Origin of the sequence: Pseudomonas sp. Irchel 3H7 (assembly GCF_900187605.1) — a bacterium.
Taxonomy (GTDB): Bacteria; Pseudomonadota; Gammaproteobacteria; order Pseudomonadales; family Pseudomonadaceae; genus Aquipseudomonas.
The window spans coordinates 565,840-623,510 of record NZ_FYEA01000001.1; the positions used below are offsets into that span (position 1 = coordinate 565,840).

Consider the following 57,671-nt stretch of genomic DNA (forward strand, 5'->3'; position numbering starts at 1 on the left):
CGCCTCGATCTGGCGCTGGACTCGGCACAGCTCGGCACTTGGGACTGGCACATTCCCAGCGGCATGCTCTACGGCTCGGCGCGGGCCGCGCAACTGCACGGTCTGGAGCCGAAACCGTTTCATGAGTCGTTCGAAGAGTTTTTCGAAGGCGTGCCCGGTGAGGAACGCGACAGCATGCGCGACGCCTACCGCAGCCTGCGCGAAGGCCCGGCGGGCAATTATCAGCTGACCTATCGCGTGCAACTGCCGGACGGCAGCTCGCGCTATCTGGAAAGCCGCGCCCGCCTCTACCGCGACGACAACGGCGCGCCGCTGCGCATGGCCGGCACGCTGCTCGACATCACCGATCAGGTCGAACGCGAACAGCGGCTGGTGGCCTCGGAAGAGAAATTCGCCACGCTGTTCCAAGTCAGCCCGGACCCGATCTGCGTCACCCGCCAGGACAGTGGCGAGTTCATCGAGATCAATAACAGCTTTACCCAGACCTTCGGCTGGAGCGCCGCCGACGTGATTGGCCACACCGCTGAAGAAATCGGCTTGTGGGATGCCTCAGCGAAAAGCCTGCAACGCATTGAAAGGGTGATTCGCGAACAAGGCCTGAGCAACGTCGCGATCATCGTCCAGCACAAGGACGGCCAGTCGCTGACCTGCGTGATTTCCAGCCGGCAGATCAGCGTCGGCGATCAGCCCTGCATCGTCACCACCCTGCGCGACATCACCCAACAACAGCGTTCGGAAGCGGCGCTGAAAGCCAGTGAAGAGAAATTCGCCAAGGCCTTTCACTCCAGCCCCGACGCGATCACCATCACCGAGCGCGACACCGGGCGTTATCTGGAGGTCAACGACGGTTTTTGCCGTCTCACTGGCTATCGCGCTGAAGAAGTCGTGGGCAAAACGGTTTATCAGGTCGGGATTTGGGCTGAGGAAAAACAGCGCTCGGCATTACTCGCAGAGTTGCAGATCAAGGGTCGCGTGCACCATCAGGAAATGCTCGGGCGCAACAAGCGCGGGGAGATGCTGACGGTGGAAGTCTCGGTCGAGCCGATCACCCTCAATGAAACGGCGTGCCTGCTGCTGACCGCGCGCGACGTCAGCCTGTTGAAAAACGCCGAAGCGCAAATTCGCCATCTGGCCTATCACGACCCGCTGACCAACCTGCCCAACCGCGCCTTGCTGATGGATCGCCTGAGCCAGCAGATCGCCCTGCTCAAGCGCCACAACCTGCGCGGCGCGTTGCTGTTTCTCGATCTCGATCACTTCAAGCACATCAACGACTCCCTCGGCCATCCGGTCGGGGATACGGTGCTGAAGATCATCACCGCGCGGCTCGAAGCCAGTGTGCGCATGGAAGACACGGTCGCACGCCTCGGCGGCGACGAATTTGTCGTGCTGCTCAGCGGTCTCGAAGGCTCGCGCAACGAAGTCAGCACGCAAGTGCGCAATCTGGCCGACACCCTGCGCGAATTGCTCTCGGAACCGATGTTCCTCGACGGCCAGCGCCTGCAAGTGACGCCGAGCATCGGCGTGGCGCTGATTCCCGATCATGGCTCGACGCCGACCGATCTGCTCAAACGCGCCGACATTGCTCTGTACCGGGCCAAGGATTCCGGGCGTAACACCACGCAGATGTATCACAACACCATGCAGAAAGCCGCCAGCGAGCGGCTGCGCATGGAGACCGACCTGCGCCTGGCGCTGTCGCGCGGTGAATTCAACGTGCACTTTCAGCCGCAGGTCGATGCCCGCGACAACCGCATCATCGGCGCCGAAGCCCTGGTGCGCTGGAATCACCCGGAACTGGGCGCGCAGTCACCCACCGAGTTCATCAAAGTACTGGAAGACAGCGGCCTGATTCTCGAAGTCGGCACTTGGATTCTGGATGAGGCCTGCAATGCCTTCAAACAACTGATCGCGCAGAAACGGGTCGACCCGCTGAATTTCAGCCTGTGCGTGAACATCAGCCCACGACAGTTCCGTCAGAATGACTTCGTCGAGCGCATCGAACACAGCATGAGCAGCCACGGGCTGCCCTGCTCGCTGCTGAAACTGGAAATCACCGAAGGCATCGTCATCCAGAATCTGGAAGACACCATCAGCAAAATGCGCCGGCTGAAAAAGCTTGGCGTGAGCTTCGCCATGGATGACTTTGGCACCGGTTATTCGTCACTGACTTACCTCAAGCGGCTACCAGTGGACACACTGAAAATCGATCAGTCGTTTATCCGCGATGCGACGACCGATCCGAACGATGCCGAGATTATCCGCGCGATCGTCGCCATGGCGCGCAGTCTGGAGCTGGAGGTGATTGCCGAGGGCGTGGAAACCCCGGAACAACTGGCGTTCCTGCAAGGCTTGGGCTGCCATTTGTATCAGGGTTATCTGCACAGTCGACCGGTTGCACTCGAGGATCTGAAAAAGCTCCTGCCATAACCGGTGCACGTTGCAACAGACGCGCAATTGCCACGGTTTGCGGCAACCTGTAGGGTCGCGTTTTTTGCGCCGTTTCGAGATCTTTCATGCAGGATGCAACCCTCCTCCGCCCGGCTCTGCTGGGCATCGACCTTGGCACCACCAACAGTCTGATCGCCGTCTGGCAGGACGGTCAGGCCCGCCTGATTCCCAACGCTCTGGGCGATGTACTGACGCCCTCGGTGGTCAGCCTCGATGAAGACGACACCATTCTGGTCGGCAAAGCCGCCCGCGCCCGCCTGACCACGCACCCGGAGCGCAGCGCTGCAGCGTTCAAGCGTTTCATGGGCAGCGATAAACAAGTCCAGCTCGGTGCACGTCAGTTCAGTCCGGAAGAGTTGTCGGCGCTGGTGCTCGGCTCACTCAAGCAGGACGCCGAAGCCTTTCTCGGCCACCCGGTGTCGGAAGCGGTGATTTCCGTGCCGGCGTATTTCAGCGACGAACAACGCAAACGCACGCTGTTTGCTGCCGAACTGGCCGGGCTCTCGGTGACACGCCTGATCAACGAGCCGACCGCTGCGGCGATGGCTTACGGGCTGCATGAACAGAAATTCGAACGCACGCTGATCTTCGATCTGGGCGGCGGCACCTTCGACGTCACGGTACTGGAATACGCGTTGCCACTGATCGAAGTGCACGCCTCCACCGGCGACAACTTTCTCGGCGGCGAAGACTTCACTGCCGCGCTGTTGCAGGCCTGCCTGAAACATTGGCAACTGACTCCGGCAATGGTCGATGCGCAAAGCATGGCCAGCCTCGGCGACGCGCTGGAGCAACTGAAATGCAAACTCGCTGAAGGTGTTCAACATCTGAGCTGGCGCCATGGCGACAAGACGCTCGAATGGTCGCTGGACGAAGCGGCGGCAGTGAAAATCTGGGAGCCGCTGCTGGCCCGTTTGCGCGCGCCGATCGAACAAGCCCTGCGCGACGCTCGCCTCAAACCTCGCGACCTCGACAGCCTGGTGCTGGTCGGCGGCGCCACGCGCATGCCGGCGGTGCAGCAAATGGTCGCCACGCTGTTCGGACGCCTGCCGTACCGGCATCTTGATCCGGACACGATTGTTGCGCTGGGGGCGGCGACGCAAGCGGCGTGCAAGGCGCGTGACGGGGCGGTTGAAGAGTTGATTCTGACGGATGTCTGCCCGTATACGCTGGGGATTGCGACCATGCGTGGAGAAGACATCAAAGGTGCCTTCTCGCCCATCATCGAACGTAACACCATCATTCCGACGTCAAGGGTGGAGCGTTATTACACCACCCAGCCCAAGCAATCGCTGCTGCGCATCGCCGTCTATCAGGGTGAGCGGCCGTGGGTTTGCGACAACATTCTGATTGATGCTTTCGATGTCACGTTGACGCCCACTGAACACATCCAGGAACTGGACGTGCGCTTCAGTTATGACATCAACGGTCTGCTCGAAGTCGACGTCACCCTGCTCGAAACCGGCGAGCGTCACAGTCACAGCATCGACCGCAGCCCCACGGGTCTGGATGAGCAAGCACGCCGAGACAGCCATAACCGGCTGTCCACTCTGAAAGTCCATCCACGCGACGCGCTGCCCAACCGCACGTTGCTCGCCCGTCTGGAGCGGGCATGGATGCAAAGCCTCGGCACGCAACGCGAGCACATTGCCGAATGGCTGCACAACTTCACTACCGTGCTCGCCGGCCAGCAACCCTCGGAGATTGCCAGCCATCGCTCAGAGCTGAACAAGGCGCTGGATCAACTGCGTCTCTAACCGTTGAGCCGCCGCAAGGCAGCCTGCAAGCCGCCGGACAGCATTTCGGAATCGCCGCTGTCCGGCGGCACACCATAGCGGTTGGGCAACTTGTCACCGGGAAAGCCGAACAGCACCAAAGGCAGGAATGGCAGAACCGGCGTCAGCACCATGAAGATCAGCAACGTCGGAATGCCCCGGCCCATGTCGTGCAAACGGCGCAGAATGGCGCCGAACAACAGCAGCACAGCCAATAGCAGGATAAGAATGCCTGCGCCCGTAGTGCCACTGATCAGCCCTGCCACCGGCGCAATCACCACGCAGGCCAAGACCTGAGCGATAAAAGCCTTACGCCCCAACCGCGATCCCAGACGCCAGATCGCTGTCGCCGGTACCGGCTGAACATCGCTTTTAGCCAGCAGTAATCGTTCCGACCAGGACAATAATGCGCACAAGGCCAGGCGCAGCCCGATGCTGTTCTGCACATCGTCCTTGCCCTGTTGCAGTTGGCGCAGGACGCGCGTTTTCGGCACCCCGGCAGCGCCATAGCGAATCAAGCCCTTGAGTGCATCCAGTGCTTCATACGCCAGCAGTTTGTCGACAGCAAAATCGGTCAGCACTTTGCGCGGCGGCCACACCGGTTCGCCTTTGATCAAACCGTCGCGGAAGCCTTCGAACCAATCGTCCTCACAACTGATCGCCGCGATCGATTGCAACAATGCGCGATGCTGCTCGGCACTCAGGCTCGGATCGTGATAGAGCACGCCCCAGAACATCATCAAACCCAGCAAATCGTCGCCGCAGGCAGCACGATCACTTTCGAGACAGGTGTAAAGCAGGCTATTGGCCGGCAACCGGACACTGTCTATCGCCTGCTGTACGCTGAACAATTGCTGCACCAATAAGCCGTGCACCGGGTCATTGCCTTGCAGCCATCCGAGCAAACCGGCGCAATGGCCTTGCTCACGCTGCAAGCGCCGCAACAACGGTTGCAGGCGACTCAACGGATGGGCCGGATTGAAAGGCAGGCGCTCCACGCACTGCGCGTCAATCATCTGCAGCCAGCGTTCGGGTTGTTCCAGCAATGCCAGCAAAAACAGGGTCTGCGCGTGCCACTCCCAAGTGGCTTCACCCAGCCCGACTGGCGGCAACGGGATCCCGCGCCGGCTTAACTGCAGAATCAAGTCGAGTTCGGACAAGTCGCAGTCATCTTTGACCGCACCAAGCTTGAAGGCTTCTGCGATTCGCTCCAGCGCAGCATCGTTGTAGGGCCGCAAGCGGCGCAACCATAACCGACAGACCTTGTGCGGCTCACCTTGCGTCAGCACCTGCGGCAATGGCCGCGAGCTTGAATTCGCGTCACTGAAAGCACGCATGGCCAGTGCAATCGGAGCCCTGCTCAACCAGCGCAAGTGTTGCTCGGCCTGGTATTTGAATCCGCTCATCACCAGGTTTTCGAGAGCATCAACCGGCAACGGTGCATCCAGAATCTGCTGCAGCAAAGCCGAATCCCCCCGGTGCAGTGCCCAGGCGTGCCGGTACAGATGCAACAGTCGGCTGTCGGCGTTCTCGCCCAGCAGCTGCGCGAGCAGTGGCAGTTCATCACCCGTCATACGCCAATCGACAAAGCTTTGCGCGAGGCTATCAAGCGCTAATCTTCCGACACCCAGCCAACGGTTCAGCGTCTCGGGATGTTGTGACGGGCTGCCATACACCTGGCCGTCATCGCCGAGATCCTCCGACCAGTCAGAGCAGTCCTCGAGGCGATCGAATGCCTGAATCAGCAGCGGCAGAAAAGTCGGCTGGCGCTTGGCACACAGCTCCAGCAGACGACTTTCCGCCATCGGATGGCGATGCTCATTCCACAGCCGGATCCAGCACGGCAATGCCTGATCGTCTCGCCCCAGCAGACTGTTCTGGCACGCCAACAGGTAAAGCCAGTCGACATCATCCGGTGCTGCAAGCTGCCGCTCGACGCAGTCCTGCAAAAATGTCGGCATGCCGATGCCTGCCTGAGTGAACTGCACCAACAGGCGCTTGAGGAACGCGGCATCATTCGGCAATGGCAGGCAGGTGTGCCGACTGGCGAAGTCGGCGAACTCATGGAGTGGGCGCTGGGTGAAGATAAAATCGAGGCTACGGGCGTACCACAGCGATTCGGTCTGGGCTGCCTCTGACCAAGTTCCCATCAGATCCGTGTCGAACGGGTCAGGCGTTGCGATTCGCTGTAGAAAGGATTCGACCTGATGGGCGTCGTCGAACGCAAGATCCAGCAACTGCTGATCCCAGGCCATACGTTTGGCCAACAGATTCGCGCAGCGGTACGACAACGGGCCGGCGTCGGCCAGCCGGTGGTAAAGCCCCCAACTGAGTTCATCGAGCACGTCCAGTGACAGCTCATCCAGCCCTCGGACAAAGGCCTGCCACGCGGCGAAATTGAACCGGCGCGCAGGATCATCCAGCAGCTCGCAGAACTCCCCGAATACTGGAGGGACCTCAACGACAGTCTGTTCTGAGGCTTGGGACTCGTACTCGTCCTCGGGCTCTTCTTCCTCATCTTCACGCGCCAGACGCAGGGCGTTTTCGTAGGCCATGCGCAGCGCCTGAAACCCTTGCGGATCGGTCTCCGGGTGATGCGCCGGCAAACGTGCGCGGTAGGCGTTGCGAATCAGGTTTTCGTCGTTAGTAGGCTCGATGCCCAAGCGGATCCAGCAACTCATGACCAGTCGAACTCCTTGAGCGATGCCGGGCGCGGCGGCAAATCAATTTCCATGTGCCACGGCAAATCAGCTAGGAACTGAGGGATGTTCTCGGCAAGACCGCGGGCAATCCGCACGTTAAGGGCGTTGGCGCCTTGTCGATCCAGCGCACGCGCAAGCTCATCGTCGCTGGCGCTCAGGCACGACCAAAACGTCCGGCCCACCACAAAGCCATCGAAGTAAGCCATCCAGCTGCCATAGTGAAATTGCGCTCTGAGGGCCAAACGACTGTGCAGCCAGTTGCTTTCGTCCAGATCGATCCACTGATTGCGCACCGCGCAACGCAAGAGAAAGCCCATGCGGCCATAGTCCCAGGACAAAATCCCGCCCGGCCCACAACTGCCGAACGTGCGACTGGCAAACTCATGCAGGATGCGTTCGCGGGGAGTGAGATCTTCAAGCAAGGCCTGCCATTCACTTGGCAGACAACGCTGCCAAGCCAAATAGGCCGCGCTGAGGTGCTTGGCATGGCCGTCGTCGGTCATCCGTTCGAGCATGTCGAACAATTGCCCACGGTCGTCGATACCCCAGCTGTCTTTCAGGTCGATGTAGCGATCGTTGCAGAAGGCCGGGTCGTCGTAGCTGGCGCCGGTATTGATCGCCGCCATTGGCGCAGACAAAGCGCACAGCCAGCGCTGTTGAATCTCGTCCATGAAAAAAGGCTCCAGGCCGACCGGTGAGGAATGGGGGTCGGCAAAACTGCCGCGGATTGTAGAGAAACCGCCGCCAGCGGCAAAGTCGAACAACGGTTTTCTTGCGCGCACAAAAAAGGCCCCGACGTATCGGGGCCTTCATTCAGCGGCTCATCGTCCGTTCAGACGATTGTGTTGCGGCACGTGACTCAGTGCTGCAACGCCGGCTTCTGCGTCCCGTTGATCGGGATGCGTTTGGCTTTCGCCTCTTCCGGGATCACGCGCAACAGGTCGATGCTCAGCAGACCATTGCTCAGATCCGCAGCCTTGATCTCGATGTGATCGGCCAGACGGAAGGACAGCTTGAAAGCACGCTGGGCAATGCCCTGATGCAGGAAGGTCACGCCTTCATTGGCATCACGCTTGCCGCCACTGATGGTCAGCACACCTTTTTCGACTTGCAGTTCCAGGTCTTCTTCCTGGAAACCGGCCGCCGCAACGACGATACGGTACTGGTCATCACCGTGTTTTTCCACGTTGTAAGGTGGATAGCTGCTGCCCGGCTCGTTGCGCAGGGCGGTTTCGAACAGGTCGTTGAAACGGTCGAAACCCACCGAGGAACGGAACAGTGGTGCGAGGGAAAATGCAGTACTCATGGTTCAAATCTCCTGAAAACAATCAGCAAGGTTTTTTGACTCCGCGACCCGAATTCGGCATCGCGTAACCCTTAAATAGGGACCACTGAAATGATTTCAAGAGATTATTTGCAGATTTTTTTCAGGCCGCTTCGGCAACCGGCAGACCGAGTAAACGCGAGACATGATCCGGCTCAGTTTCACGACGCAGCACGGTAAACAGCTCAGTGGCCTCGGGATAATTGCGCGTCAGCATGGCCAGCCATTGCTTCAAACGGCCCGGCGACTGACGTGCAGTCATCTGCGCTTTGGCTTGCAGCCAGAAGTCCTGGATCAGCGGCATCAGCTCGGCCCAGGTCATCTCGACCACTTCTTCGCCAGCGCGGGCGGCAGCGATTTGCCTGGCCAGATCCGGACGCGACACCAGTCCGCGGCCGAGCATGATGTCTTCCACGCCACTGATTTCGCGGCAACGACGCCAGTCTTCGACGCTCCAGATATCGCCGTTGGCGAACACCGGGACTTTGACCACGTCCTGCACACGCGGAATCCACTCCCAATGTGCGGGCGGTTTGTAGCCGTCCATTTTCGTACGGGCGTGAACCACAATGTGCTCGGCGCCGCCCTCAGCCAATGCCGTGGCGCAGACCAGCGAACCGTCGGGACTGTCGAAGCCGAGGCGCATTTTCGCGGTCACGGGAATGTGCGCGGGTACGGCGCGGCGCACGTGTTCGACGATCTGGTTAAGCAATTCCGGCTCTTTGAGCAGCACGGCGCCGCCCCGGGATTTGTTAACGGTCTTGGCCGGGCAGCCGAAGTTGAGGTCGATCACTTCGGAGCCGAGTTCGCAGGCCAGTGCAGCGTTTTCCGCCAGGCATACAGGATCGGAGCCGAGCAATTGCACGCGCAATGGCACGCCGGATGCGGTACGCGCGCCATTGAGCAGCTCAGGGCCGAACTTGTGAAAGTAGGCTGGAGTGAGCAACTGGTCGTTGACGCGAATGAATTCGGTCACGCACCAGTCGATGCCGCCAACGCGGGTCAGCACGTCGCGGAGAATGTCGTCGACCAACCCCTCCATGGGTGCCAGAGCAATTTGCATGGGAAAACACTACTTGAAGAAAAACGTGCGGCAGTTTACTGGATATCGCAGGAATTCGCAGAAACCTTGTGGGAGCGAGCCTGCTCGCGAAAGCGGTGTGTCAGTGAGGCATATGTTGGCTGACACACCGCTATCGCGAGCAGGCTCACTCCTACATTAGATTTTCGCAGATTCCGGGATCTGGATCGCCGGGCCGTAGCCTTCGATGAACTCGGCCGGCATGCGCTTGGGCTTGCCCGTGGACAGCTCGATACAGACGAAAGTGGTTTGCGCACGCAACAGCGTGGTGTTGTCACTCGGGCGCTTGAGCTGGAAATGCCGGGTCATTTTCAGGCGCTGATCCCAATCGACAATCCAGGTCGCCAATTGCAGTTCGTCGCCTTCATAGGCCGCAGCCAGATAATCGATCTCGTGACGAACCACGGCCATTGCCCGATCCAGGCGCCGATACTCGACCAGATCCAGGCCCAGACGCTGCGAGTGGCGCCAGGCGCAACGCTCCAGCCAGGTCACGTACACCGCGTTGTTCGCGTGCCCCAAGCCGTCGATATCCTCGGCGCCTACTTGCAGATCAATGGTAAACGGCGTTGCCCGATCCCAGCCCATGCCCCACTCCCGGTCAATGTATTCAACCGGGGCAGTGTAACGGAGCTCAGGCTGATTGGCGCGCCTGGAGGCTGCGGCCGGCCAGCAGTGATAACACGCCATCAACCACGCGAGGGTCGGCCAGCACGCGCTGATGACCGCCGCCCTCAAGCCGCAGCAAGCGGCTGTCGAACCAGGATTCGTGGATCAGTTGCGACTCTTTGACCGAGACGAAGTTGTCGTCCTCGGCATGCACGATCAGGCCGGGCATATCCAGTTGATAGTGGGCAACGTCGAGCGTAGCGGCGCGCATCCCGACATCTTGCTCGACCTGGCGGATGAAGGCGGAACGCGCTCGCGGCGGCATACCGACGTAGCGGGCAAAACCGCGCAGCACACCAAGAATTCTCGCAGGTGCGGCGATGCTGACGAGGGTTTCGGTGCGCAAGCCCAGTTGCACAGCGAGCATGGCGCTGGCGCCGCCCATGGAGTGACCGATCACCGCTTGCAGTGGCGGCAATTCGGCAGCGGCTTCGAGCATTGCCCGAGCGAACAACACGACATTGGCTTCACGCCCCGGCGAACGACCATGGGCCGGACCATCGAGCGCCACAACGGTGTAACCGGCATCGACCAGTGCAGTGATCAGCGCGGCAAACTGGGTTGGCCGCCCTTCCCAACCGTGCATCAGCAGCACCGTCGGGCCTTGACCCCAGCGCAGCGCCGAGAGGCCAAAGCGCAAGGTGATCCGTTCCGAGCTCGCCAACAACGGCAACTCCCAATCCCGCAGCGGCAGCGAACGCGGCGTCATGAACGCCAGGCGCATTTTGCTCGCCACTCGTTGCGGTGCAATCCAGCCCAAGGTGCCATTAACGCCACGAACCCACTTCAACGTGTTCATCGCTCTCTCCTCAGGCGTGCTGCCTTCAGGTCAACGCACCGCCGACTTGGCAGCGCGCAGCAATCGATCGGATAAATCTCCCGGGCCCAGCGCCCTGGCGAGCGCCAGACCACCCACCATCAATGCCACGTCGGCCAGGGCTTTGTCGGTGTCCTCGGGACTGGACGCCAACTGCGCGATCATCAACTCCAGGTGTTCGTTCAGCGCGATGCGGAACGATTCCGGCAAACGACCCAACTCGCCAATCGAAGCTGGAATCGGGCACGCGGCATCGCTGGAATCACGGTGCTTGCGCGACAGATAGAACGCGGCAACCAAGGCGCGGCGCTCTTCGCCGGTCAATTCGGCATCCATGTCGGCAATCAGGTCGCGGCGGCGACCGAGTAATTGCTTGAACGCTTCGAGCATCATTGCGTCCTTGCTTTCGAAGTGCGCATAGAAGCCACCGACGGTGAGGCCGGCTGCGCCCATCACTTCGCCCACGCTAGGGTCCGCCGGGCCACGCTGAATCAGTGCAGCGCTGGCAGCCTTGAGGATGCGTTCGCGGGTTTGAGCTTTTTTATCGTTCATCGTTGCCTCCGAATATTACGACTAGAATATTATTCGCATAATAATATTCTGCAAGTCAAGGATATGACCGCTGGTCTGATGCACAGTGTAAGGAAAAAGGAGAATTGGCCAAACGCCAGACAAACAAAAGGGCCATTCAATAATTGAATGACCCTTATAAAATCCCGCAGAGCGGGTAATCGTGGCGTCCCCTAGGGGACTCGAACCCCTGTTACCGCCGTGAAAGGGCGGTGTCCTAGGCCACTAGACGAAGGGGACACAAACCTTCTATACAACTGATCAGCGCTGAGAACTGATCGATTCAAGGCCGGTGTGGCCAGACCTTGAATTGTAAATTGGTGGAGCTAAGCGGGATCGAACCGCTGACCTCCTGCATGCCATGCAGGCGCTCTCCCAGCTGAGCTATAGCCCCGGATTTTTCGCCTCGCGGCGGAGCGACATTTTGCAACATCGCTTCTGTAAAACTGGCGTCCCCTAGGGGACTCGAACCCCTGTTACCGCCGTGAAAGGGCGGTGTCCTAGGCCACTAGACGAAGGGGACGCAAACCCTTCTATACAACTGATCAACGCTGAGTGTTGATCGCTTCAAGGCCGGTGTGGCCAGACCTTGAAGTGTAAATTGGTGGAGCTAAACGGGATCGAACCGTTGACCTCTTGCATGCCATGCAAGCGCTCTCCCAGCTGAGCTATAGCCCCTCATCGTTGATGTCATCGCTGAGGACGGGGCGAATCTTAAGGGCGTATCGAAAGCCTGTCAAACTTATTTTTGAAATTTTTCAAAGTTTTTCGTCGGCATAACAATCACTTACCGCCCTCCCCCGTAAATCCGGGACTTGGGATAAAGCATGCCCCTGTAGGAGCTGCCGCAGACTGCGATCTTTTGACGTTGCCGTTTAAAGATCAAGATCAAAAGATCGCAGCCTTCGGCAGCTCCTACAGGGGGGTTAAGTTATCAGGCGATAGCGCCCAGCAGTTTTTCCCACTCTTTGTTTTCTTTCTTCGACACGCCGCCCAGCAGGTCGATCGCCTGACGCAGACGATAACGGGTCAGGTCCGGGCCGAGGATTTCCATCGCATCGAGTACCGACACCGAACTCGCCTGCCCCGTGATTGCAGCAAACATCAGCGGCATTGCATCGCGCAGTTTCAACTCCAGCGATTCGACCACCGCCTGAATCGTCGCGGTGATGGCGTCTTTCTCCCACTGACGCAGGCTTTCCAGCTTCCACAGGATCAACTGCATCAACTGGCGAACCTGATCGCCCGAGAGCTTCTTCGATTCAAACAGCTTGGCATCCGGGTTAACGCCGCCGGCGAAGAAGAAGCCGCCCAGCGGTGCAACCTGACTGAAGGTTTCAACGCGGCCCTGCACCAGCGGCGCGATCTTCATCATGTATTCCGGGTTCAACGCCCAGGTCTGCAGGCGGCTGGCAAACTCTTCCACCGGCAGATCACGCAGCCACTGGCCGTTGAGCCACGACAGTTTCTCGATGTCGAAGATTGGCCCGCCCAGCGAGACACGCTTGAGGTCGAAGTTGTCGACCATTTCCTGCAGCGAGAACTTCTCGCGCTCGTCCGGCATCGACCAGCCCATGCGGCCGAGGTAGTTGAGCATCGCTTCCGGCATGAAGCCCATGCGCTCGTAGAACGTCACCGAAGTCGGGTTCTTGCGCTTGGACAGTTTGCTCTTGTCCGGGTTACGCAGCAGCGGCATGTAGCACAGCTCTGGTTGCTCCCAGCCGAAGTATTCGTACAGCAGAATCAGTTTCGGTGCCGATGGCAGCCATTCTTCGCCGCGCAGGACGTGGGTGATGCCCATCAGGTGATCGTCGACGACGTTGGCGAGGAAGTACGTTGGCAGGCCGTCGGTCTTCATCAGCACTTGCATGTCCATGCGATCCCACGGGATCTCGACATCACCACGGAGCATGTCCGGCACCACGCAAACGCCTTCGCTCGGCACCTTCATGCGGATCACGTGGGGTTCGCCAGCGGCCAGACGAGCGGCGACTTCTTCTTTCGACAGCAGCAGCGCGCGGCCGTCGTAGCGTGGCGTTTCGCCGCGCGCCATTTGCTCGGCGCGCATCTGATCCAGCTCTTCAGCGGTGCAGAAGCACGGGAACGCATGGCCCATGTCGACCAGTTGCTGGCAGTACTTCTGATAGATGTCGCCACGCTCGCTCTGCCGGTACGGGCCGTGCGGCCCGCCAACGTCCGGGCCTTCGCTCCAGTCGATGCCCAGCCAGCGCAGGGCGTCGAAGATCTGCTGTTCGGACTCGCGGGTCGAACGCAACTGGTCGGTGTCTTCGATGCGCAGGATGAACTCACCGCCATGCTGCTTGGCAAAGCAGTAGTTGAACAATGCGATGTAAGCGGTACCTACGTGGGGATCCCCGGTAGGCGATGGCGCGATGCGAGTGCGGACGGTGGTCATGGCATGTCTCGAAAAGAATGAAAAGCAAAACAATCAAGCGGCGAATGGTAACAGGCGACACCCGCCCCGCTCCAGCGGGCAGGGCATTTAAGCCAAGTTTGCGTCTGTAACGCCGGTAAGCCGTGGTGAATGGGCAAATATCAGCGGATGGCATTTACCGTTTATCGGCTGTATGCCAGATTCGCCTGCTGATAACTTTCCTTACAATTCCTCGACTACAGTTTGCCCATGCCTGCCCAACTCAAGCGTCGCCTGTTGATTTTCCTGCTGCTGGTCCTGTTGATTGCCGGGGGCTTCTTCGCCCACTGGTTTTTCAAGGGACGCTTTTATGAAAGCACCGACAACGCCTATGTCCAGGGCGAAATCACCCGTGTGTCGAGCCAATTGAGCGCGCGCATCGATGAAGTGCTGGTGCAGGACAATCAGCACGTGGAAAAAGGCCAGCTACTGGTGCGCCTGGAACCGAATGATTTCCGCCTGGCCATCGATCGCGCCAATGCCGCCCTCGCCACCCGCGAAGCCGAGCGCCTGCAGGCGCAAAGCAAATTGACTCAGCAATCGAGCCTGATCGCCGCCAGCGATGCGCAAGTGGCGACCACCCAAGCGACACTTGGCCGCTCGCAGATGGATTTGTCGCGCGCCGAAACCCTGCGCAAACCCGGTTACGTTTCCGAAGAACGCGTGACCACCCTCTCCGCCGACGCCCACATTGCCCGCTCGCAAGTGGCCAAGGCGCAAGCCGACGCACAAGGCCAGCGTCAGCAAGTCAACGCCCTGAACGCCGAAATCAAACGCCTCGACGCGCAGATCGCCAACGCTCGCGCCGATCTCGCGCAAGCCGAACTCAACCTGACCCGCAGTGAAATCCACGCACCGATCAGCGGTCTCGTCGGCCAGCGCGCCGCGCGCAACGGCCAAGTGGTGCAGGCCGGTGCCTATCTGCTGTCGATCGTCCCGGACGAAGATATCTGGGTGCAGGCCAACTTCAAGGAAACCCAGATCGGCCATATGCAACCCGGTCAGAAAGCCGAACTGACCTTCGACGCCTACGGCGACACACCGATCGAAGCGCGGGTCGACAGTCTGTTCGCCGCTTCCGGTGCGCAGTTCAGCCTGCTGCCACCGGACAACGCCACCGGCAACTTCACCAAAGTCGTGCAGCGGATTCCGGTGAAGTTGACGTTCAAGGCCGACAACCCGCTGCACGGCAAGATCCGTCCGGGCATGTCCGTCACCGCCACCGTGAACATCAAAGACGCCCCGGACAATGGCCGGTGATTCGCTGATCCGCCCGGTCGGCGAGCCGACTCGGCGCGACTGGATTGCGGTGATGAGCGTAATGCTCGGCGCTTTTATGGCCGTGCTCGACATCCAGATCACCAACTCTTCTTTGAAGGATATTCAGGGCGCCTTGTCGGCGACACTGGAAGAAGGCTCGTGGATTTCCACCTCGTATCTGGTCGCGGAAATCATCATGATCCCGCTGACCGCGTGGCTGGTGCAGTTGTTGTCGGCGCGTCGGCTGGCGGTGTGGGTGTCGCTGGGTTTTCTGGCTTCGTCGTTGCTGTGCTCGATGGCGTGGAGCCTGGAGAGCATGATCGTCTTTCGCGCCATGCAGGGTTTCACCGGTGGCGCGCTGATCCCGCTGGCGTTCACCCTGACCCTGATCAAACTCCCCGAACACCACCGCGCCAAAGGCATGGCGATGTTCGCCATGACCGCCACGTTCGCGCCATCAATCGGTCCGACGCTGGGCGGCTGGCTCACGGAAAACTGGGGCTGGGAGTACATTTTCTATATCAACATCCCGCCGGGCCTGATCATGATCGCCGGACTGATGTACGGACTAGAGAAGAAAGAAGCGCACTGGGAACTGCTGAAAAGCACCGACTACACCGGCATCCTCACGCTGGGAGTCGGCCTCGGTTGCTTGCAAGTCTTTCTTGAAGAAGGCCATCGCAAGGACTGGCTCGAATCGAGCCTGATCGTGACCCTGGGCAGCATCGCCCTGCTCAGCCTGATTACCTTTGTGATCGTGCAGATTTCCAAACCGAATCCGCTGATCAACCTTGGCATTCTGCGCAATCGCAACTTTGGCTTGTCGAGTATTTCCAGCCTGGGCATGGGTGTCGGGTTGTACGGTTCGATCTATCTGTTGCCGCTGTATCTGGCGCAGATCCAGAACTACAACGCCCTGCAGATCGGCGAAGTGATCATGTGGATGGGCGTGCCGCAGCTGTTCCTGATTCCGCTGGTGCCGAAGCTGATGAAGTTTGTTTCGCCGAAATGGCTGTGCACGATCGGCTTTGGGCTGTTCGGGCTGGCGAGTTTTTCTTCGGGGGTGCTCAACCCGGACTTTGCCGGGCCGCAGTTCAATCAGATTCAGATCATCCGGGCGCTGGGGCAGCCGTTGATCATGGTGACGATTTCGCTGATTGCCACGGCGTACATCCTGCCGCAGGACGCGGGGTCGGCGTCGAGTCTGTTCAATATTCTGCGTAACCTCGGCGGTGCGATCGGCATTGCCTTGCTGGCGACGCTGCTGGATGCGCGCACCAAGACTTACTTCGATTATTTGCGTGAGGCGGTGGTGCCGACCAATCCGCAGGTGGCTGAGCGGCTGGCATCGATGACGGATCGGTTTGGCAGTGACACGGCGGCGTTGGGCAAGTTGAGTGAGATCGTCCATCAACAGGCGGCGATCATGGCTTACAACGATGCGTTTCACTTTGTCGGGATTGCGCTGGGGATCAGTATGCTGGCGATTTTGTTGACCAAGAAATTGCCGCAAGGATTGAAGGCTGGGGAGTCCCACTAACTGCAACTGATCGTTCCCATGCTCCGCGTGGGAATGACTCCGGTGACGCTCTGCGTCACAGCGGACGCGGAGCGTCCGGGGCTGCATTCCCACGCAGAGCGTGGGAACGATCCTCCTTACACAGCCAAAAGCCGTTCACGCAGTTTGGCAATCTCATCGCGCATCTGCGCCGCCGCTTCAAACTCCAGATCCCGCGCCAGCTGATACATCTTCTCTTCCAGCGCACGAATGCGTTTGGTGATCTCGCTCGGCGAGCGCAATTCGGCTTCGTACTTGGCGTTCTCTTCGGCGGCCTTGGCCATGCCTTTGCGCTTCTTGCTGCGCGAGCCCGGCACGGTGGCGCCTTCCATGATGTCGGCGACGTCCTTGATCACACCGCGCGGGGTGATGCCGTTTTCCAGGTTGAAGGCGATCTGCTTGTCGCGACGCCGCTCGGTCTCGCCGATCGCGCGCTCCATCGAACCGGTCATGCGATCGGCATAGAGAATCGCCCGACCATTGAGGTTACGCGCCGCGCGGCCAATGGTCTGAATCAGCGAACGCTCGGAGCGCAGGAAACCTTCCTTGTCCGCATCAAGAATCGCCACCAGCGACACTTCCGGCATGTCCAGACCTTCACGCAGCAAGTTGATCCCGACCAGCACATCAAAAGTGCCAAGGCGCAGATCGCGGATGATCTCGACCCGCTCAACCGTGTCGATGTCCGAGTGCAGATAACGCACGCGCACACCGTGGTCGGCAAGGTAATCGGTAAGGTCTTCGGCCATGCGCTTGGTCAGCGTGGTGACCAGCACCCGCTCTTCGACCGCCACGCGTTTGCTGATTTCCGAGAGCAGATCGTCGACCTGAGTCAGCGCCGGGCGCACCTCAACCTGCGGGTCGACCAGACCGGTCGGCCGTACCACTTGCTCGACCACGCGCCCGGCGTGCTCGGCTTCGTAATTGCCCGGGGTCGCCGAGACAAAAATGGTCTGTGGGCTGACCCCTTCCCACTCGTCAAAACGCATCGGCCGGTTATCCAGTGCCGACGGCAGACGGAAGCCGTATTCGACGAGGGTTTCCTTGCGCGAACGGTCGCCCTTATACATCGCGCCGACCTGCGGCACGCTGACGTGGGATTCGTCGATCACCAGCAAGGCATCGGCCGGCAGGTAATCGTAGAGGGTCGGCGGCGCAGCGCCGGCCGGACGCCCGGACAGATAGCGCGAGTAGTTTTCGATGCCGTTGCAGTAACCCAGTTCGAGGATCATTTCCAGATCAAAGCGGGTGCGCTGCTCCAGCCGCTGAGCCTCGACCAGTTTGTTGTTGCTGCGCAGGTATTCGAGGCGCTCCTGCAATTCGACTTTGATATGTTCGATGGCGTCGAGCAGGGTTTCCCGAGGCGTCACATAGTGGCTCTTCGGGTAGAAGGTGAAACGCGGCATCTTGCGGATGACTTCGCCGGTCAGCGGGTCGAACGCGGAAATGCTTTCGACTTCGTCATCGAACAGCTCGATACGGATCGCTTCCAGATCGGATTCCGCCGGGTAGATGTCGATCACGTCACCGCGAACACGGAAGGTCGCGCGGGCAAAATCCATATCATTGCGGGTGTATTGCAGGTCGGCCAGACGCCGTAGCAGCGCACGCTGATCGAGTTTGTCGCCGCGATCGACATGCAGCACCATCTTCAAATAAGTTTCCGGGCTGCCCAGACCGTAGATACACGACACCGTGGTGACGATGATCGCGTCCTTGCGCTCGAGCAGCGCTTTGGTCGCGGACAGACGCATCTGCTCGATGTGGTCGTTGATCGACGCGTCCTTCTCGATGAAAGTGTCGGACGACGGCACATAGGCTTCGGGCTGATAGTAGTCGTAGTAGGAAACGAAGTATTCAACGGCGTTATTCGGGAAAAACGCCTTGAACTCGCCGTACAACTGCGCGGCGAGGGTCTTGTTCGGCGCCAGCACCAGCGTCGGGCGCTGAATCTGCGAGATGACATTGGCGATACTGAAGGTCTTGCCCGAGCCGGTCACACCGAGCAGCGTCTGGTGCGCCAGCCCGGCTTCGATACCCTCGACCAATTGGCGAATGGCTTCCGGTTGATCGCCGGCGGGCTCGAAGCGGGTGACGAGCTGGAATTCGGACATATACACCTCTGGGATCGCGGCATTCCGAACAAAGCGGAGCACCACGGGGACGACCGTAAACGACCGGTGTCGCGCAAGAAAAAACCTGGATTGTGCTCAATGTGGTGGCGATTGCCTCACCTTTCAAGGCAAACGTCCTACATCCGGTAAAGACTCTGACACGCGCAGTCGACTAACGGTCAAGAAATAATCGGAAAAACTTGCCTGAAAAGCCGAATCGCCTGTCGCCATTGTTCCGTAATGGCCTCTATACTAGCTCCCCGTTTGTGCACCGCTCTAGTGCATCCGGCTGGAGCGCGACACGTCCCTCCATTCTCCATTCAGAGCCGCCGCAATAATGAGCCTGTTCTCCGCTGTCGAAATGGCACCCCGCGATCCAATCCTGGGCCTCAACGAAGCATTCAACGCCGATACCCGGACCACCAAGGTCAACCTGGGCGTTGGCGTGTACTGCAACGAAGAGGGGCGAATTCCACTTCTGCGCGCCGTGATCGAAGCCGAGACGATTCGCGTCGCTCAACACGCTTCGCGCGGTTACCTGCCGATCGATGGCATCGCTGCCTACGACCAGGCCGTGCAAAAGCTGCTGTTCGGCAACGACTCGCCGCTGATCAGCGCCGGTCGCGTCATCACCACTCAGGCCGTCGGCGGGACCGGCGCACTGAAAATCGGTGCCGACTTCCTCAAGCAACTGCTGCCGAACGCTGTCGTGGCGATCAGCGACCCGAGCTGGGAAAACCACCGCGCCCTGTTCGAAACCGCCGGTTTCCCGGTGCAAAACTACCGTTACTACGACGCTGCCACCCACGACGTAAACCGTGCCGGCATGCTCGAAGACCTCAACGCTCTGCCGAACGGCTCGATCGTTATCCTCCACGCTTGCTGCCACAACCCGACCGGCGTCGACCTGACCCCGGCGGACTGGAACAACGTGCTGGAAGTGGTTAAAGCCAAAGGTCACGTACCGTTCCTCGACATGGCCTACCAGGGCTTTGGCGACGGTATCGACGAAGACGCCGCTGCCGTGCGCCTGTTCGCTGAATCCGGCCTGACCTTCTTCGTTTCGAGCTCGTTCTCCAAGTCGTTCTCGCTGTACGGCGAGCGCGTTGGCGCCCTGTCGATCATCAGCGAATCGAAAGAAGAAAGCGCGCGCGTGCTGTCGCAAGTCAAACGCGTGATCCGCACCAACTACTCCAACCCGCCGACCCACGGCGCAAGCATCGTAGCGGCCGTGCTGAACAGCCCAGAACTGGGCGCACAGTGGGAAGCCGAGCTGGCTGAAATGCGTCTGCGCATTCGTGGCATGCGCGAGCAGATGGTTGCCCTGCTGGCCGAGAAAGCGCCGGGCCGCGACTTCAGCTTCGTCGGTCGTCAGCGCGGCATGTTCTCCTACTCCGGCCTGACCACTGAGCAAGTGCATCGCCTGCGCAACGAGTTCGGCATCTACGCCCTGGATACCGGTCGTATCTGTGTGGCAGCGCTGAACCAGAGCAACATCAAGGCAGTAACGGATGCGATTGTTCAGGTCATCTGATTTCGCTGCGTGATGAAAAACGGGAAGCCTTGGGGCTTCCCGTTTTTTTATTGCCACGAAACAATCCCCATACCCTCTAAACTGCACACAAATCCCATTGTAGGAGTGAGCCTGCTCGCGATAGCGTTTTTTCAGCCGAAGCATCACTGTCTGACACACCGCTATCGCGAGCAGGCTCACTCCTACAGGGTTTTGTGTTTATCCGAGTATTTTGTGAGAAGCCAAATGAAAAACGACAACCTGCGCGCCGACCGTGACGATCTGGATGATTTCATCCCCCGCGCCTCAGCCAGACGCGAAAAAAGCCTGGTGCTGCAAGTAGCGGCCGGGGTGTTTCTCGGTGGCCTGGCGCTGTGGCTGGTGCAACTGGCGGCCACCGCGGCTTACGCCAAACTGATGATGGGCACCATCACCTTCGGCAGTTAAGCCAGTTCGCTCGCACGCTGACTCGCGGCATCGTCATAAACGACGTACAGCGATTCGGCGATCTGGCTTTTGATCGCCTTGGTGCTTTCAAGGCCCAGGACGAAGCCTTCGGCCTTGCCACCGGCGCGGTTCAATTCCTCAGCGGTGCTGGCCTGGGTGATTGCATCAAAGAGTTTTTCGGCGTGGGGACCGACGCCTTTGGGCAGGCTGATTTGCGCGATGCTCATGCGAACACCTCGCTGTTACAGGACAAACGGTTCATGACGCGGACCTTTTTCGGCAAATGGCCGGCAGCGCGTGTGACCACTTCCGGGCAGCCATGGTAGACCTCTGCTGCGGTTCTGGTAACCGCCAATCGCTGACAAGTCATCGTCCGTCCCGAGAATTCATTTAATTTTTCAGCCCATGCTTGACTTCTCTTTTTGAATCAGTAACATACGCACCAATTCCGCAATAGCTCAGTTGGTAGAGCAAATGACTGTTAATCATTGGGTCCCTGGTTCGAGTCCAGGTTGTGGAGCCAAATAGCAAAGCCCCTGAATCGAAAGATTCAGGGGCTTTTTTGTGGGCGCTCGAAAAGATCAGAAGATCGCAGCCTTCGGCAGCTCCTACAGATTCAGCGTTCATCCGCAGAATCGGCGGAGTATGAGATCTGTGTAGGAGCTGCCGAAGGCTGCGATCTTTTGATCTTGAAATGAAAAAGGGCCGATCTGCGGTTAACAGATCGACCCTTTTCTATTCACCTACAGCGGTCAGACATGCTCGCTGCTTTTCACCTGCACCTTCGGCGCACCGTGCCCATGATCGTGGTCATCTGGCTCGATCACCGGCACTTCCTTGCCATCGCAGTCATGCAGCTTACCGTCGCTGAAGTAATCGCCTTCACGCAGCGCCGCCAGATCGCGATAGCGCAGGGTCCGCTCTTCCGCCGCCGCAAACACCGACTGCTGATCCGAGTTACCGGCGGTGAAGTGGTTGAAGGCCAGGTTGAGCAGGATCGCCATGATCGCCGACGAACTGATGCCCGAGTGGAAAATGGTCGCGAACCAGCTTGGGAAGTGATCGTAGAAGTTCGGCGCAGCAATCGGGATCATGCCGAAACCGATCGAGGTGGCGACGATGATCAGGTTGACGTTGTTGCGGTAATCCACCTTGGACAGCGTGCGGATACCACTCGCCGCCACCGTGCCGAACAGCACGATACCGGCGCCGCCAAGCACCGAAGTCGGTACCGCAGCGATGACCCGGCCCATGAACGGCAGCAGGCCAAGAATCACCAGAAAGATGCCGCCAGTCGCCACTACATAGCGGCTCTTGATCCCGGTCACCGCCACCAGCCCGACGTTCTGGGCGAAGGCGCTCTGGGTGAACGAACCGAAAATCGGCGCAAACATACTCGACAGCATGTCCGCCCGCAGGCCATTGCCCAGACGTTTGGAATCGACTTTGGTGCCGATGATCTCACCGACCGCCAGAATGTCTGCCGACGTTTCCACCAGGGTCACCATGACCACGATGCACATCGACAGGATCGCGGCGAAGTGGAAGGTCGGCATGCCGAAGTGGAACGGCGTCGGGAAGCCGAACATCGGCCCGGTGGTGACGCTGGAGAAGTCCGCCATACCGAGGAACACCGCCAGCACCGTGCCGATCACCATGGCCAACAGGATCGACAGACGCGAGATGGTCGAGCTGCCGACCTTGCTCAGCAACAGCACCAATACCAGCGTCACCGCCGCCAGACCGATGTTCTGCATGCTGCCGAAGTCCGGCGCGTGACTGTTGCCGCCCATCGCCCAGCGTGCGGCCACCGGCATCAGCGTCAGGCCGATGGTGGTGATCACAATACCGGTGACCAAGGGCGGAAAGAACTTGGTGATTCGCGAGAACACCGGCGTGATCAGTAACCCGATCAAGGACGCCGCTATCACCGCGCCGAGCACCGACTGGAAGCCGCCCTCCCCGCCACTGCTGACGATTGCGACCATGGTCGCCACGCCGGAGAACGACACACCCTGCACCAGCGGCAACTGACAGCCAAAAAACGGCAGACCCAGGGTTTGCAGCAGCGTCGCCAGCCCCCCCGCAAACAATGAAGCAGCAATCAGCAAACCGATGTCCGCCGGCGACAGGCCGGCCGCCTGGCCGATGATCAGTGGCACCGCAACGATACCGCCGTACATGGTCAGAACATGTTGCAGGCCGTAAGCCATATTCGCGCCGACCCCGAGATTTTCGTCCTCGGGCCGTTGGTGTGAAACATGGGGCGTTTTCATGGTGGGGGGTTCCCTGGTTTTTGTTATGCGCACACTGTATTCAAAACTCGCGACAAGTGTCCATGCTTTTGTATACAAAATATCCGGGGAGGGTTACTCGTCACTCAAACGGCCTGATGACTTGAGTACCCCCTCATCACGTGGCGCGATCAAAAGCCATGCCGTACGGATCAACGGATGCCCCCCGCCGGGCAAGAAAAGGAAGTCACCATGAGTGGAAAACCCGCTGCACGCGCCACAGACGCCACAACATGCCCTGCCCATGCGGCGCAGAAAATAGTTGCCGGCTCTCCCGACGTATTCTTCGATGGTTTGCCAGCCGCGCGCCTCGGCGACACGGCCTCTTGCGGCAGTTCCATCAGCGGCAACATTTCCGCAACCGTCTTCATCAACGGTAAAAACGCCGCCACCCAAGGCAGTCTTGGTAGCCATGGCGACGTTATCGTCGGCGGTTCCGGCACCGTCATCATTGGCCAGAGCGGCGGTGGCGCTGCGATCAGCCCCGTTCCGCCGATCAACCTCGGTTTCGACGAACAGTTCACGTTGCTGGACGCCGACGGCGAGCCTGTCCCGGACTTCGCTTACAAAATCACCACCGCGTCCGGCAAGGTAATCCGCGGCATCACCAATGAGCGCGGACTGACCCAGAGAGTCTCGACCCGAGCGAGCGAACTGCTGCATCTGGAGCCTGACGACCTGGCCTGAGCAGGAAAAACCAGTGGCTGAATTCACCTGAAGGGAGTTGTAACCAGCATGGCGCAGGCAATACTCAACAATAACCGGGCTCCCTCGAACCGGCAGAGTGGCAGTACGCATCCCGCAGTCGTTGTCACCAAATACACCAAACGGGCTGACGAAAACGGCTGGCTGAGTGTAAAACTCGAACCTAAAGGCACGCTCGTCGCCCTCTGCGAATACACCAAAGTGAACTTCACCAAGGAGTCCGGTGGTCGAACCTACTTCCGGATCGCCGACGGCAATTCGGAGTTCGTCGGGCAGACGGCCAGCCTGAAAACCGAAAATGCCTTGAAGTACCTGATGGACACCCCGCCAACGGCGCCTGCCACCGTCAAGGTCAAGTACACCGGTGCACCGGCCCATGCGGTCTCGGAGTTCAAAGGCAAACTGCTGCAGCAATGGGCACAGGTCAGCTTCAATGGCAAAACGGCGAAGGTGACGCTGAACAGCCAGTGGGGCAGCGAATTTACCCCGATCCCACCCGGACGCCATCGGATCATGGCGCCTGACCGCTCCCACGGAAATATCTCCACGGATGGCTACAAGGTACAAGGTAATCTGCATTGCACCGACGTCTGGTTTCCAATCGAACTGCAAGGTACAAAAGGCAACAGCAGCCGTTACATCCATGTCGGTCATTTGTCCGACGGCTGTGTCACCTTTTATGAGTTGATAAAATGGAACGACATCTACGACTACCTGATCTGCCGGCGAGTCAAAGGTGAAGGCGGGAAATATGTCGGTGAATTGCTGGTGGAGAAATAATTGAAACGGTTGCTACTTATCCGATGGATACCCGCGCTGCTGCTGGTCATTGCCAGCAGTGCCAGTGCCAGTGCCGACTTTGGCTGTGATGACTTTCTTTCGAAGCTCGCAGACAAGCCATCGTTTGTTGAATTCAAAGGCTGCAAACAGGCGCTTGACCGCATGGGCCAGCCATTTTCAGCCAGCTATGAAGTATCCGGGGCCAATGCTTCGAAAGCCGAACAGTACCTTGAACAGCACTTCGGGATTTTGCCGATCACGCGCGCCTGTTGTGTCTGGGACTCGACCCAAAATGGTTTCAGAGATCCAGCAACAGGCATCAACTACCTCATCAGCATTGGCTCAGAGGAAACAGAGGTCAGGCAACGGGAGTCGTGGGCCAAGATCAATCGCTTCACGATCCAGGTCGATGCTTACGCTGAGGATCCCTGACCAGGCTGGATAAGGCGTCCGAGCACCGGCCTCAACAACTGTGGACTCGCGACCCGTATCCCGAACTCAACCTCAATCAGATCGAGTAGATCCTCGACGTCCGCGACCTCACGCCGCTCGCTCTCGGCGCCCATGCGATGAATGGCGAAACTGCCGTTGTTCAGCGTCTTGCGCCAGCCATCGCCGGTACGCGCGACCATCAGACGTTGGGTAAACGGTGACTCGGGATGTGTCGAGACGTACCAGTTGCCGATGGTGTAATCGATGTCTTCCTGGCGTTGCAGATCGAACAGGTACATCGATCGCCACTCACCCGCCACCTTGGCACGCAGCATGTAGCCGTCGGCCTGTTTTTCAATGCGATAAGGTTCGTGAGGGGTCGCTTGCTCAGTCTCGGTATCGAGAAGCAGCGGCGCGGTCGGCACCATGCCACCGAAACCGACATCGGTGATGTAGCGCACATCGTCGATGGTCACCAGACTCAAACGGTGTGTACGCGCTGTCCAGCTGCCTTCGGGCTGATTCATTACCACGCGCCCGCTGATGGCCCGAGCGTCGAACCCCAGTTCCAGCAACAGGGCAAAGAACAGGTTATTCAGTTCATAGCAGTAACCACCGCGCCCACCGAGCAAGACTTTTTCTTCAATGGACGGCAGATCGATCAACACCGGCGCCCCGCTGATCGTCGCCAGGTTCTCGAACGGAAACACGCCGGTATGACGCAATTGCAGCAGACGCAGGGTCGCAAGTGTCGGTTCCGGTGGCGTTTCAAAACCCAGACGTTGCAGGTACAGCTTCCGATTCGTCAGGCGTGGCTCACTCATTGCTCGATCCTTATGCATGGGGCCGCAGGTCACTGCGTTGATGGTCGCCATGTATACGGGATCCGGCACTGTTTTCGACAATTGATTTCGCCAATCGCCTGCTAGCGTTTCTTGCGTGAACCGATACGGATCCACGTCGGCGCATGGTCACTGGCGTGCGGTTCGTTGCGCACCCATGCGTCTACGCCGGCTTCATGCAGATAAGGACTCAGCGCCGGGTTGAGCAGCAGATGATCGATGCGCAGACCGGAGTTGGTTTGCCAGTGTTGGCGGAAGTAGTCCCAGAAGGTGTAGAGCCGATCCTCGGGATACAGATGCCGCAGCGAATCGGTCCAGCCCTGATCGAGCAAGCGCTGATAACACTCGCGACTCTCAGGTTGCAGCAGCGCATCCTTGAGCCAGGAACGGGTGTTGTAGATGTCCATGTCGGTGGGCACGACGTTGTAGTCACCGGCCAGTACCACCGGGTGATCGCTGCTTTGCAAATCCTTCGCATACGCGATGAGCCGTTCGAACCAGGCCAGTTTGTAATCGAATTTCGGTCCCGGTTGCGGGTTGCCATTGGGCAGGTACAGGCAGCCGACCAGCACGCCGTGCACCGCCGCTTCCAGATAACGGCTGTGCTTGTCATCCGGATCGCCGGGCAAACCGCGACGACTTTCCAGCGGTTGCGCGTCGCGGGCGAGAATCGCCACGCCGTTCCACGAAGCCTGGCCCTGCCATATCGCGCCGTAGCCGGCGGCCTCCAGCTCTGCGGCGGGGAATGCCGTGTCGACAGACTTGAGTTCTTGCAGGCAGGCGATGTCCGGTTGCTCGCGCTTGAGCCAATCCAGCAGATTCGGCAAACGTGCGCGCAGGCCGTTGACGTTGTAGGTGGCGATCCGCAGGTTTTTCATCGGCTGAGGCTCCTGCCCATGGGCTGTGAAAATTCTGACCTCGTGAACATCGCGCCGGTTGCATCGGATCCACCCGCTGCGGCGTAATAGGCGCTCGCCATTCGCCCGCTCCGCCGAGACCTGAATCCCATGCAAACCACGCTGCAAGGTCAGCGCATCCTTTTGCGCCCGCTCCAGTATTCAGATGCCGCTGCCCTGCTCCACGCTGCCGCTGACGGCGAATTGTGGAACCTCACCGTCACGGTCGTGCCGTCGGCGAGCACCGTCGACAGCTACCTGAAAAAAGCCCTCGATGGCCGTGACGCCGGCTCGGTGCTGCCGTTTGTCATTGTGCTCAAAGAGAGCGGCGAAGTGATCGGCTCTACACGTTTCTGGAAGATCGACCCGCTCAATCGCAAGCTGGAAATCGGTAGCAGCTGGATTTCCGCGAGCTGGCAAAAATCCTTCGTCAACACCGAAGCCAAATACCTGATGCTGCGCCACGCCTTCGACGTGCTCGATTGCGTGCGCGTGCAGTTCACCACCGACGAGAACAACCAGAAGTCACGTAACGCGATCCTGCGCCTTGGCGCGCAACAGGAAGGTATCGTCCGCCACGAGCGGATCATGCCGGACGGACGCAAGCGCAACTCGGTACGTTTCAGCATCATCGACGACGAGTGGCCGCAGGTACGCTTGCACCTGGAGCAGAAACTCGCCGGCAACCGGTAATGCTCAGGCGCGATTGCGCAGCCATTGTAGAAAGCCTTTTTTCGCCACCACCACCGGCGCTTCCTCGGTCAGCGATTGCGCCTTGTGCAGGCGGTAATCGAGCAAGGTTTTCATGGCATCGCTGATATCGTGGCGAGCGTCCAGACACGGCTTCAGGTAAGTCTTCTCGATGCGGTACAGGGCACAGAAGGTTTTCGCGGCAAACTTGGCCGGCACAGAAGAATCGGAAAGTATGCCGGCCTCGCCGATCACTTCGCCGGGGCCCATGCGCCCGGACTCGAACGGCGTGCCATGGCGGGTCAAGGTCACCGTGACCACACCCGACTCGATAATGAACAAGTGATCGCTGACCTCCCCCGCCTCAAGAATCGTCTCGCCGGCACGGAAGGTTTGCAGGGTCATGTTCTGGCTGAAGGTTTCTTTCTCTTCCTGGCGCAACGTCGAGAAAATCGGCGAACTGTCGAGCAATGCCCGTGGCCGCGAAAGGTTGGCTGGCGCACCGGTTTCATTGCTCGATAGCAAACTCACCCCGGACGCCTGCAAGTGCCGATAGGCCAGATCGAACAGCTGATTACGCACCACACGCTTCTCGCCCATCGAGGCGACGAAACCGCTGATCTCGTATTCCGCACCGCTACTGCCGGAGCTTTTCAGCGCCACACTGGGCGCGGGAGTATCGAGCAACTGACGACAGCCCTGCATCGCCCGCTCCAGCGCATCGATCACTGAATTGGGCCGCGCGTGCGGGCTGACCTGCACGCTGACCGCGACACCGAACATATTGCTCGGCCGACTGAAGTTGATGATCTTGGCTTTGGCCGCCAGTGAGTTGGGAATCACCGCCATGCTGCCCTGGCTGGTTTGCAGGCGTGTGGCGCGCCAGTCGATGTCGGTGACTCGGCCTTCGGTGCCGTCGATGGAAATCCAGTCATCCAGTTGATAGGGCTTGGTGGTGTTGAGGACGATCCCGGAGAACACATCGCTGAGCGTGCTCTGCAAGGCCAGACCGACGATGATCGCCAACGCTCCGGAGGTGGCCAGCACGCCTTTGACCGGCAGATCCAGCACGTACGCCAGCGCGGCAATGATCGCGATGAGGAAAATCACCGCGCCGAGCAAATCCTGCAACAGCCGCCCGGTGTGCCCGACCCGTTGCATCATCACCGCGCCGATCAACACCGTCAGGGTGCGTGCGCCGAACAGCCACCAGCCAATCTGCAACCCAGTCGCTGCCAGGTGCAGCGGCACGTTGTCGGCCCACGGTGCGGGCTCCATCGGGTTGAGGCCTTCGTTGAACAGCAACACGCTGAACAAAGCGAAAATCAGCACCCGCACCAGCAGTTTCCACTCGCTGCCATGGGAGCTGATCAAGCGCCACAGACCGAGATCGAGAAGGATCAGGACCAACGCGCAAAACAACGGATGTTCGGTGAGCAGAGACAGCATCAAACAACTCCGACGAAGGCCAATCGCGAGAAGATCGCACAGATTGAGCAAGTGTAGGAGCAATTGATTTCACAGCATGAACACGCCCGCAAAAACACCACAAAACCCATGTAGGAGTGAGCCTGCTCGCGATGGCGGGGTATCAGTCGAAATCTCTTTGACTGACCCACCGCTATCGCGAGCAGGCTCACTCCTACAGGTATTGCGTAAGGCCTGGGTTATTTACCGTTAGTCAGGGTGCTGTAGCTGGTCATCAGGTTGCGGTAGTCCGGGATGTGGTTGGAGAACAGCGTGCCCAGCCCTTCAATATCGTTGCGCCAGTCGCGGTGCAGTTCGCAGGCCAGCCCGAACCAGGTCATCAATTGCGCGCCAGCGCTGGACATACGATTCCATGCCGAATCGCGGGTCAGTTCGTTGAACGTACCCGAAGCATCGGTGACCACGAACACATCAAAGCCTTCTTCCAGTGCCGACAGCGCCGGGAATGCCACGCACACTTCCGTCACCACACCGGCGATGATCAACTGCTTCTTGCCGGTCGCCTTGATCGCCTTGACGAAATCCTCGTTGTCCCAGGCGTTGATCTGGCCTGGACGGGCGATGTACGGCGCGTCCGGGAACAGCGCTTTCAGCTCCGGCACCAGCGGGCCATTGGGGCCGGTTTCAAAACTGGTGGTGAGGATCGTCGGCAGCTTGAAGTACTTGGCCAGATCGGCCAGTGCCAGCACGTTGTTCTTGAACTTGTCCGGATCAATATCGCGTACCAGCGACAGCAGCCCGGCCTGGTGGTCGACCAGCAGCACTGCGGCGTTGTTCTTGTCCAGACGTTTGTATTGAGTGGTCATAGCAGTAATCCTCGCGGGTGGTAGAGGCCGACGGGGGTCGGCCTCAGGGGACTCGATCAGCGCTGGGAATCCAGCACTTCGTGTTCGTTCGCGACTTGCTGAGCCTTGAGGTAGCTCTCGATCAGCAATTGATAATGCGGCATGGCCTGGGCGTAGACCGCCGCCCACTGTTCGGCATCGGGACGGTTCCACGAGCCTTGCAGCTCGGAAAGCGTAGCCATGATGTCGATCGGCACCACCCCGGCCTGGGCCAAACGGGCAACGGTCAGATCAGTGGCGAGTTTTGAGTGATTGCCGGACGCGTCGACCACGGCAAACACCCTGTAGCCTTCGTGCACGGCGGCGATGGACGGGAACGCCAGGCACACGCTGGTCAGGGTTCCGGCGATCACCAACGTCTTCTTGCCGGTGGCTTTGACCGCTGCGTGAAATTCCGGATTGTCCCAGGCATTGATTTCGCCTTTGCGCGCCACGTATTGCGCATGCGGCGCCGCTTCGTGAATCTCCGGGATCAACGGCCCGTTCGGCCCTTGCGGCACGGAGGCGGTGGTGATTACCGGCATCTTCAACAGGGTCGCGGCTTTGGCTAGTGCGATGGCATTGGCGCGCAATTGAGGCACGTCGATGTCCTTGACGATCTGGAACAGACCGCTCTGGTGGTCGATCAACAACATGGCCGCGTCACTGGCATCGATGGTCGGTTTCTGGCCGTCGAAGTTCGCTGCATTGACAGTGTTCATGTGCGTGTCCTCTTTTCTATAGGCGACAGCCATCCCTGGCCTGCGAACCGGCCTACGCATCCTGTGTAGAGCGGAGTGGTGGTGCGTTAAACGTGCATCTGGCCGAAGCGGCCGGACTGGAAGTCGGCGAACGCCTGATGGATTTCCTGCTCGGTGTTCATCACGAACGGGCCGTGGCCGACGATCGGTTCGTCGATCGGCTCGCCGCTGAGCAGCAACACCACCGCGTCCTGGCTGGCTTCGAGCGTCATCTGATGGCCGTCGCGCTCGAACAGCGCCAACTGCCCTTCGCCCACCGATTCCACACCGTTGACCTGCACCGAGCCTTTGAGCACCACCAGCGCGGTGTTGCGGCCTTCGTGCAGATCCAGCGTCAGCAACTTGCCGGCGTTCAGGCGCAAGTCCCACACGTCGATCGGTGTGAAGGTGCGCGACGGGCCTTTGTGGCCCTTGAACTCACCGGCGATCAGCCGCAAGCGGCCGGCATTGTCCTTGAGCGCAATGCTCGGGATGTCGCTGTCGAGAATGGTCTGGTAGCCCGGCGCGGCCATTTTGTCCTTGGCCGGCAGGTTGACCCACAGCTGGACCATTTCCAGTTTGCCGCCGGTTTTGGCGAAGTTTTCCGAATGGAACTCCTCGTGGAGGATCCCGGAAGCCGCGGTCATCCATTGCACATCGCCCGGGCCGATCACGCCGCCACTACCGGTCGAGTCGCGGTGCTGCACTTCGCCTTCATAAACGATAGTCACGGTTTCGAAACCACGGTGCGGATGCTGACCAACGCCACGCCGTTCGGAGGTCGGGGTGAAATCGGCAGGGCCAGCGTGATCGAGCAGCAGGAACGGGCTGATGTGTTTGCCCAGGTTGTCGTAGGAAAACAGCGTGCGAACCGGGAAACCATCGCCGACCCAATGGCCGCGCGGGCTGGTGTAGATACCGATGATGTTTTTCATGGTTGTCTCCAATGGGGTGAGTGATGCGATGGATTAAGCTTAAATCCATGACCATTAATGCACTAGACTGCAAAAATCAGCCTTAGCGTTCTATCTGGAGAACGATGGTGGAAGACCTCAATACCCTCTACTACTTCACCCAAGTGGTCGAACACCACGGTTTCGCCGCTGCCGGGCGCGCACTGGACATGCCCAAATCAAAACTCAGCCGGCGTATTTCCGAACTGGAAGAGCGCCTCGGCGTACGCCTGCTGCACCGCACCAGCCGCCATTGCTCGCTGACCGAAATCGGCCAGGCGTATTACCAGCGCTGCCTGGCCATGCGCGTCGAAGCCGAAAGCGCCGCCGAGCTGATCGAACGTAACCGCTCCGAACCGCAGGGGCTGGTGCGCCTGAGTTGCCCGACGGCGCTGCTCAACTCGTGGGTCGGGCCGATGCTCACGCGCTACATGCTCAAATACCCGCTGGTGGAATTGTTTATCGAGAGCACCAACCGCCGCGTCGATCTGCTGCACGAAGGCTTCGACATTGCCTTGCGCGTGCGCTTTCCGCCGCTGGAGAACACCGACATGGTCATGAAGGTGCTGGGCAACAGCACGCAATCGGTGGTCGGTAGCCCACAGTTTGTCGAACGCCTGTCGTCACCGCCCTCGCCCGCTGACCTCAATGGTTTGCCGAGCCTGCATTGGGGCGCGGCGCAGCGTGAATATCAATGGGAGTTGCTGGGGCCGAATGACCACACGGCGCTGATCCGCCACACGCCGCGGATGGTCACCGATGATTTGATCGCGTTGCGTCAGGCGGTGATTGCCGGGGTTGGCGTGGCGCACTTGCCGAGTGTGGTGGTGCGTGAGGATATTGCCGCCGGACGCGTCGTCGAGCTGATTCCGGGTTGGGCGCCGAAGTGCGGGGTGGTGCATGCGATCTTTCCGTCGCGGCGCGGGTTGTTACCGTCGGTGCGCACGTTGATTGATTTTCTCGGCGAGGAGTTTGCCCACAGTGACATTGCCTGAATCGGTGGTGCGCCCGCTCGCGAAGAGGCCAGCCCGGACAACACAATTCCTGGAAAAGATTCATGACTTCTGATCAACAGTGCTTTGCCCCACCAGCGGTTTTTCTCAACGATTCAGACACGGATACTCCTGCCCATTCCCACTGCAACCCTGGAGTCTTTCATGTCTGTACCCGCTTTCGGTCTTGGTACGTTTCGTCTGCAAGGCCAAGTGGTCATCGATTCGGTGAGCACCGCCCTTGAACTCGGCTACCGGGTCATCGACACCGCGCAAATCTACGAAAACGAAGCCGATGTCGGCCAAGCCATCGCAGCCAGCGGCATCCCGCGTGAAGAACTGTTTGTCACCAGCAAGATCTGGGTCGCCAACTTCGCCAAGGATCGTTTGATCGACAGCCTCAAGGAGAGCCTGCAGAAATTGCAGACCGACTACCTCGACCTGACCTTGATTCACTGGCCATCGCCGGAAAACCAGGTCCCGGTCGAAGAATTCGTGGGCGCGCTGCTGGAGGCCAAGCGCCTGGGCCTGACCCGGCAGATCGGCGTGTCCAACTTCACCATCGATTTGATGCAGCAGGCTATTGCTGCGGTCGGTGCAGAAAACATCGCAACCAACCAGATCGAACTGCACCCGTACCTGCAAAACCGCAAAGTGGTCGAGTTTGCCCGCAGCCAAGGCATCCACATCACCTCGTACATGACCCTCGCCTACGGTGAAGTGTTGAAAGATTCGTTGCTCCAGCAGATCGCCGAACGCCTGCAGGCGACGCCGGCACAAGTCACCCTGGCCTGGGCGATGCAGTCGGGCTACGCGGTGATCCCGTCGTCGACCAAACGTGACAACCTGCAAAGCAATCTTGCTGCCACCGCGCTGACGCTAAGCGACGCCGATATGGCGCTGATTGCCACACTCGATCGCGGCCATCGTCTGACCAGCCCGAAAGGCATCGCGCCTGATTGGGACTGACCCGACACGCGTCAGATGTGTAGACGTTGCGCGAGGCTGGCCATGGCCTCGCGCAACGTCTCGACCGCGATGCCCAGCGTTGCCGCTTGCGCCTGTTGACTCGCCAGCTCCAGATCAACACACGCCGCCACTACCCGCGCTGCGCCCACCATCTGCGCCCCGCCCTTGATGTGATGAGTGAGCTCACGCAGCCCTGCGCGATCCTGCTCAGGCTGCAAATCATCAAGGCGTTGCAGATCGAGCTGCAAACTGTTCAACACTTCCTTGCGCAACTGTTCGATCAGGGCATGATCATCCCCGGCCATTTGCTCCAGGGTGCTCAGGTCGATTTCCGCCAACACCGGCGTTTCGCCGGGGGCAGCCGCGATGTCGCAATGACTGGCCGCCGTCAATGCCTGCGCCAGGTCGTGCAAGCGGATCGGTTTGAACAGACAGTCGTCCATGCCGGCATTCAGGCAGCGCGTGCGCTCCTCAACCTGAGCGTTGGCGGTAAAGCCGAGGATCAGACAGGGTTCGCGACCAGCCATTGCTTCTTCATCACGAATGGCCTGCGCCAGTTGATAACCGTTGCGCCGCGGCATGTTGCAATCGGTGATCACCACATCGAACGCCTGTGCACGCCAGCGCTCCAGCCCTTCATCGCCGTTCACGGTGTCGACCGTGCGATGGCCGAGTTCAGTCAACTGCCAGCACAGCAGCAAGCGGTTCACCGGATGATCGTCCACCACCAGAACACTCAATGAACACGTAGCGGCGATCAGTGTGTAGGACGGCGCCGGGGCCTGAGCGAGGGCTTCCAACAGCGGCAGCTCGAGGCTGACTTCGACCTGCGTTCCTTCACCCTGTGCACTGTCGAGTCGCAGCGTGCCGCCCATCATTTCGCAGAGGCTGCGACTGATCACCAGACCCAGTCCGGAGCCGCTGCGGGCCGCTTGCGAATCAGCGCCCGCCTGCACGAACGGGCTGAACAGCCGTCGCCGATCGTCGTCGCTGATCCCCACCCCACTGTCTTCAATCAGTACCTTCACCGCCAGGTGTTCGGCGACCATTGCGGTCACCACCAGCCGCAGACTGACCTCGCCCTCCTCGGTGAACTTGATCGCGTTGCTCAACAGATTCGACAGCACCTGTTTGAAGCGCGTCGGGTCGATCAGCACGTCAACATCGCTGCGAGCATCAAGTTCGATGTGCCACAACAAACGCTTCTGGCGCGCCAGCCCTTCAAACACCCGACACACCGACACCACCAGTTCGCGCAGGTTGGCGCGTTCCGGCGCGAGGGACAAATGCCCGGTCTCGATCCGCGCGATGTCGAGAATGTCGCCGATCAGCGCCAGCAATTGTTGCCCGGCATTGGAGGCCACCTGAATGGCCAAACGATCGGTCTGGCCTTCCTCGGCGCGCTTCAAGGCCAGTTCAAGCATGCCGATCAAGGCGTTCATCGGTGTACGGATTTCATGGCTCATGGTCGCCAGAAACGTGGTTTTCGCCCGATTGGCGTCGTCCGCCGCCTCCTTGGCTTCCTGCAATTGCTGCAACCATTGCTGGCGCCGACGAATCTGCTGGCGCTGAAAAACGATCCAGGCCAGCGCCAGCGTCAGCAACACCGCGGCACCGGCAAAGCCCAGCAGAATTTCGCGACGATGCCGTAACCAGTAACTGTCATCCACAACCACATCGTGGCTCCAGCGCTCAACCAATTCGTCCATCTGTTGCGGGGCGATGCTCAGTAAAGCCTTGTTCAGGATCGAATGCAGTGCCGGCATGTGCGGCGCCGTCGCCAGCGCAATGCGCGCCGGTTGATCACCGACCGTGCCGCTGATGCGCAGACGCTCGCGGTAGTGACGGGCGATCAGAAAGCGCGCTACCAGCAACGAGCTGACCGTGGCGTCGACCTGGCCTTTGGCGATCAACGCCATGCCTTCGGCGGGGCTTTTGACTTCGATCAGACGGATGCGCGGCACCCGTTCCAATAAATATCCGCGTAACGGATGGCCGCGATAAATCGCCAGCCGTTTATCGTTCAGATCATCAAGGTTGAGCGGCCCCTGCACGGTGATTGCACTGACCAGCACAAACGGATTGTTCAGATAGGCGCGGGTAAATTGCAGTTCGGTTTCGCGCTCGCTGCTCGGTGTCACCACCGGCAATACATCGAGTTCACCGGCCTTGAGCTGTTCGATCTGGCGATCCAGCGACGTTCCGCGCACAACTTCGAAGTTCAGCCCGCTACGCTGGCTGATCAAGCTCAGCAGTTGCGCCGACAGCCCGCTGAAACGGCCATCGGCATCAAAAAAAGTCAGCGGTGCGAAATCTTCGATGGCACCGACGCGCACCACCGGATGCTGGTCCAGCCACTCCTGCTCGCTGGCACTGAGTTGCACCCGCGACTGTTCAGCCATTTCGGCAAGGCCTGCGCTCCAGCGTTGCTCGATACGTTGCCGGCGCTCCATGGGGATGGCGGTCAACGCTTTATCGACGATGCGTTTGAGGCGCGCGTCGCTGCGCAACAGGGCAAAGCCGAACGAATTGGCGTCCAGTCCCGCCGGGCCGGCCAACTGCAGGTCGTTACGATAATTGGTGTTGATCAGGTAGTTGGCACTGATGAAGTCGCCCAGATACACGTCATCCGCGCCGAACGCCACCGCCCCGAGCGCATCCATCGCCGAAGGGTAGCGCTGCACGCTGGCCTGGGGATAGAACGCTTGTACGCTGACCAGTGGCAGATAGTCCTCGACCATGGCCAGACGCTTGCCGGCCAGATCGCTCGGCAACCGCTCTTCGAGCCGAGTCACCAGCATCGGCTGATCTTCGGCGTAAGCACGGGACAGAATGAAGTCCGGGTCGGCGGCTTCAAAACTGTTGGAAGTCCCCAGCAGATCAAGATCACCGCGTTTGAGTGCCGCCATCACGGCATCGCGGTTGGCAAAACGCTGCACTTCGATGCGCACACCGAGCAACTGCGCCAGCAGATCAGCGTAATCGGCCGTCAACCCTTCGAGTTCATGCTGATTGCGGGTGATCTCGAACGGTGGGTAATCCGGACCAGAAACGCCCATGCGCAGTATCGGGTGCTGACGCAGCCATTGCCGGTCCTGTTCGTCCAGGCGCAACTGGTTGTTTTCCGGCCCGCTGCGGGTCAGTACTTGCAGCACTTGTGGCGTGTCACTCGCCCAGCAGGTGGCTATCAGACTCAGCCACAGCCAGAAAATCTGCCATCCCTGCTTCATGTCCGCTCGCTCAGATCACATGATTGCGCTTGGCGAAATCGCGCAAGTGCACCGCTGAGCGGACCCCGAGCTTTTTCATCAGACGGGTTTTATAGGTGCTGACGGTTTTGTGGCTCAGGTGCATGTCCTCAGCAATCGCCTTGTTGGACTTGCCCTGCCCCAGTTGCTGGAAAATGCTCAACTCACGATCGGAGAGCTGATCGATCATCTGTTTCTCCGTGGTTTGCACGGCATTCAGCGTGCTGAAAATGTCCGGGAGCGTAGAAAAATAGGTATGCCCCGACATCACCGCCCGAATGGCGTTGCGCAATTGCTCCAGTTGATTGGTTTTGGTCACGTAGGCCATGGCCCCGGCACGCACGCAGCGATCCTGATAGAACATGGGTTCGTGTGTGCTGAACACCAGCACGCGGCAAGCAAAATCATTGGCCTTGATCCGGGCAAGAACCTCCAGCCCACCGAGTACCGGCAAGTTCAGATCGAGTATCACCAATCGAGGCTGGTGTTCCCGAATCAGCGACACCACCTCGTTGCCTTGGGACGCCTCGTAGATCTCTTTGAATCCTGCAGCTTGCAACACGATCCGGATGGCGGCGCGCACCACTGGATGATCGTCGACGATCAGCGCTGACTTCATGGCCACTCCCGGTGCAAAGTCTGACGAATAGGCCACCGATGGGGGCTGATCCAGACTCAGTGGCTGCGCCGGGACTGTTACATGGAACGGCGAGCAAATCACCTGTCAGACCTGACAGTTGCGGCCAGTGTTTTTTTATGCATGAGCAGCGAATTTTAGCGGTGAATATGGCTGGCAGGCTGACAAAAACTGGCGTCTCGCGGGTGTATCGACCAGCGCCATCAACTGACTGATCGACTGTTTTGAGGGCAGTGCCAAATGGCTGATTTGCACATTTTCCTGGGCGAAACCCGAGGCCTGTTGTAATGGTGCGGTGGATTCGTTGTAGATCAGCGCCTGACGAACCTGCGGGTTATCCAGGAAAAACCCCAGCAGATCCAGCGAACCTGCGGCCAGTTCGGCATTGATGACCACCGCATCGAACGGCTCGCAACCGTAGTCCACCAGCGTCAGCAGTTCGGTGAGGCTCTGTGCCGGAGCCACGCGGTAGTAATCGAGGCTGTTGAACAGACGTTCGATTTTCATCCGGTGGAAATGCTGCGTGTCGGCGATCAGGATGCGCAGGGTTTTCGTGATCATGGTCAATCTCCCGGGATTTGCGTTTTCTGGGTGTGGCAAGACTACGCAAGCCCTACGGCGGGTTCTGTAGGAATATTCCGAAAAATACGGCTATTCATCGCAGGCTCAACGAGCCAGCCCCCTCACTCGACGTTTTAGTGACCGACTGAAACCCCTTGAAGATGAAGAGCGCTTTATTCGGTGGTACTCGGACTCCAGAACGCCTGCACCACCAATGCCGACGTCGAGATTCTTGCGACCAGCGCATCCAGTTCATCACCATCGACCGACGTCGTCGCCAGCGTCGCTTCGATTTCGATTTCATCGGCGCCGAACGCATGCACATCGACATCGCTGGCCGGGTAGTTGCTGCGTTCAAGCTCGGCTTCGAGCAACGCGAACACGGCGGTCTGCTGGGAGCGCCGGGCGATGACGTAGACGATATTGGTGACTTCAGCCGAAACCACGTCCAAGGGCTGGCGGTTGATGTTGTTGACGATTGGCCGCAGCAAGGTGTTGGCGGCCAGAATGAACAGTGTGCCGAGCACCGCTTCGGCAAGCAGGTCGGCACCGGCACAGGCGCCGACCGCTGCTGAAGTCCACAACGTTGCAGCGGTGTTGAGGCCGCGCACATTGCCCTCTTCGCGCATGATCACCCCGGCGCCGAGAAAACCGATGCCGGAGACCACATAGGCAACCACGCGCACCGCGCCTTCAGCACCGGCGAGGCGGTTGGCCATGTCGACGAAAATCGCTGCACCGACCGCGACCAGCACGTTGGTGCGCAGGCCGGCAGTGCGTTGCCGGTACTGGCGCTCGAAACCGATCAGACCACCGAGAATGAACGCAGCGCTGAGGCTGACCAGGGTGTCGAGCAGCGAATCGAGGTTGAGGTTGTTGATGGCTTGCATAGTAATTTCCCTGAATACACACAAATCCCTCTGTAGGAGCTGCCGCAGGCTGCGATCTTTTGATTTTGTTTTTAAAAGACAAGATCAAGAGATCGCAGCCTTCGGCAGCTCCTACAGAGGGGCAGCGGTGTTGCTGTTATTGCCAGCCGAACCGGCGGATGTAGAAGCCTTTCACCGCCTGGGTCAGCGCCATGTACGCCAACAGAATCACCGGCAGGAACACGAAGTACAGCGATGGCAGCGCCTGCAATTTGAAGTAGTGCGCCAGCGGCCCCATCGGCAGAAAGATGCCGACCGCCATGATGATCCCGGTCATCACCAGCAGCGGCATGGCGGCGCGGCTTTGCAGGAACGGAATCTTCGGCGTGCGGATCATGTGTACGATCAGCGTCTGGGTCAGCAACCCGACCACGAACCAGCCGGACTGGAACAGGGTCTGGTGATCCGGGGTGTTGGCATCGAATACGTACCACATCAAAGCGAATGTGGTGATGTCAAAGATCGAACTGATCGGGCCGAAGAACAGCATGAAGCGCCCGACGTCGCCCGGCTGCCAGCGTTGTGGTTTCTTCAGCATTTCCTCATCGACGTTATCGAATGGAATCGCAATCTGCGAAATGTCGTAGAGCAGGTTTTGCACCAGCAGGTGCATCGGCAGCATTGGCAGGAATGGAATGAACGCACTGGCGACCAGCACCGAGAACACGTTGCCGAAGTTGGAGCTGGCGGTCATCTTGATGTACTTGAGCATGTTGGCGAAGGTGCGCCGCCCTTCGAGCACGCCCTCCTCCAGCACCATCAGGCTCTTTTCCAGGAGGATGATGTCGGCCGCTTCCTTGGCGATGTCCACCGCACTGTCCACGGAAATGCCGATGTCGGCGGTACGCAGCGCGGGCGCGTCGTTGATGCCGTCGCCCATGAAGCCGACTACATGGCCATTGCCTTTGAGGATGCGCACGATGCGCTCCTTGTGCGACGGCGTCAGTTTAGCGAAGACGTTGGTCTTCTCTACAGCCACCGCCAGTTCGGCGTCACTCATGCGCTCGACGTCATTGCCCAGCAACAGACCTTGTTGCGCAAGCCCTACTTCGCGGCAGATTTTCGCCGTCACCAGCTCGTTATCACCGGTCAGCACCTTCACTGCCACACCGTGTTCAGCCAAAGCCTTGAGCGCTGGCGCGGTGCTTTCCTTCGGCGGATCGAGGAACGCCACATAGCCGATCAGCGTCAGTTCATTTTCATCAGCCAGACTGTAAGTGTCGCGACCTTCCGGCATCGAGCGTGCGGCCACGGCCACCACGCGCAAGCCTTCAGCGTTGAATGCTGCGGTGACCTGACGAATCCGGGTCAGCAATTCATCGCTCAAGGCTTCATCGACTTCGCCGTGCCGCACGCGGCTGCACACCGCCAATACTTCTTCCACCGCACCTTTGCAGATCAGTTGATGTGGCTGGCCACGCCCTTCGACCACCACCGACATGCGCCGGCGATTGAAGTCGAACGGGATCTCATCGACCTTGCGAAACGCCGTGCCGACTTTCAGTTCACGGTGGACTTCCACGTGTTCCAGCACCGCGACGTCGAGCAGGTTTTTCAGGCCGGTCTGGTAGTAGCTGTTGAGGTAGGCCATCTCCAGCACGTCATCGGAGTCTTCGCCCCAGACATCGACATTACGCGCGAGGAAGATCTTGTCCTGAGTCAACGTGCCGGTCTTGTCGGTGCACAGCACGTCCATGGCGCCGAAGTTTTGAATCGCATCAAGACGTTTGACGATGACTTTTTTACGCGACAGAAACACCGCGCCTTTGGCCAGCGTCGAGGTGACGATCATCGGCAGCATTTCCGGGGTCAGGCCAACGGCAATCGACAGCGCGAACAGCAGCGCTTCAGTCCAGTCACCCTTGGTGAAACCGTTAATGAACAGCACCAGCGGCGCCATGACGAACATGAAACGGATCAACAACCAGCTGACTTTATTCACGCCTTGCTGGAACGAAGTGACCGCGCGATCAGTGGCGCCGACACGCTGGGCCAAAGCACCGAAATAGGTGCTGTTGCCGGTGGTCAGAATGACCGCCACAGCGGTGCCGGACACTACGTTGGTGCCCATGAACAGGATGTTGTCCAGCTCCAGCGGATTGCGCGTGTCGCGATCAGCCTGACGCGGAAATTTTTCCACCGGCATCGATTCACCGGTCATCGCCGCTTGGCTGACGAACAGATCCTTGGCGCTGAGCACGCGGCAATCAGCAGGAATCATGTCACCGGCCGAGAGCACGATCAGATCGCCCGGCACCAGTTGCTTGATCGGCAATTCGCTGCGCGGCGCATCACGGCGCATCACCGTGGCGGTGTTGCTGACCATGGCTTTCAGCGCGTCGGCGGCCTGGTTGGATTTGCTTTCCTGCCAGAAGCGCAGCAGCGTCGACAGCACCACCATGGAAAAAATCACAACGGCGGCTTTGAGGTCTTCGGTCAGCCACGAGATCACCGCCAACAACGTCAGCAGCAGGTTGAACGGGTTTTTGTAGCAGTGCCACAGGTGCGTCCACCACGGCAGAGGCTGCTCATGTTCGACTTCGTTGAGACCGTATTGCGCACGCAGCGCATCGACTTCGAAATCAGTGAGGCCATCGGAGTGCGTGCCCAATGACGACAGCAATACACCGCTGTCGCACTGCGCGGCATCGACCAACGTGTTGGCTAACGTGGGCGGGACTTCACGGCTGACCGTGGTGTCGTTGATCGATTCCAGCAGCGCCAGGCGACGGAAGTGCCGGGCGATGTGGCGGGTCCGCAGAAAACCTGCGAAGAATTCCTTGAGCGTAAGTTTCATGGCTGTTGCCCCTATGGTCAGCCGGGAAACCGTCAAGCAGGTACGGCCGCGCCTCGTCCGCCGGAAAAACCGGCACGGCAAGGCCTGGCGCGCCGGTCAGAAACGACAGGCGTGTCGATAGGGCTGCGATCACGACGATAAAGTCGCAATCACGCTCTGTTCAGCGTCGATGAGAAGGAACGTCCAGACATGGCCCAGGACGGGTCATGCACGGGGTGCCGCTGCTCGCTGTTACGGCGAGACAACGGCAGAGAAAGGCTGCGCGTTATCTTGCCGAGAATCTGCCGGTTACCGAGACCGGCCGACAACTGTCACTCGAACAAGTACCCACTGTGGGTCTCCGCTATTGATGAAAACGCGCGAAGCTTACGCCCCGATGATGTGAGAGTAAACCGGCAAAAGGAGGTGTGTCGGGGAATGTGGGGGATGTTCAGGAAGGGTTCAGGATGATCGTTCCCACGCTCTGCGTGGGAATGCAGCCCGGGACGCTCCGCGTCCCTATCGAAGGCCGAACGCGGAGCGTCTGTTGAGGCATTCCCACGCAGAGCGTGGGAACGATCTGGCCTGGAAATCGGCGTTAGCTAGCAGTCGCCAACAACAGATCCGCCATCGAACGATGCCCACGATTCTTGCCATGCTCATACAGCGAGCCGGCAATCTCGTCCGCGCGAATCGGCAACACCGACAACAGCGTATCGCTCAGACCATGGCTGGCCTGGCAGAAGCCCTGCATGTAGATGCCGGCCTTGCAGCGTTCGTCGGTGATCAGTTTGTAGTTGCGATCGACCTCGAAGTCGCCGAGGTATTCTTCCAGCGGTGCCAGCAGTTTGCGGTGCATCTGCCGCTCGTAACCGGTGGCCAATACCACCGCATCATAGTTGCGCACGGTGACTTCGCCGGTGGCGTTGTTGCGCACAGCCAGTTCGATACCGTTGTCGGTGGCGGTGGCTTTCTCGACGGTAGTCAGGGTGCGGAACGCGTGGCGGGCAATCCCCGAGACTTTCTGCCGATAAAAGATGCCGTAGATGCGTTCGATCAGGTCGATGTCGACCACCGAATAGTTGGTGTTGTGGTACTCGTTGACCAGACGTTCGCGCTCGGCACTGTTCTGCTGGAACACCAAATCGGTGAACTCCGGCGAGAACACTTCGTTGACGAACGGGCTGTCATCGGCAGGTTTCAAGGCCGAGCCGCGCAGGATCATGTCGACCTGCACCGACGGGAACGAATCGTTCAGGTCGATAAAGGCTTCTGCGGCGCTCTGCCCGCCACCGATGATCGCGATGCTCATCGGCTGATTGTTCACGCACGGCTGCTTGGCCATTTGCGACAGGTATTGCGAATGGTGGAACACACGGGTGTCGCCTTTCAGTGCCTTGAACGCCTCCGGAATGCGCGGCGTGCCACCGGCGCTGACCACCACCGAACGGGTGGTCCGTACATGCTGCTGGCCGTCGCTGCCACGGGAAATCACGCGCAGCGCTTCAACCTGTTGGTTGTGCAGCACCGGCTCGATGGTCAGCACTTCTTCGCCGTAACGGCTCTGCTCGGTGAACTGCCCGGCGACCCAGCGCAGGTAGTCGTTGTACTCCATGCGGCACGGATAGAACGTGCCGAGGTTGATGAAGTCGACCAGACGACCGTGGTGTTTGAGGTAATTGACGAACGAGTACGGGCTGGTGGGATTGCGCAGGGTCACCAGATCCTTGAGGAAGGAAATCTGCAACTCGCTCTGCGTCGACAGGGTGTTGCCGTGCCAGCTGTAGTTGGCCTGCTTGTCGAGGAACAGCACATCCAGCTCGCCGTGGGTCGGCCCGCGCTCTTGCAGAGCGATGGCCAGCGCCAGGTTCGAAGGGCCGAAACCGACGCCGATCAGGTCGTGAACGATGGGCGATGCAATTGCCTGTGTCATTTCCAGTGTCCTCTGGATGAACCCCTCAACGCGGGGATAAAGCCTGGGTGGCCTGACCGGCCTGAATCAGGTCAGCAGGTCGTCTGTTGAGTAGGAACGAGGACGATGAACGGAAATTTAACCAGCAAGGATCAATGGGCATCCCATTGTTTAATCCGCAAGCGGCAATGTTTCATGGCGTTGACGATGTGTTTTTCTACCAACGCCTTGGAAATCCCGAGGTGCTCGGCAATTTCCGGATGGGACAGACCTTCGATCTTGCGCAGCAGAAAACTTTCACGGCAACGCGGCGGCAACTCGGCCAGCGCGCGCTGGAGCATCTCCAGACGCTGGCCGTGGTCAAGCGTGCCATGGGGCGACGGGGTGAAATAGCGTTCTTCACTGTCCAGCACATCGAGTGATTCGACCTGACGCAAGGCGTTGCGCCGATGATCATCGATGACCAGGTTCAATGCCGTGCGGTAAAGGAAGGCCCGCGGTTGTTCGATCGGCGTGTCGCTGGAACGCTCCAGCACCCGCACATAAGCGTCATGCACCACATCTTCGGCCACCTGACGGTTGCCCAGCTTGGCGTTAAGGAAACACACCAGCTCACGATAGTAGTTTTCCAACATGACTCCCGACCGCATCGATGCAGTTCCTGTCCTTGAGCACACTGATCCCGCCACGGAATTGGCAGTAGCAAGATAGTGGCAACTTGAGGTGCGTAATTTATAGTAATTCTCATATAGATTTAAAGAGCTGATTCCACATCCCGACCAAATAGTCCTGCCCGGACACCTGTTACATGATGTGTGGGCGCTTAAATTCCCTTGCCCATGCATCGTTTACAGGACAGCTCCCCGTATCTGTCGTGCCATGCGACAGCGTTCAGCGCCCCTGCACGCCTGTGTACTGGCCGAATGACGGGCCGAACCCACTGGCCGGAACCCTGCATGAAACGTCCCCGCCCCGCCCGACGCGCCTTGTTCGCCGCCCTTTGTCTGATTCCCGTGATCGCCGTTGCCGCGTGGCAAGTCCTGCCGCCGGGGCGCGACGCCCTCGCCACGGTGCAAGTGACTCGCAGCAGTATCGAAAACAGCGTGACCGCACTGGGCACGTTGCAGCCACGCCGTTACGTGGATGTCGGTGCGCAGGCCTCCGGGCAGATTCAGAAGATTCATGTCGAGGCTGGCGATACGGTCAAGGAAGGCCAGTTGCTGGTGGAGATCGACCCCTCCACGCAAAAGGCCAAACTGGATGCCGGGCGGTTTTCCATCGAGAACCTCAAGGCGCAGCTGCAGGAGCAACGCGCCCAGCACGATCTCGCGCAACAGAAATACCAGCGCCAGCAGAAGCTCGCCGCCGGTGGCGCCACCCGTGAAGAAGACGTGCAGACGGCTCGCGCCGAAGTCCGCGCGACACAGGCCCGCATCGACATGTTCCAGGCGCAGATCCGTCAGGCTCAGGCCAGCCTGCGCAGTGACGAAGCGGAACTTGGCTACACACGCATTTATGCACCGATGAGCGGCACAGTCGTGGCCGTCGGCGCCCGGGAAGGCCAGACGCTCAATGCGCAACAGCAAACCCCGCTGATCCTGCGCATCGCCCGGCTCTCGCCGATGACCGTATGGGCCGAGGTTTCCGAAGCGGACATCGGCCACGTCAAACCCGGCATGACCGCCTACTTCACCACCCTCAGCGGCGGTAGCCGACGCTGGAGCAGCACGGTGCGGCAGATTCTGCCAGTGCCACCGCGCCCGCTCGAACAGAATCAGGGCGGCAGCCCCACCAGCGGTCGCAGCGGCAGCGAACGCGTGGTGCTCTACACCGTGTTGCTCGACGTCGACAACGCTGACAACAGCCTGATGACCGACATGACCGCGCAGGTGTTCTTCGTTGCGCAACAGGCACAGGACACCCTCACCGTGCCGACCGCCGCCCTGCAACCCGGCTCACGGCCGCAGTGGCAACGCGCGCAGATCGTCGCCGCTAACGGCGAAATCCAGGCACGTGACGTGCGCACCGGCATCAGCGACCGTTTGCGCACACAAGTGCTTGAAGGCCTGGTCGAAGGCGATCACATCCTCAGCGCGCCGGCCACCGGCAGCGGAGGCTGAATGCAAACCCCTCTGATTGACCTGCGGCAGATCCGCAAATCCTACGGCGGCAATGACAGCCCGCTGGTGGAAGTATTACGCGGTATCGACCTGTCGATTCATGCTGGCGAGTTCGTCGCGATCGTCGGCGCATCCGGCTCCGGCAAATCGACTTTGATGAATATTCTCGGCTGTCTCGACCGCCCTACCAGCGGCGAATATCGCTTCGCCGGCGAAGATGTCGCCCAGCTCGATACCGATGAACTGGCCTGGCTACGCCGCGAAGCGTTCGGTTTTGTGTTCCAGGGTTATCACCTGATTCCGTCCGGCTCCGCCCAGGAAAACGTCGAGATGCCGGCCATCTACGCCGGCACCCCGGCCGCCGAACGCCACGCCCGGGCCAGTGCCTTGCTGGAGCGGCTCGGCCTGGGCAGCCGCACCGGCAACCGCCCGCATCAGCTTTCCGGCGGTCAGCAACAGCGGGTGTCGATTGCCCGGGCGTTGATGAACGGCGGCCACATCATTCTCGCCGACGAACCCACCGGCGCCCTCGACAGCCACAGCGGCGCCGAGGTCATGACCCTGCTCGACGAACTCGCCGGTCAGGGCCATGTGGTGATTCTCATCACCCACGACCGCGAAGTCGCGCAGCGGGCCAAACGCATCATCGAGATTCGTGACGGGCTGATCATCAGCGACACCGCCGAACAGCCGTCAGCGCCACCACGCAGCGCCAACCCCGGCGCCTTGCAAGCCGTGGATCTGCGCCAGCGCCTGAGCACCGGCAGCACCGAGACCGGCGCCTGGAAAGGTGAACTGGTCGACGCCGTGCAAGCGGCGTGGCGGGTCATGTGGATCAATCGTTTTCGTACTGCGCTGACACTGCTGGGGATCGTCATCGGCGTGGCCTCGGTGGTGGTGATGCTGGCGGTGGGCGAAGGCAGCAAACGCCAGGTGATGGCACAGATGGGCGCCTTCGGTTCCAACATCATTTACCTCAGCGGCGCCGCGCCCAACCCGCGCACGCCACCGGGCATCATCACCCTCGACGACGTCGCCGAGCTGGCCGCCCTGCCCCAGGTGGAACGGATCATGCCGGTCAACGGCTCGACCGCTGGCGTGCGTTTCGGCAACGCCGACCACAGCAGTTACGTCGGTGGCAACGACACCAATTTTCCAACCATTTTCAACTGGCCGGTGGTTCAGGGCAGTTACTTCACCCAGGCCGATGAAGACAGCGCCGCCGCCGTGGCGGTGATCGGTACCAAAGTGCGCGACAAGCTGCTCAAGGATGTCGCCGACCCGATCGGCCAGTACATCCTGATCGAAAACGTGCCGTTTCAGGTGCTCGGCGTTCTTGCGGAAAAGGGCTCGAGCTCCGGCGATTCCGACAGCGACAACCGCATCGCAGTGCCCTACTCGGCGGCCAGCACGCGCCTGTTCGGCAGCCGCAATCCGGAATACGTGGTGATCGCCGCCAAGGACGCACGCAAGGTCAAAGACGCCGAGCAGGCGATCGAACAGGCGATGCTGCGGCGGCACAACGGCAAGAAGGATTTCGAACTGACCAACAACGCCGCAATGATTCAGGCCGAAGCACGCACGCAAGGCACGCTGTCGCTGATGCTCGGCGCCATTGCTGCAATCTCTTTGCTGGTCGGCGGTATCGGCGTGATGAACATCATGCTCATGACCGTGCGCGAACGCACCCGGGAAATCGGTATCCGCATGGCCACGGGTGCACGACAGCGCGACATCCTGCGCCAGTTCCTCACTGAAGCGGTGATGCTCTCGGTGGTCGGCGGCATTGCTGGCATCAGTCTGGCGATGCTGGTCGGCGGCGTGCTGTGGTTCAGCGGCGTGGCGATCGCGTTTCAATGGCTGGCCGTCATCGGTGCTTTCGCCTGCGCGCTGGTCACCGGCGTCCTCTTCGGCTTCATGCCTGCCCGCAAGGCTGCCCGGCTCGACCCGGTCACGGCCCTTACCAGTGAATGATCGATCTATGAAAGCGCCACTGACACTCCTTGCCGCCAGCCTGTTGCTGGCGGCCTGCAACAGCCCTGCGTCGCGCCCCGACAGCGGCGTGCAGCCACCGCCCGCGTGGCAGTCGCCTGAGCAGCCCGGTGCCGTGCAGAGCAACCGCCAATGGTGGACGCAGTTCGGCAGCCCCGAACTTGATCGACTGGTCGAACAGGCGCGACTGGGCAGCCATGACCTCGGCGCCGCTGTTGCGCGAGTCAGGCAAGCCCAGGCCAGTGCGACGATTGCCGGCGCCCCGCTGCTCCCGGAAATCAAGGCCGGGCTCAATGCCAATCGACAGAAACTGTTGCACGGCAAAGGCTATAGCCAGCTGGACGTCAGCCCGGATAATCGCTCGCTGGATTATTACGACGCCGAGTTGAGCGCCAGTTACGAAATCGACTTCTGGGGCGGCAAACGCGCGGCCCGCGACAGCGCCGTATTCGGCGTCCAGGCCAGCGAATTCGACCGTGCCACCGTCGAGCTGACCCTGCAAAGCGGCGTGGCCAGCAGCTACACCCAAGCCTTGGCGTTGCGCGAACAGGCGCGCATTGCCGAACTCAATCTGGCCAATGCGCAGAACGTCCTGCACCTGGTGCAAACCCGTTTCGACGCCGGCAGCGCCACCGCGCTGGAACTGGCCCAGCAAAAAAGCCTGGTAGCGGAACAGCAGCGCAAATTGCCGCTGGTGCAACAACAGGCCCGCGAAGCCTTGATCACCCTCGCCGCCCTGCTCGGCCAACCAGTGCAGACACTGTCGTCACCGCAACAGTCGTTCGAACAGTTGCAGTGGCCGAATATCGCCAGTGGCGTGCCCAGCGATCTGCTGAGCCGGCGTCCGGACATCGCCAGCGCCGAAGCCAAACTGGCAGCGGCTCAGGCTGACGTCACCGTCGCTCGCGCGGCCATGTTGCCGAAAATCACCTTGACCGCCAGCCTCGGCACCGGCGCCGATCTGGCGGCGGACCTGCTGCGCACCACGTTCTACAACCTGTCTTCCGGCTTGACCGCGCCGATCTTCAACAACGGTCGCCTGAGCGCCGAGCGCGACAAGGCCAAGGCGCGTCAGGACGAACTGCTGGAAACCTATCGAGGGGCGATCATCAATGGCTTCGCCGACGTGGAAAAAGCCCTGAGCAGCATTCGCGGCCTCGACGAACAGCGCCAGTGGCAAAGCGAAGAGCTGAGCCAGGCGCAGACCGCGTTCGACATCGCGCAAAGTCGTTATCAGGCCGGTGCCGAAGACTTGCTGACGGTGCTGCAAACCCAGCGCACTTTGTATGCGGCGCAGGATATGAATGTGCAACTGCGCTTGTCGCGACTGCAGGCGAGCATTGCCTTGTACAAGGCGTTGGGCGGTGGCTGGCAGGTTATCTGACAGCAACATCTCTTGTAGGAGCTGTCGAATGCAACGAGGCTGCGATCTTTTGATCTTGCTTTTAAGAGTCAAGATCAAAAGATCGCAGCCTTCGGCAGCTCCTACACGGGATCGCGTCGTGACTGATTGAATTCTCGGGGCAAAAAAAATCGCAGCACCTGGCTGCGATTTTTTTTGCGCTTAGAGTTGCCGGCCTTTCACTTTCAGATGCCGGGCATACCACGGGCGCTGCGGCACTTTGCGGAACAGGTCGGCCATGTTGTCTTCATCGCCAAACGTGATGCGCAACGCCAGCTTCATGGTTTCCGGGTCCATTTCCACCGAACGGCCGATTTGCAACCCCGGCACGGTGCTGCAGCCATGGGTGTCCGGCCCCAGCCAAGGATCGTCGACCTCAACCCAGCGCCCCGGCGCAAACCACGGCACACCGTTGACTTCCAGCCGGCTGACTTCGCCCGGGTGGAAACGCTCATGTGCACGGAACCAGTCTTCGATACGGTCATCGATCCAGCCGTGGAAACGCCAGAACACCGGGTTCACATGGGAGGAAAACGGGTCGCCGAGAAAGTCGTTTTCCGGCGCATACCAGCGCGCCGCGAAGTCCGCCTGATCGCGCGCCATCGGCACCGGAATGTTGTTGGACGGGTCCCGCGCCACCGACGCCCAGCGCATGTGCAGCCAATCGTGCAGGCCCAGTTCGACTTCCGAACCGAACTGGCCGAGGCTGAGTTTCGCCAGGTAGCGTGGGTCGCGGTACTGCGATTCCCACACCTGGAAATTGCTGTGGTAGGTCTCGGCCGCTTTGATGTCGCTGACCCACTTGGTGTACTCGTCGTCACCTTCGGTCAGCCAGGTGGGCGGCAGCGCGTCACCGTCGTGATTGTCGAAATAGCGGGCGAAGCCCTGGCGGTCACGCTCCAGTTCCGGCTGCGGCATCGGGAAGGCCTGCCATGACGGCAGATCCTGCATCGAACGGGCCTTGCCGAGCATGTGCCGGTGCATGAAGAAGAAGTCGATGCCCGAACCATTGCGATCCTTGCTCGGCCCACGGGCATCGCGCTCCTTGTCACGGGGGCCGGGTTGCCAGCCGATACCGCGCAGGGCATCGCGTTTTTTCTCCGAGAGTTTGTGCCACTTGTCGCGGCTGGCGTGCCAGAGCTGGTGGAACAGGCGATGTTCCGGCGCGACCAGCCACGCCAACAGCGTCGGGTTCAACCCGGTGCGTTCGCGGGCCTCGGGAAAACGTCGCTTGATGGCGATGAAGTGATTGTCCAGTTCGGGCAGCGCCAACGGCCGATCCAAGCGCAACACTTGCCCGGTGAACGTGCCACTGCCGGCATTGCCGAATGCCGCCCAGACTTCGTCGAGTTTGACTTTGAATTCGTAGACCGGCGGCGCGTGCGGCGCATCGGTACGCATCAGCCGCCAGTACAATTCGGCGCCGTTGCCCGGTGCCAGATCGCCGATCACTTGATAACGCGCAGGTTCTGCTGAACGCAGATTGGCACCGGTATCGAGAAACCCACGCAGGCCGCGACCCCGGTGGGCAATGTCGAGAAACAGCTCCAGGCCTTCGCGTGGCAAGCCATCGAGCCCCGCCGCAGCGCCGCTGAAACGGATATCCCAGACGCCGCGCAGGTTGTCCGCCAACTGTTGACCAGCCGTATCGGCCAGGTCGACCGTGGCCTCTCCCGGGGTGATCGGAAACTCCTCGCGGGTCAGCTCACGATGTGCATAAAAAGCGGCAGGCAGCGCGGCGCCCGTGAGTGCCATGCCCGCCATGAACCAGCGTCGAGAGATCGTCATTGCCCTACCTGTGTCAGCCATGAAGCAGGCTTTATCCAAGCTAGAACGTTTGCTCGCCGGGGAAATTTACGGCCCCGGCAAAAGATCGCGATGCGCCGTCAGCGCTTTTCCTGCGCGCGACTAAATTACCCGCCCGGCCACTCGTTCCTCCCAGATAGCAAAGGCCCCTGCGCCTGCACCTCGACGGCGAACCTGAATGAGATGGCAATGACAAAACCGCGTTCGAAAAAGGCTCTATTTATCGGCCTGCCGCTGGCCTTGGCGATCAGCGCCGGCGCAGGGTTTCTGGCTTGGGATTACTGGTTTCGGGACAACCCCGGCTACCCGGTAAAGGTGATGAAGCAGGCGACCGAATTGCAGGATCGCATCCTCTCGTTCGACAGCCACATCACCGTACCGCTGAGTTTCGGCGCCCACGGCAACGAAGCCGACAAGGACGGCTCCGGCCAGTTCGACCTGATCAAGGCCAATCGCGGGCGCTTGTCGGGCGCTGCGCTGACCGTGTTCGGCTGGCCGGAAATGTGGAATGGCCCCAATGCCCCGCATCGCCCCACCGAAGGTTTTGTCGAAGAAGCCCGCAACCAGCAGGAAGTCCGTTACAAGATCATCACCGGCATGGTCCGCGACTTCCCCAATCAGGTCGGCATCGCCTACACCCCGGATGATTTCCGCCGCCTGCATGGCGAAGGCAAGTTCGCGATTTTCATCAGCATGCTCAACGCCTATCCGCTGGGCAACGACCTGAGCAAACTGGACCTGTGGGCCGGGCGCGGCATGCGCATGTTCGGCTTCAGCTACATCGGCAACAACAGCTGGGCGGACTCGTCGCGGCCGCTGCCGTTCTTCAATGACTCGCCGGACGCCCTCGACGGTCTCTCCGATATCGGCAAGCAAGCGGTGCAGCGTTTGAACGATCTGGGCGTGATCATCGACGTTTCACAGATGTCGACCAAAGGCCTGGAACAGGTTGCGCAGTTGAGCCGCACACCGTTGGTGGCCTCGCACTCGGCGCCGCGTGCGGCAGTGGATATTCCGCGCAACCTCAGCGACAAGGAACTGCAACTGATCAAGAACAGCGGCGGCGTGGTTCAGGTGGTTGGTTTCTCGCAGTACCTCAAACCGCTGACCCAGGGCACGCAGGACAAACTCAACGCCCTGCGCGCACGCTTCGATCTGCCGCCACTGCCAAACCTGGCCATGGCGCTGATGCCGGGCGATCCGATCATCACCGCCTGGTCGGAACAGAAACTCGGCCAGTACGCCAGCGGCCTCTACGGCATCCTTGAAGAAGAGCCGAAAGCGACCCTCAAGGATCTCGGCGACGCCATCGATTACACGGTGCGCAAAATCGGTATCGACCATGTCGGCATCTCGTCCGACTTCAACGACGGCGGCGGCATCAAGGGTTGGGAGAACGTTGGCGAAATCCGCAACGTCACCGCCGAACTGATCCAGCGCGGCTACTCCGAAGCGGACATTGCCAAGCTGTGGGGCGGCAACTTCATGCGCGTCTGGGATCAAGTGCAGAAAGCCGCGAAACCGGCGCTGATTTCCCGTCAGGACACTGCCAAGCCATGACTGACCGCCGGACCTTTCTGAAACAGGCCGGTGTGATGGCGGCTGCCCTGCCATTCGGCGCCAGCCTCGCGGCGCCGGCAATGGCCACGACTTCGCCAGTGGCTTCTGCGAACAAATGGACGCAATTGCGCCAGCTGTTCGATCAGGACCCGCAGGCGATCCACTTCGCCAACTTCCTGATCACCTCCCATCCCAAACCCGTGCGCGAAGCCATCGAACGCCATCGCGCCACGCTCGACCGGAATCCGGGACTGGCGATGGATTGGGATCTGGGGAGCAACGAACAATTGCAGCAAAACGTGCGGGTCTGGGCCGGCAAGTACCTGCAAGCCAAGCCCGGCCAGATCGCCCTCACTGGCAGCACCACCGAAGGCCTGGCGATGATTTATGGCAGTGTGCAGGTGCGCGCGGATCAGGAAATCCTTACCACCGAACACGAACACTATTCCACGCGCAACATCCTCGATTTCCGCAGCCGCCGCGATGGCACCCGGGTGCGCAAACTCAAACTGTTCGAAACGCCGCAAAGCATTTCCACGGATCAGGTGCTCGACACGATCAACCGCAACATTCGCCCTGAGACCCGCGTACTCGGCATGACCTGGGTGCATTCGGGCAGCGGCGTGAAATTGCCGATCAGCGATATTTCGCGGCTGGTCGATGAACACAACCGTCAACGTGACGACAAGGACCGCTTGATCTACGTGGTCGACGGCGTGCACGGTTTCGGTGTCGACGACCTGAGTTTCCCGCAGATGAACTGCGACTTCTTTATCGCCGGCACCCACAAATGGATGTTCGGTCCGCGCGGCACCGGCATCGTATGCAGCCGCAGCGAAGAGCTGAAGTACGTCAGCCCGAGCGTGCCGACGTTCTCCGAAGCCACTTCCTTCGCCACCATCATGACCCCGGGCGGCTATCACGCCTTCGAGCATCGCTGGGCGGTGGACGAAGCGTTCAAATTGCACCTGCAACTGGGCAAGGCCGACGTTCAGGCACGCATTCATCAGCTCAACAGCTATCTGAAACAGCGCCTGCGCGAACGCGCGGACATCGAACTGGTGACCCCGCTCGAGCCGAAATTTTCTGCCGGTTTCACGTTCTTCCGGGTCAAGGGCCAGGACAGCGACGAAGTGGCCGCCTACCTGATGCAAAACCGGGTGATCTGCGATGCGGTCAGCCGCGACGTCGGCCCGGTGATTCGCACGGCGCCCGGCCTGCTCAACAACGAAGCCGAAGTGGAGCGTTTCATGGCCCTCCTCGAAAAAAAACGGCGCGCCTGATCCCTCGACTCCAGTTTTCCTTTCACAGAGACGACTCATGAAAAAGCCTCACGCCTGTTTCACCTTCAAGGCCCTGCCCGCGCTGGCCCTGACCGCGCTGTGCGCCGGCCTGCTGCCCGGTGCTGCTCAAGCGGCGACGCCGCCGGCGCCGGGCAAAGTGTTCAAGGACTGCAAGGACTGCCCGGAAATGGTCGTGCTGCCGACTGGCACCTTCACCATGGGCACCCCGGATGACGAAGTCGGCCGCGAACCGGACGAAGGCCCGCGCCACGACGTGACCTTCAGCAAACCGTTCGCCATCAGCCGCTTTCAGGTGCTGGTCGGCGAGTGGGACGCGTATGTGCGCGAAACCGGCAACAAGCCTTACGACTTCGATGATCGCCCGGGCCGCCGCTGCACCGCTGGCAAACCGGAATTCAAACAGACTGCCCGCGACCCGGCCGTGTGCATGAACGTCGCCGAAGCCCAGGGCTACATCGATTGGTTGTCGAAAAAAACCGGTCATGCCTATCGCCTGCAAAGCGAATCGATCCGCGAGTACGCCGCACGCGGCGGCAGCAGCGGGCCCTTCCCTTTCCCGTTCGATGAAGGCAACAACTACCAGATCTCCAAACACGCCAACACCTATGGCGCCGCCGACGGTTACAACTTCACCTCCCCGGCCGGCACATTCCCGGCCAATGCCTTCGGCGTTTACGACGCTCACGGCAACGTCTACGAATGGACCGCCGACTGCTATCACAAGGATTATTCCGGCGTACCTAACGACGGTCGCCCATGGACTCAGGAAAACTGCGAACGCCAAGTCATGCGTGGCAACGACTGGGGCGAGGCGCCGGTGTTCTCGCGTTCCGGCAACCGCAACAGCAGCTGGCCAACCAGCAAGGGCGACTGGCTCGGGTTTCGCGTAGTGCGCGACCTCTGATCCTGCCCGCCACGACCGCAGTCCCGTCTGCGGTCGTTTAAAGAAAGTCCGTGACCATTCGTTTTCCTTTAGTACCGGCACTCCCTCCGCACCGAAGCAGGAATCCTCCATGACCAAGCCTACGCGTGGGGCGATCAACGAATTGTTCGCCTTGCTCAAGCCCTTCCGCCTGATCGTCTCTGTGTCCATCGTGCTCGGCATGATCGGCGGCCTGAGCGTCACCGTGCTGCTGGCAACCATCAACAATGCCCTGCACTCCGACGACGGCCTGACCCGCACGGTGGTGATGATTTTCGCCGGCCTCTGTGCGCTGGCCTTGCTGACGACGATTCTGTCCGACATCGGCACCAACTACGTCGGCCAGCACATCATCGCCAAATTGCGCAAAGAGCTGGGGGAGAAGGTCTTGTCGGCGCCAATCGACCAGATCGAACGCTATCGCAGCCACCGGTTGATCCCGGTGCTGACCCACGACGTCGACACCATCAGCGACTTCGCTTTCGCGTTTGCCCCGCTGGCGATATCCATGACCGTCACCCTCGGCTGCCTCGGCTATCTGGCCATGCTGTCCTGGCCGATGTTCCTGATGATGCTGGTGGCGATTGCCATCGGCACGACCATTCAGGCGATTGCCCGGGCCAAAGGCATGCGCGGTTTCTACGCCGCCCGTGATTCCGAAGACGAACTGCAAAAACACTACAACGCGATTGCCGAGGGTGCCAAGGAACTGCGCATTCATCGCCCGCGTCGCCAGCGTATGTTTGTCGCCGGGATTCAGAAAACCGCCGAGAAGATCTGCGACACCCAGATCAAATCCATCAACACCTTCGTCATCGCCAAGTCTTTCGGTTCAATGCTGTTCTTCGTGGTGATCGGCATGGCGCTGGCCCTGCAATCCTTCTGGCCCAGCGGCGACAAAGCGGTAATGAGCGGCTTCGTCCTGGTGCTGCTGTACATGAAGGGGCCGCTGGAGCATCTGGTCAGCACGTTGCCGATCATCAGCCGTGCGCAGATTGCCTTCCGCCGCATCGCCGAGCTGAGTGAGCAATTCTCCTCACCCGAACCGCACCTGCTGCTGGAAGATCAGGGCAAGAAACCCGGCGCGGTCAACAGCCTCGAACTGCACAACGTGCGTTACGCCTTCCCGCCTGTGGAAGGCAGTGAGCCGTTCCGTCTGGGGCCGGTGAACCTGCGTATTGAACAGGGCGACATCGTGTTTATCGTCGGCGAAAACGGTTGCGGCAAAACCACGCTGATCAAGTTGTTGTTGGGTTTGTATGCGCCGACCGAAGGCGAGATCCGCGTCAACGATCAGCCGATCACCGCGCTCAACCGCGATGACTACCGGCAGAATTTCACGACGATTTTTGCCGACTATTACCTGTTCGACGATCTGATTCAGGGCGACCGCGAAGTCCCGCAGGACGCGACCCGCTACCTCGAACGTCTGGAGATCGCGCACAAGGTCAGCGTGCGCGACGGCGCATTCAGCACCACCGATTTGTCCACCGGCCAGCGCAAGCGTCTGGCATTGGTCAATGCCTGGCTCGAAGAGCGGCCGGTGCTGGTGTTCGATGAATGGGCGGCCGATCAGGACCCGACGTTCCGCCGTATTTTCTACACAGAGTTGTTGCCAGACCTCAAACGTCTGGGCAAGACCATCATCGTGATCTCCCACGATGACCGTTACTTCGACGTCGCCGATCAACTGGTGCGCATGGAGGCCGGCAGGGTCAAGAGCGAACTGCAAACCGCTTGATCGACGCGGCCGCGGCCAGGCCGGAAAAATAATTTTCCGGTTTGCCGCGGCTTCCTCGTCTTAATGAGATGAATAAGAACCATTAACAACTATACCTGCCAAGGTCTTAACCTCATGTCCGCATCCCGTTTCATGCTTCGCCCTCTGACTCGAGCCCTGCTGATGCACGGCGCGACACGCACTCGACTGGCCGGCACTGGCCTTGGTCTGGCACTGACACTCACGGCAGCGCCGTATGTCCAGGCCCAGGAATGGACCCTGAACATCCCGTCGCAGCCACTGGCTCAAGCGCTGCAAACCCTTGGCCAGCAGACCAGCCTGCAAATCATCTACAGCCCGGAAAGCCTGCAAGGTTTGCGCTCCAGCGCACTCAACGGCCGCTACCAGGACGATGAGTCACTCAAGGCGATGCTCAACGGCACCGGCATCCGCTACCAGCGTGACGGCAACACCGTGACCGTCCTCGGCCCGGCCACCGGCAGTGCGATGGAACTGGCCCCGACCAACGTCAACGCCAGCCGCCTGGGCGCCACCACCGAGGGCAGCAACTCCTACACCACCGGTGGCGTGACCATTGGCAAGGGCGTGCACTCGCTGAAGGAAACCCCGCAGTCGGTCACGGTGATGACCCGCAAGATGCTCGATGACCAGAACCTCAACACCATCGAACAGGTGATGGAAAAGACCCCGGGCATCACCGTGTATGACTCGCCCATGGGCGGCAAGTATTTCTACTCTCGCGGCTTCCGTATGACTGGCCAGTACCAGTACGACGGCGTGCCGCTGGATATCGGCAGCAGCTACGTGCAGGCCGACAGCTTCAACAGCGACATGGCCATCTATGACCGCGTGGAAGTCCTGCGTGGCGCGGCCGGCATGATGAAAGGCGCAGGCGGCACCGCCGGTGGCGTCAACTTCGTGCGCAAACGCGGCCAGGACACTGCGCACACGCAACTGTCGCTGTCGGCAGGCACCTGGGACAACTATCGTGGCCAGGTCGACACCGGCGGCCCGCTGAACGACTCCGGGACCATCCGTGGTCGCGCCGTGGTCACCGAACAGACCCGTCAATATTTCTACGACGTGGCCAGCCGCAAGGATCAGATCTACTACGGCGCCCTGGACTTCGACCTCAGCCCCGACACCACCCTGGGTCTGGGCTTCGCCTGGGAAGATGTTGACGCCACCCCGTGCTGGGGCGGCCTGCCACGTTACGCCGACGGCTCCGACCTGCACCTCAAGCGCTCCACCTGCCTGAACACCGCGTGGAACAACCAGCGCAGCAAACGCGCCACCTACTTCGCCGACCTGAAACACCAGTTCAACGACGACTGGTCGCTGAAAGTCGCCGGGGTGTACTCGCGTAACACCCAGGACATGGAATACGCCTTCCCGAGCGGCGCGGTACCGGTCGGTGCCACCGCATCGAACACCCTGATGC

Annotated in this window: 45 protein-coding genes and 5 tRNA genes (2 of these 50 only partly in view); 21 read left to right on the forward strand and 29 right to left on the reverse strand. The window is 60.1% G+C overall.

The window, feature by feature from the left end; genetic code table 11:
* Both CKW38_RS02770 and CKW38_RS02775 read left to right on the forward strand, forming a co-directional pair.
* Positions 1-2,430, forward strand: the 3' portion of a protein-coding gene (locus tag CKW38_RS02770) for a PAS domain S-box protein (RefSeq protein ID WP_095111755.1). The gene continues 849 nt to the left of window position 1, outside the view; 2,430 of the gene's 3,279 nt are visible here — the last part of the coding sequence; the start codon falls outside the window, past its left edge; its stop codon occupies positions 2,428-2,430.
* Positions 2,431-2,516: 86 nt separating this feature from the next.
* Positions 2,517-4,208: a molecular chaperone HscC gene (locus tag CKW38_RS02775; RefSeq protein ID WP_095111756.1), complete on the forward strand. Its 1,692-nt coding sequence runs from the start codon at positions 2,517-2,519 to the stop codon at positions 4,206-4,208.
* Here CKW38_RS02775 and CKW38_RS02780 read toward each other — a convergent pair.
* The 12 genes from CKW38_RS02780 to gltX form a co-directional block, all read right to left on the reverse strand.
* Positions 4,205-6,907: a DUF805 domain-containing protein gene (locus CKW38_RS02780; protein ID WP_095111757.1), complete on the reverse strand. Its 2,703-nt coding sequence runs from the start codon at positions 6,905-6,907 to the stop codon at positions 4,205-4,207. The genes CKW38_RS02775 and CKW38_RS02780 overlap by 4 nt on opposite strands.
* Complete coding sequence (locus CKW38_RS02785) at positions 6,904-7,599, reverse strand: DUF1266 domain-containing protein (protein ID WP_095111758.1); 696 nt, start codon at positions 7,597-7,599, stop codon at positions 6,904-6,906. The genes CKW38_RS02780 and CKW38_RS02785 overlap by 4 nt, the downstream gene beginning before the upstream one ends.
* 188 nt (positions 7,600-7,787) lie before the next feature.
* Complete coding sequence (locus CKW38_RS02790) at positions 7,788-8,234, reverse strand: Hsp20 family protein (protein ID WP_007913433.1); 447 nt, start codon at positions 8,232-8,234, stop codon at positions 7,788-7,790.
* A 121-nt stretch (positions 8,235-8,355) separates the two neighbouring features.
* Positions 8,356-9,315 carry a tRNA-dihydrouridine synthase gene (locus CKW38_RS02795; RefSeq protein WP_007913426.1) on the reverse strand — a complete coding sequence of 320 codons (960 nt, stop codon included), beginning with the start codon at positions 9,313-9,315 and terminating at the stop codon, positions 8,356-8,358.
* A 156-nt stretch (positions 9,316-9,471) separates the two neighbouring features.
* Positions 9,472-9,921: a thioesterase family protein gene (locus CKW38_RS02800; RefSeq protein WP_007913424.1), complete on the reverse strand. Its 450-nt coding sequence runs from the start codon at positions 9,919-9,921 to the stop codon at positions 9,472-9,474.
* A gap of 46 nt (positions 9,922-9,967) precedes the next feature.
* On the reverse strand, positions 9,968-10,801 hold the full coding sequence (locus CKW38_RS02805; RefSeq protein ID WP_007913423.1) for an alpha/beta fold hydrolase: 834 nt from the start codon (positions 10,799-10,801) through the stop codon (positions 9,968-9,970).
* A 30-nt stretch (positions 10,802-10,831) separates the two neighbouring features.
* On the reverse strand, positions 10,832-11,371 hold the full coding sequence (locus CKW38_RS02810) for a TetR/AcrR family transcriptional regulator (RefSeq protein WP_007913421.1): 540 nt from the start codon (positions 11,369-11,371) through the stop codon (positions 10,832-10,834).
* A 182-nt stretch (positions 11,372-11,553) separates the two neighbouring features.
* Positions 11,554-11,629 (reverse strand) — tRNA-Glu (locus tag CKW38_RS02815).
* Positions 11,630-11,707: 78 nt separating this feature from the next.
* Positions 11,708-11,783: transfer RNA gene (locus CKW38_RS02820), tRNA-Ala, on the reverse strand.
* 53 nt (positions 11,784-11,836) lie between these two features.
* Positions 11,837-11,912 (reverse strand) — tRNA-Glu (locus CKW38_RS02825).
* 79 nt (positions 11,913-11,991) lie between these two features.
* Positions 11,992-12,067 (reverse strand) — tRNA-Ala (locus CKW38_RS02830).
* Between the two features lie 256 nt (positions 12,068-12,323).
* Positions 12,324-13,805, reverse strand: a complete 1,482-nt coding sequence (gene gltX, locus CKW38_RS02835) for a glutamate--tRNA ligase (RefSeq protein ID WP_064116824.1) — start codon at positions 13,803-13,805, stop codon at positions 12,324-12,326.
* Positions 13,806-14,033: 228 nt separating this feature from the next.
* Between gltX and CKW38_RS02840 the strand changes: the two genes are divergently transcribed.
* Both CKW38_RS02840 and CKW38_RS02845 read left to right on the forward strand, forming a co-directional pair.
* Complete coding sequence (locus tag CKW38_RS02840) at positions 14,034-15,083, forward strand: HlyD family secretion protein (protein ID WP_095111759.1); 1,050 nt, start codon at positions 14,034-14,036, stop codon at positions 15,081-15,083.
* Between the two features lie 49 nt (positions 15,084-15,132).
* Entirely contained in the window at positions 15,133-16,623 is a 1,491-nt protein-coding gene (locus CKW38_RS02845; protein ID WP_176472276.1) for an MDR family MFS transporter, read from the forward strand.
* Between the two features lie 116 nt (positions 16,624-16,739).
* Here the strand turns inward: CKW38_RS02845 and uvrB are convergent, their stop codons facing one another.
* Positions 16,740-18,755, reverse strand: coding sequence for an excinuclease ABC subunit UvrB (gene uvrB, locus CKW38_RS02850; RefSeq protein WP_007913411.1), 2,016 nt, complete (start codon positions 18,753-18,755; stop codon positions 16,740-16,742).
* Positions 18,756-19,092: 337 nt separating this feature from the next.
* On the opposite strand from uvrB, the gene CKW38_RS02855 reads away from it, so the two are divergent.
* Together CKW38_RS02855 and CKW38_RS02860 are read left to right on the forward strand one after the other, a co-directional pair.
* Positions 19,093-20,289 (forward strand): amino acid aminotransferase, encoded by a 1,197-nt coding sequence (locus CKW38_RS02855; protein ID WP_095111760.1) that lies wholly within the window; start codon positions 19,093-19,095, stop codon positions 20,287-20,289.
* A 225-nt stretch (positions 20,290-20,514) separates the two neighbouring features.
* Positions 20,515-20,715 carry a hypothetical protein gene (locus CKW38_RS02860; protein WP_095111761.1) on the forward strand — a complete coding sequence of 67 codons (201 nt, stop codon included), beginning with the start codon at positions 20,515-20,517 and terminating at the stop codon, positions 20,713-20,715.
* Here CKW38_RS02860 and CKW38_RS02865 read toward each other — a convergent pair.
* Positions 20,712-20,942, reverse strand: coding sequence for a hypothetical protein (locus CKW38_RS02865; RefSeq protein WP_007913405.1), 231 nt, complete (start codon positions 20,940-20,942; stop codon positions 20,712-20,714). The genes CKW38_RS02860 and CKW38_RS02865 overlap by 4 nt on opposite strands.
* 220 nt (positions 20,943-21,162) lie before the next feature.
* Here CKW38_RS02865 and CKW38_RS02870 point away from each other — a divergent pair.
* Positions 21,163-21,238 (forward strand) — tRNA-Asn (locus tag CKW38_RS02870).
* 229 nt (positions 21,239-21,467) lie between these two features.
* Here CKW38_RS02870 and CKW38_RS02875 read toward each other — a convergent pair.
* Positions 21,468-22,991, reverse strand: coding sequence for a nucleobase:cation symporter-2 family protein (locus CKW38_RS02875; protein WP_007913403.1), 1,524 nt, complete (start codon positions 22,989-22,991; stop codon positions 21,468-21,470).
* 210 nt (positions 22,992-23,201) lie between these two features.
* Between CKW38_RS02875 and CKW38_RS02880 the strand changes: the two genes are divergently transcribed.
* The 3 genes from CKW38_RS02880 to CKW38_RS02890 are packed head-to-tail and all read left to right on the forward strand — an operon-like array spanning position 23,202 to position 24,926.
* On the forward strand, positions 23,202-23,696 hold the full coding sequence (locus CKW38_RS02880; protein WP_095111762.1) for a PAAR domain-containing protein: 495 nt from the start codon (positions 23,202-23,204) through the stop codon (positions 23,694-23,696).
* A gap of 48 nt (positions 23,697-23,744) precedes the next feature.
* Positions 23,745-24,494: a hypothetical protein gene (locus CKW38_RS02885; RefSeq protein WP_095111763.1), complete on the forward strand. Its 750-nt coding sequence runs from the start codon at positions 23,745-23,747 to the stop codon at positions 24,492-24,494.
* Positions 24,495-24,926, forward strand: a complete 432-nt coding sequence (locus tag CKW38_RS02890; RefSeq protein WP_007913400.1) for a DUF4952 domain-containing protein — start codon at positions 24,495-24,497, stop codon at positions 24,924-24,926.
* Here the strand turns inward: CKW38_RS02890 and CKW38_RS02895 are convergent.
* Both CKW38_RS02895 and xth read right to left on the reverse strand, forming a co-directional pair.
* Positions 24,908-25,750: an arylamine N-acetyltransferase gene (locus tag CKW38_RS02895; protein WP_095111764.1), complete on the reverse strand. Its 843-nt coding sequence runs from the start codon at positions 25,748-25,750 to the stop codon at positions 24,908-24,910. The genes CKW38_RS02890 and CKW38_RS02895 overlap by 19 nt on opposite strands.
* A gap of 101 nt (positions 25,751-25,851) precedes the next feature.
* On the reverse strand, positions 25,852-26,646 hold the full coding sequence (gene xth / locus CKW38_RS02900; protein WP_007913395.1) for an exodeoxyribonuclease III: 795 nt from the start codon (positions 26,644-26,646) through the stop codon (positions 25,852-25,854).
* Between the two features lie 129 nt (positions 26,647-26,775).
* Here xth and CKW38_RS02905 point away from each other — a divergent pair, with 129 nt between their 5' ends.
* Positions 26,776-27,357, forward strand: a complete 582-nt coding sequence (locus CKW38_RS02905; RefSeq protein WP_007913394.1) for a GNAT family N-acetyltransferase — start codon at positions 26,776-26,778, stop codon at positions 27,355-27,357.
* 3 nt (positions 27,358-27,360) lie between these two features.
* Here CKW38_RS02905 and CKW38_RS02910 read toward each other — a convergent pair whose 3' ends face one another.
* The 4 genes from CKW38_RS02910 to CKW38_RS02925 all read right to left on the reverse strand — a co-directional run bounded on the left by CKW38_RS02910 (position 27,361) and on the right by CKW38_RS02925 (position 31,341).
* The gene (locus tag CKW38_RS02910) at positions 27,361-28,803 is read right to left on the reverse strand and encodes a mechanosensitive ion channel family protein (protein ID WP_095111765.1); all 1,443 of its coding nucleotides are present in this window, start codon (positions 28,801-28,803) and stop codon (positions 27,361-27,363) included.
* A 218-nt stretch (positions 28,804-29,021) separates the two neighbouring features.
* Positions 29,022-29,648: an isochorismate family cysteine hydrolase YcaC gene (gene ycaC / locus CKW38_RS02915; protein ID WP_095111766.1), complete on the reverse strand. Its 627-nt coding sequence runs from the start codon at positions 29,646-29,648 to the stop codon at positions 29,022-29,024.
* Between the two features lie 56 nt (positions 29,649-29,704).
* Positions 29,705-30,388 carry an isochorismatase family protein gene (locus CKW38_RS02920; protein ID WP_095111767.1) on the reverse strand — a complete coding sequence of 228 codons (684 nt, stop codon included), beginning with the start codon at positions 30,386-30,388 and terminating at the stop codon, positions 29,705-29,707.
* Between the two features lie 86 nt (positions 30,389-30,474).
* A complete protein-coding gene (locus tag CKW38_RS02925) occupies positions 30,475-31,341 on the reverse strand; it encodes a pirin family protein (RefSeq protein ID WP_095111768.1) in 867 nt (288 codons plus the stop codon).
* Positions 31,342-31,445: 104 nt separating this feature from the next.
* Between CKW38_RS02925 and CKW38_RS02930 the strand changes: the two genes are divergently transcribed.
* A complete protein-coding gene (locus CKW38_RS02930) occupies positions 31,446-32,354 on the forward strand; it encodes a LysR substrate-binding domain-containing protein (protein ID WP_007913389.1) in 909 nt (302 codons plus the stop codon).
* Between the two features lie 162 nt (positions 32,355-32,516).
* Positions 32,517-33,320 carry a 2,5-didehydrogluconate reductase DkgB gene (dkgB, locus tag CKW38_RS02935; RefSeq protein WP_095111769.1) on the forward strand — a complete coding sequence of 268 codons (804 nt, stop codon included), beginning with the start codon at positions 32,517-32,519 and terminating at the stop codon, positions 33,318-33,320.
* 11 nt (positions 33,321-33,331) lie between these two features.
* On the opposite strand, the gene CKW38_RS02940 is transcribed toward dkgB, so the two are convergent.
* The 7 genes from CKW38_RS02940 to CKW38_RS02970 form a co-directional block, all read right to left on the reverse strand.
* Entirely contained in the window at positions 33,332-36,550 is a 3,219-nt protein-coding gene (locus CKW38_RS02940) for a transporter substrate-binding domain-containing protein (protein WP_095111770.1), read from the reverse strand.
* Positions 36,551-36,560: 10 nt separating this feature from the next.
* Positions 36,561-37,187: a response regulator transcription factor gene (locus tag CKW38_RS02945; RefSeq protein ID WP_007913386.1), complete on the reverse strand. Its 627-nt coding sequence runs from the start codon at positions 37,185-37,187 to the stop codon at positions 36,561-36,563.
* A 135-nt stretch (positions 37,188-37,322) separates the two neighbouring features.
* A complete protein-coding gene (locus CKW38_RS02950) occupies positions 37,323-37,766 on the reverse strand; it encodes a chemotaxis protein CheY (RefSeq protein WP_095111771.1) in 444 nt (147 codons plus the stop codon).
* A gap of 173 nt (positions 37,767-37,939) precedes the next feature.
* Positions 37,940-38,656 carry an MgtC/SapB family protein gene (locus tag CKW38_RS02955; protein ID WP_007913384.1) on the reverse strand — a complete coding sequence of 239 codons (717 nt, stop codon included), beginning with the start codon at positions 38,654-38,656 and terminating at the stop codon, positions 37,940-37,942.
* A gap of 136 nt (positions 38,657-38,792) precedes the next feature.
* Positions 38,793-41,492 carry a magnesium-translocating P-type ATPase gene (gene mgtA, locus CKW38_RS02960; protein WP_095111772.1) on the reverse strand — a complete coding sequence of 900 codons (2,700 nt, stop codon included), beginning with the start codon at positions 41,490-41,492 and terminating at the stop codon, positions 38,793-38,795.
* Between the two features lie 577 nt (positions 41,493-42,069).
* A complete protein-coding gene (locus CKW38_RS02965; RefSeq protein ID WP_095111773.1) occupies positions 42,070-43,404 on the reverse strand; it encodes a lysine N(6)-hydroxylase/L-ornithine N(5)-oxygenase family protein in 1,335 nt (444 codons plus the stop codon).
* A 131-nt stretch (positions 43,405-43,535) separates the two neighbouring features.
* Complete coding sequence (locus CKW38_RS02970) at positions 43,536-44,018, reverse strand: sigma-70 family RNA polymerase sigma factor (protein ID WP_042704912.1); 483 nt, start codon at positions 44,016-44,018, stop codon at positions 43,536-43,538.
* Positions 44,019-44,339: 321 nt separating this feature from the next.
* On the opposite strand from CKW38_RS02970, the gene CKW38_RS02975 reads away from it, so the two are divergent.
* From CKW38_RS02975 to CKW38_RS02985, 3 genes are read left to right on the forward strand one after another with little or no spacing between them, the layout of a single operon-like run.
* Positions 44,340-45,503 (forward strand): efflux RND transporter periplasmic adaptor subunit, encoded by a 1,164-nt coding sequence (locus CKW38_RS02975; protein ID WP_095111774.1) that lies wholly within the window; start codon positions 44,340-44,342, stop codon positions 45,501-45,503.
* Positions 45,504-47,477, forward strand: a complete 1,974-nt coding sequence (locus tag CKW38_RS02980; protein ID WP_095111775.1) for a MacB family efflux pump subunit — start codon at positions 45,504-45,506, stop codon at positions 47,475-47,477.
* A gap of 7 nt (positions 47,478-47,484) precedes the next feature.
* Complete coding sequence (locus CKW38_RS02985; protein ID WP_095111776.1) at positions 47,485-48,879, forward strand: efflux transporter outer membrane subunit; 1,395 nt, start codon at positions 47,485-47,487, stop codon at positions 48,877-48,879.
* Between the two features lie 180 nt (positions 48,880-49,059).
* On the opposite strand, the gene CKW38_RS02990 is transcribed toward CKW38_RS02985, so the two are convergent.
* Positions 49,060-50,685, reverse strand: coding sequence for a PvdJ/PvdD/PvdP-like protein (locus tag CKW38_RS02990; protein WP_095111777.1), 1,626 nt, complete (start codon positions 50,683-50,685; stop codon positions 49,060-49,062).
* 207 nt (positions 50,686-50,892) lie between these two features.
* Between CKW38_RS02990 and pvdM the strand changes: the two genes are divergently transcribed.
* The 5 genes from pvdM to CKW38_RS03015 form a co-directional block, all read left to right on the forward strand.
* A complete protein-coding gene (gene pvdM, locus CKW38_RS02995) occupies positions 50,893-52,263 on the forward strand; it encodes a pyoverdine-tailoring dipeptidase-like protein PvdM (RefSeq protein WP_095111778.1) in 1,371 nt (456 codons plus the stop codon).
* On the forward strand, positions 52,260-53,546 hold the full coding sequence (locus tag CKW38_RS03000; RefSeq protein ID WP_095111779.1) for an aminotransferase class V-fold PLP-dependent enzyme: 1,287 nt from the start codon (positions 52,260-52,262) through the stop codon (positions 53,544-53,546). Before pvdM ends, CKW38_RS03000 begins: the two co-directional genes overlap by 4 nt.
* A gap of 37 nt (positions 53,547-53,583) precedes the next feature.
* Positions 53,584-54,471, forward strand: coding sequence for a formylglycine-generating enzyme family protein (locus tag CKW38_RS03005; RefSeq protein ID WP_007913354.1), 888 nt, complete (start codon positions 53,584-53,586; stop codon positions 54,469-54,471).
* A 109-nt stretch (positions 54,472-54,580) separates the two neighbouring features.
* Positions 54,581-56,230, forward strand: coding sequence for a cyclic peptide export ABC transporter (locus tag CKW38_RS03010; protein ID WP_095111780.1), 1,650 nt, complete (start codon positions 54,581-54,583; stop codon positions 56,228-56,230).
* A gap of 114 nt (positions 56,231-56,344) precedes the next feature.
* Positions 56,345-57,671, forward strand: the 5' portion of a protein-coding gene (locus tag CKW38_RS03015; protein WP_176472267.1) for a TonB-dependent receptor. It continues 1,154 nt past the right edge of the window; 1,327 of the gene's 2,481 nt are visible here — the first part of the coding sequence; it begins with the start codon at positions 56,345-56,347; the stop codon falls past the right edge of the window.

Excerpts from the sequence above, each read along its gene's own strand:
- CKW38_RS02775 (WP_095111756.1), top strand. The coding sequence starts at position 2,517 with ATGCAGGATGCAACCCTCCTCCGCCCGGCTCTGCTGGGCATCGACCTT.
- CKW38_RS02780 (WP_095111757.1), bottom strand. The coding sequence starts at position 6,907 with ATGAGTTGCTGGATCCGCTTGGGCATCGAGCCTACTAACGACGAAAAC.
- CKW38_RS02785 (WP_095111758.1), bottom strand. The coding sequence starts at position 7,599 with ATGGACGAGATTCAACAGCGCTGGCTGTGCGCTTTGTCTGCGCCAATG.
- CKW38_RS02790 (WP_007913433.1), bottom strand. The coding sequence starts at position 8,234 with ATGAGTACTGCATTTTCCCTCGCACCACTGTTCCGTTCCTCGGTGGGT.
- CKW38_RS02795 (WP_007913426.1), bottom strand. The coding sequence starts at position 9,315 with ATGCAAATTGCTCTGGCACCCATGGAGGGGTTGGTCGACGACATTCTC.
- CKW38_RS02800 (WP_007913424.1), bottom strand. The coding sequence starts at position 9,921 with ATGGGCTGGGATCGGGCAACGCCGTTTACCATTGATCTGCAAGTAGGC.
- CKW38_RS02805 (WP_007913423.1), bottom strand. The coding sequence starts at position 10,801 with ATGAACACGTTGAAGTGGGTTCGTGGCGTTAATGGCACCTTGGGCTGG.
- CKW38_RS02810 (WP_007913421.1), bottom strand. The coding sequence starts at position 11,371 with ATGAACGATAAAAAAGCTCAAACCCGCGAACGCATCCTCAAGGCTGCC.
- gltX (WP_064116824.1), bottom strand. The coding sequence starts at position 13,805 with ATGACCACCGTCCGCACTCGCATCGCGCCATCGCCTACCGGGGATCCC.
- CKW38_RS02840 (WP_095111759.1), top strand. The coding sequence starts at position 14,034 with ATGCCTGCCCAACTCAAGCGTCGCCTGTTGATTTTCCTGCTGCTGGTC.
- uvrB (WP_007913411.1), bottom strand. The coding sequence starts at position 18,755 with ATGTCCGAATTCCAGCTCGTCACCCGCTTCGAGCCCGCCGGCGATCAA.
- CKW38_RS02855 (WP_095111760.1), top strand. The coding sequence starts at position 19,093 with ATGAGCCTGTTCTCCGCTGTCGAAATGGCACCCCGCGATCCAATCCTG.
- CKW38_RS02860 (WP_095111761.1), top strand. The coding sequence starts at position 20,515 with ATGAAAAACGACAACCTGCGCGCCGACCGTGACGATCTGGATGATTTC.
- CKW38_RS02865 (WP_007913405.1), bottom strand. The coding sequence starts at position 20,942 with ATGAGCATCGCGCAAATCAGCCTGCCCAAAGGCGTCGGTCCCCACGCC.
- CKW38_RS02875 (WP_007913403.1), bottom strand. The coding sequence starts at position 22,991 with ATGAAAACGCCCCATGTTTCACACCAACGGCCCGAGGACGAAAATCTC.
- CKW38_RS02880 (WP_095111762.1), top strand. The coding sequence starts at position 23,202 with ATGAGTGGAAAACCCGCTGCACGCGCCACAGACGCCACAACATGCCCT.
- CKW38_RS02885 (WP_095111763.1), top strand. The coding sequence starts at position 23,745 with ATGGCGCAGGCAATACTCAACAATAACCGGGCTCCCTCGAACCGGCAG.
- CKW38_RS02895 (WP_095111764.1), bottom strand. The coding sequence starts at position 25,750 with ATGAGTGAGCCACGCCTGACGAATCGGAAGCTGTACCTGCAACGTCTG.
- xth (WP_007913395.1), bottom strand. The coding sequence starts at position 26,646 with ATGAAAAACCTGCGGATCGCCACCTACAACGTCAACGGCCTGCGCGCA.
- CKW38_RS02905 (WP_007913394.1), top strand. The coding sequence starts at position 26,776 with ATGCAAACCACGCTGCAAGGTCAGCGCATCCTTTTGCGCCCGCTCCAG.
- CKW38_RS02910 (WP_095111765.1), bottom strand. The coding sequence starts at position 28,803 with ATGCTGTCTCTGCTCACCGAACATCCGTTGTTTTGCGCGTTGGTCCTG.
- ycaC (WP_095111766.1), bottom strand. The coding sequence starts at position 29,648 with ATGACCACTCAATACAAACGTCTGGACAAGAACAACGCCGCAGTGCTG.
- CKW38_RS02920 (WP_095111767.1), bottom strand. The coding sequence starts at position 30,388 with ATGAACACTGTCAATGCAGCGAACTTCGACGGCCAGAAACCGACCATC.
- CKW38_RS02925 (WP_095111768.1), bottom strand. The coding sequence starts at position 31,341 with ATGAAAAACATCATCGGTATCTACACCAGCCCGCGCGGCCATTGGGTC.
- CKW38_RS02930 (WP_007913389.1), top strand. The coding sequence starts at position 31,446 with ATGGTGGAAGACCTCAATACCCTCTACTACTTCACCCAAGTGGTCGAA.
- dkgB (WP_095111769.1), top strand. The coding sequence starts at position 32,517 with ATGTCTGTACCCGCTTTCGGTCTTGGTACGTTTCGTCTGCAAGGCCAA.
- CKW38_RS02940 (WP_095111770.1), bottom strand. The coding sequence starts at position 36,550 with ATGAAGCAGGGATGGCAGATTTTCTGGCTGTGGCTGAGTCTGATAGCC.
- CKW38_RS02945 (WP_007913386.1), bottom strand. The coding sequence starts at position 37,187 with ATGAAGTCAGCGCTGATCGTCGACGATCATCCAGTGGTGCGCGCCGCC.
- CKW38_RS02950 (WP_095111771.1), bottom strand. The coding sequence starts at position 37,766 with ATGATCACGAAAACCCTGCGCATCCTGATCGCCGACACGCAGCATTTC.
- CKW38_RS02955 (WP_007913384.1), bottom strand. The coding sequence starts at position 38,656 with ATGCAAGCCATCAACAACCTCAACCTCGATTCGCTGCTCGACACCCTG.
- mgtA (WP_095111772.1), bottom strand. The coding sequence starts at position 41,492 with ATGAAACTTACGCTCAAGGAATTCTTCGCAGGTTTTCTGCGGACCCGC.
- CKW38_RS02965 (WP_095111773.1), bottom strand. The coding sequence starts at position 43,404 with ATGACACAGGCAATTGCATCGCCCATCGTTCACGACCTGATCGGCGTC.
- CKW38_RS02970 (WP_042704912.1), bottom strand. The coding sequence starts at position 44,018 with ATGTTGGAAAACTACTATCGTGAGCTGGTGTGTTTCCTTAACGCCAAG.
- CKW38_RS02975 (WP_095111774.1), top strand. The coding sequence starts at position 44,340 with ATGAAACGTCCCCGCCCCGCCCGACGCGCCTTGTTCGCCGCCCTTTGT.
- CKW38_RS02980 (WP_095111775.1), top strand. The coding sequence starts at position 45,504 with ATGCAAACCCCTCTGATTGACCTGCGGCAGATCCGCAAATCCTACGGC.
- CKW38_RS02985 (WP_095111776.1), top strand. The coding sequence starts at position 47,485 with ATGAAAGCGCCACTGACACTCCTTGCCGCCAGCCTGTTGCTGGCGGCC.
- CKW38_RS02990 (WP_095111777.1), bottom strand. The coding sequence starts at position 50,685 with ATGACGATCTCTCGACGCTGGTTCATGGCGGGCATGGCACTCACGGGC.
- pvdM (WP_095111778.1), top strand. The coding sequence starts at position 50,893 with ATGACAAAACCGCGTTCGAAAAAGGCTCTATTTATCGGCCTGCCGCTG.
- CKW38_RS03000 (WP_095111779.1), top strand. The coding sequence starts at position 52,260 with ATGACTGACCGCCGGACCTTTCTGAAACAGGCCGGTGTGATGGCGGCT.
- CKW38_RS03005 (WP_007913354.1), top strand. The coding sequence starts at position 53,584 with ATGAAAAAGCCTCACGCCTGTTTCACCTTCAAGGCCCTGCCCGCGCTG.
- CKW38_RS03010 (WP_095111780.1), top strand. The coding sequence starts at position 54,581 with ATGACCAAGCCTACGCGTGGGGCGATCAACGAATTGTTCGCCTTGCTC.